This window comes from Serratia sp. PGPR-27, from assembly GCF_022678525.1.
Taxonomy (GTDB): Bacteria; Pseudomonadota; Gammaproteobacteria; order Enterobacterales; family Enterobacteriaceae; genus Serratia; species Serratia nematodiphila.
In genome coordinates this window covers 55,483-111,857 of record NZ_JALBYS010000006.1, presented here as the reverse complement: position 1 = coordinate 111,857, position 56,375 = coordinate 55,483, and the positions used below count along the sequence as shown (strand labels likewise).

General features: G+C 61.5%; 52 protein-coding genes and 1 other RNA gene (2 of these 53 only partly in view). 14 read left to right on the top strand and 39 right to left on the bottom strand.

What is annotated here, in order from left to right:
- On the bottom strand, nucleotides 1-363 hold the 5' end (the start) of the coding sequence (gene glyA / locus MMS95_RS05480; RefSeq protein ID WP_004941389.1) for a serine hydroxymethyltransferase. The gene continues 891 nt to the left of window position 1, outside the view; only the first 363 of its 1,254 coding nucleotides appear in the window; the start codon lies at nucleotides 361-363; its stop codon lies beyond the left edge, outside the window.
- A 357-nt stretch (nucleotides 364-720) separates the two neighbouring features.
- Here glyA and hmpA point away from each other — a divergent pair, with 357 nt between their 5' ends.
- Nucleotides 721-1,911, top strand: a complete 1,191-nt coding sequence (hmpA, locus tag MMS95_RS05475) for an NO-inducible flavohemoprotein (RefSeq protein WP_242141456.1) — start codon at nucleotides 721-723, stop codon at nucleotides 1,909-1,911.
- Between the two features lie 37 nt (nucleotides 1,912-1,948).
- Here the strand turns inward: hmpA and MMS95_RS05470 are convergent, their stop codons facing one another.
- The 15 genes from MMS95_RS05470 to purL form a co-directional block, all read right to left on the bottom strand.
- The gene (locus MMS95_RS05470) at nucleotides 1,949-3,133 is read right to left on the bottom strand and encodes a cytochrome c (protein WP_242141455.1); all 1,185 of its coding nucleotides are present in this window, start codon (nucleotides 3,131-3,133) and stop codon (nucleotides 1,949-1,951) included.
- The gene (locus tag MMS95_RS05465; protein WP_176326491.1) at nucleotides 3,130-5,040 is read right to left on the bottom strand and encodes an FAD/NAD(P)-binding protein; all 1,911 of its coding nucleotides are present in this window, start codon (nucleotides 5,038-5,040) and stop codon (nucleotides 3,130-3,132) included. The genes MMS95_RS05470 and MMS95_RS05465 overlap by 4 nt, the downstream gene beginning before the upstream one ends.
- 85 nt (nucleotides 5,041-5,125) lie before the next feature.
- The gene (patD, locus tag MMS95_RS05460) at nucleotides 5,126-6,550 is read right to left on the bottom strand and encodes an aminobutyraldehyde dehydrogenase (protein ID WP_242141454.1); all 1,425 of its coding nucleotides are present in this window, start codon (nucleotides 6,548-6,550) and stop codon (nucleotides 5,126-5,128) included.
- Nucleotides 6,551-6,585: 35 nt separating this feature from the next.
- Nucleotides 6,586-7,392, bottom strand: a complete 807-nt coding sequence (locus tag MMS95_RS05455) for an ABC transporter permease (protein ID WP_004941378.1) — start codon at nucleotides 7,390-7,392, stop codon at nucleotides 6,586-6,588.
- Nucleotides 7,382-8,326, bottom strand: a complete 945-nt coding sequence (locus MMS95_RS05450) for an ABC transporter permease (RefSeq protein WP_033632317.1) — start codon at nucleotides 8,324-8,326, stop codon at nucleotides 7,382-7,384. Before MMS95_RS05450 ends, MMS95_RS05455 begins: the two co-directional genes overlap by 11 nt.
- Before the next feature lies 1 nt (nucleotide 8,327).
- Nucleotides 8,328-9,356, bottom strand: coding sequence for an ABC transporter ATP-binding protein (locus MMS95_RS05445; protein WP_019452336.1), 1,029 nt, complete (start codon nucleotides 9,354-9,356; stop codon nucleotides 8,328-8,330).
- Between the two features lie 53 nt (nucleotides 9,357-9,409).
- Nucleotides 9,410-10,564, bottom strand: coding sequence for a putative ABC transporter substrate-binding protein YdcS (gene ydcS, locus MMS95_RS05440; protein ID WP_019452335.1), 1,155 nt, complete (start codon nucleotides 10,562-10,564; stop codon nucleotides 9,410-9,412).
- 73 nt (nucleotides 10,565-10,637) lie between these two features.
- Nucleotides 10,638-12,101, bottom strand: coding sequence for a gamma-aminobutyraldehyde dehydrogenase (locus MMS95_RS05435; protein ID WP_242141453.1), 1,464 nt, complete (start codon nucleotides 12,099-12,101; stop codon nucleotides 10,638-10,640).
- A gap of 115 nt (nucleotides 12,102-12,216) precedes the next feature.
- Nucleotides 12,217-13,140, bottom strand: a complete 924-nt coding sequence (locus MMS95_RS05430) for a LysR substrate-binding domain-containing protein (RefSeq protein WP_015378793.1) — start codon at nucleotides 13,138-13,140, stop codon at nucleotides 12,217-12,219.
- Nucleotides 13,141-13,359: 219 nt separating this feature from the next.
- Complete coding sequence (gene glnB / locus MMS95_RS05425) at nucleotides 13,360-13,698, bottom strand: nitrogen regulatory protein P-II (protein WP_004847623.1); 339 nt, start codon at nucleotides 13,696-13,698, stop codon at nucleotides 13,360-13,362.
- Nucleotides 13,699-13,709: 11 nt separating this feature from the next.
- Nucleotides 13,710-15,332, bottom strand: a complete 1,623-nt coding sequence (locus MMS95_RS05420) for an NAD+ synthase (protein WP_242141452.1) — start codon at nucleotides 15,330-15,332, stop codon at nucleotides 13,710-13,712.
- Between the two features lie 130 nt (nucleotides 15,333-15,462).
- Nucleotides 15,463-16,803, bottom strand: coding sequence for a two-component system response regulator GlrR (gene glrR / locus MMS95_RS05415; protein ID WP_004941361.1), 1,341 nt, complete (start codon nucleotides 16,801-16,803; stop codon nucleotides 15,463-15,465).
- The gene (gene qseG, locus MMS95_RS05410; protein WP_004941359.1) at nucleotides 16,800-17,672 is read right to left on the bottom strand and encodes a two-component system QseEF-associated lipoprotein QseG; all 873 of its coding nucleotides are present in this window, start codon (nucleotides 17,670-17,672) and stop codon (nucleotides 16,800-16,802) included. Before qseG ends, glrR begins: the two co-directional genes overlap by 4 nt.
- 3 nt (nucleotides 17,673-17,675) lie before the next feature.
- Complete coding sequence (locus MMS95_RS05405) at nucleotides 17,676-19,112, bottom strand: HAMP domain-containing sensor histidine kinase (protein WP_004941357.1); 1,437 nt, start codon at nucleotides 19,110-19,112, stop codon at nucleotides 17,676-17,678.
- An 886-nt stretch (nucleotides 19,113-19,998) separates the two neighbouring features.
- Nucleotides 19,999-23,889, bottom strand: coding sequence for a phosphoribosylformylglycinamidine synthase (gene purL, locus MMS95_RS05400; RefSeq protein WP_242141451.1), 3,891 nt, complete (start codon nucleotides 23,887-23,889; stop codon nucleotides 19,999-20,001).
- Between the two features lie 278 nt (nucleotides 23,890-24,167).
- On the opposite strand from purL, the gene mltF reads away from it, so the two are divergent.
- The gene (mltF, locus tag MMS95_RS05395; RefSeq protein WP_242141460.1) at nucleotides 24,168-25,628 is read left to right on the top strand and encodes a membrane-bound lytic murein transglycosylase MltF; all 1,461 of its coding nucleotides are present in this window, start codon (nucleotides 24,168-24,170) and stop codon (nucleotides 25,626-25,628) included.
- Here the strand turns inward: mltF and tadA are convergent, their stop codons facing one another.
- Nucleotides 25,629-26,135 (bottom strand): tRNA adenosine(34) deaminase TadA, encoded by a 507-nt coding sequence (gene tadA / locus MMS95_RS05390; RefSeq protein ID WP_015378796.1) that lies wholly within the window; start codon nucleotides 26,133-26,135, stop codon nucleotides 25,629-25,631.
- A 117-nt stretch (nucleotides 26,136-26,252) separates the two neighbouring features.
- Here tadA and MMS95_RS05385 point away from each other — a divergent pair, with 117 nt between their 5' ends.
- Nucleotides 26,253-27,305 (top strand): DUF2157 domain-containing protein, encoded by a 1,053-nt coding sequence (locus MMS95_RS05385; protein ID WP_242141450.1) that lies wholly within the window; start codon nucleotides 26,253-26,255, stop codon nucleotides 27,303-27,305.
- A 45-nt stretch (nucleotides 27,306-27,350) separates the two neighbouring features.
- On the opposite strand, the gene yfhb is transcribed toward MMS95_RS05385, so the two are convergent.
- Genes yfhb through murQ form a run of 3 tightly spaced genes read right to left on the bottom strand, consistent with a single transcriptional unit; the run spans nucleotide 27,351 to nucleotide 30,290 of the window.
- Nucleotides 27,351-28,007, bottom strand: a complete 657-nt coding sequence (yfhb, locus tag MMS95_RS05380; RefSeq protein WP_015378798.1) for a phosphatidylglycerophosphatase C — start codon at nucleotides 28,005-28,007, stop codon at nucleotides 27,351-27,353.
- A 3-nt stretch (nucleotides 28,008-28,010) separates the two neighbouring features.
- Nucleotides 28,011-29,378: a PTS transporter subunit EIIC gene (locus MMS95_RS05375; protein ID WP_242141449.1), complete on the bottom strand. Its 1,368-nt coding sequence runs from the start codon at nucleotides 29,376-29,378 to the stop codon at nucleotides 28,011-28,013.
- An 18-nt stretch (nucleotides 29,379-29,396) separates the two neighbouring features.
- Entirely contained in the window at nucleotides 29,397-30,290 is an 894-nt protein-coding gene (murQ, locus tag MMS95_RS05370) for an N-acetylmuramic acid 6-phosphate etherase (RefSeq protein WP_004929182.1), read from the bottom strand.
- A gap of 167 nt (nucleotides 30,291-30,457) precedes the next feature.
- Here murQ and MMS95_RS05365 point away from each other — a divergent pair, with 167 nt between their 5' ends.
- Nucleotides 30,458-31,306, top strand: coding sequence for a MurR/RpiR family transcriptional regulator (locus MMS95_RS05365; protein WP_049186768.1), 849 nt, complete (start codon nucleotides 30,458-30,460; stop codon nucleotides 31,304-31,306).
- Between the two features lie 53 nt (nucleotides 31,307-31,359).
- Nucleotides 31,360-31,620, top strand: coding sequence for a YfhL family 4Fe-4S dicluster ferredoxin (locus tag MMS95_RS05360; protein ID WP_021504526.1), 261 nt, complete (start codon nucleotides 31,360-31,362; stop codon nucleotides 31,618-31,620).
- 45 nt (nucleotides 31,621-31,665) lie between these two features.
- Here the strand turns inward: MMS95_RS05360 and acpS are convergent, their stop codons facing one another.
- From acpS to lepA, 7 genes are all read right to left on the bottom strand, one after another.
- Nucleotides 31,666-32,046, bottom strand: coding sequence for a holo-ACP synthase (acpS, locus tag MMS95_RS05355; RefSeq protein ID WP_004929169.1), 381 nt, complete (start codon nucleotides 32,044-32,046; stop codon nucleotides 31,666-31,668).
- Complete coding sequence (gene pdxJ / locus MMS95_RS05350) at nucleotides 32,046-32,777, bottom strand: pyridoxine 5'-phosphate synthase (protein ID WP_004929166.1); 732 nt, start codon at nucleotides 32,775-32,777, stop codon at nucleotides 32,046-32,048. Before pdxJ ends, acpS begins: the two co-directional genes overlap by 1 nt.
- A 71-nt stretch (nucleotides 32,778-32,848) precedes the next feature.
- On the bottom strand, nucleotides 32,849-33,580 hold the full coding sequence (recO, locus tag MMS95_RS05345) for a DNA repair protein RecO (RefSeq protein WP_015378804.1): 732 nt from the start codon (nucleotides 33,578-33,580) through the stop codon (nucleotides 32,849-32,851).
- 6 nt (nucleotides 33,581-33,586) lie between these two features.
- Nucleotides 33,587-34,495, bottom strand: coding sequence for a GTPase Era (gene era, locus MMS95_RS05340; protein WP_004929162.1), 909 nt, complete (start codon nucleotides 34,493-34,495; stop codon nucleotides 33,587-33,589).
- Nucleotides 34,492-35,172 carry a ribonuclease III gene (gene rnc, locus MMS95_RS05335; RefSeq protein ID WP_004929158.1) on the bottom strand — a complete coding sequence of 227 codons (681 nt, stop codon included), beginning with the start codon at nucleotides 35,170-35,172 and terminating at the stop codon, nucleotides 34,492-34,494. Before rnc ends, era begins: the two co-directional genes overlap by 4 nt.
- A 234-nt stretch (nucleotides 35,173-35,406) precedes the next feature.
- Nucleotides 35,407-36,384 carry a signal peptidase I gene (gene lepB / locus MMS95_RS05330; RefSeq protein ID WP_103086157.1) on the bottom strand — a complete coding sequence of 326 codons (978 nt, stop codon included), beginning with the start codon at nucleotides 36,382-36,384 and terminating at the stop codon, nucleotides 35,407-35,409.
- A gap of 32 nt (nucleotides 36,385-36,416) precedes the next feature.
- Nucleotides 36,417-38,216 carry a translation elongation factor 4 gene (gene lepA, locus MMS95_RS05325; RefSeq protein WP_015378806.1) on the bottom strand — a complete coding sequence of 600 codons (1,800 nt, stop codon included), beginning with the start codon at nucleotides 38,214-38,216 and terminating at the stop codon, nucleotides 36,417-36,419.
- Between the two features lie 519 nt (nucleotides 38,217-38,735).
- On the opposite strand from lepA, the gene MMS95_RS05320 reads away from it, so the two are divergent.
- The gene (locus tag MMS95_RS05320) at nucleotides 38,736-39,572 is read left to right on the top strand and encodes a hypothetical protein (RefSeq protein ID WP_015378807.1); all 837 of its coding nucleotides are present in this window, start codon (nucleotides 38,736-38,738) and stop codon (nucleotides 39,570-39,572) included.
- On the opposite strand, the gene rseC is transcribed toward MMS95_RS05320, so the two are convergent.
- The 4 genes from rseC to rpoE are packed head-to-tail and all read right to left on the bottom strand — an operon-like array spanning nucleotide 39,569 to nucleotide 42,260.
- Nucleotides 39,569-40,045 carry a SoxR-reducing system protein RseC gene (gene rseC, locus MMS95_RS05315; protein WP_156865765.1) on the bottom strand — a complete coding sequence of 159 codons (477 nt, stop codon included), beginning with the start codon at nucleotides 40,043-40,045 and terminating at the stop codon, nucleotides 39,569-39,571. The genes MMS95_RS05320 and rseC overlap by 4 nt on opposite strands.
- A complete protein-coding gene (rseB, locus tag MMS95_RS05310; RefSeq protein WP_242141448.1) occupies nucleotides 40,045-41,001 on the bottom strand; it encodes a sigma-E factor regulatory protein RseB in 957 nt (318 codons plus the stop codon). Before rseB ends, rseC begins: the two co-directional genes overlap by 1 nt.
- Nucleotides 41,001-41,654, bottom strand: coding sequence for an anti-sigma-E factor RseA (rseA, locus tag MMS95_RS05305; protein WP_015378809.1), 654 nt, complete (start codon nucleotides 41,652-41,654; stop codon nucleotides 41,001-41,003). Before rseA ends, rseB begins: the two co-directional genes overlap by 1 nt.
- 30 nt (nucleotides 41,655-41,684) lie before the next feature.
- Entirely contained in the window at nucleotides 41,685-42,260 is a 576-nt protein-coding gene (gene rpoE, locus MMS95_RS05300) for an RNA polymerase sigma factor RpoE (protein WP_004929136.1), read from the bottom strand.
- A gap of 214 nt (nucleotides 42,261-42,474) precedes the next feature.
- On the opposite strand from rpoE, the gene nadB reads away from it, so the two are divergent.
- Entirely contained in the window at nucleotides 42,475-44,076 is a 1,602-nt protein-coding gene (gene nadB / locus MMS95_RS05295; protein WP_198525005.1) for an L-aspartate oxidase, read from the top strand.
- Between the two features lie 38 nt (nucleotides 44,077-44,114).
- Here the strand turns inward: nadB and MMS95_RS05290 are convergent, their stop codons facing one another.
- Nucleotides 44,115-44,894, bottom strand: a complete 780-nt coding sequence (locus MMS95_RS05290) for a methyltransferase (protein ID WP_242141447.1) — start codon at nucleotides 44,892-44,894, stop codon at nucleotides 44,115-44,117.
- Nucleotides 44,895-44,993: 99 nt separating this feature from the next.
- Between MMS95_RS05290 and srmB the strand changes: the two genes are divergently transcribed.
- A complete protein-coding gene (gene srmB, locus MMS95_RS05285; protein ID WP_015378813.1) occupies nucleotides 44,994-46,319 on the top strand; it encodes an ATP-dependent RNA helicase SrmB in 1,326 nt (441 codons plus the stop codon).
- Nucleotides 46,320-46,371: 52 nt separating this feature from the next.
- Here srmB and MMS95_RS05280 read toward each other — a convergent pair whose 3' ends face one another.
- From MMS95_RS05280 to grcA, 3 genes are all read right to left on the bottom strand, one after another.
- Entirely contained in the window at nucleotides 46,372-47,127 is a 756-nt protein-coding gene (locus MMS95_RS05280; RefSeq protein WP_242141446.1) for an ankyrin repeat domain-containing protein, read from the bottom strand.
- Nucleotides 47,120-48,082: a DUF2974 domain-containing protein gene (locus tag MMS95_RS05275; RefSeq protein ID WP_156865762.1), complete on the bottom strand. Its 963-nt coding sequence runs from the start codon at nucleotides 48,080-48,082 to the stop codon at nucleotides 47,120-47,122. The genes MMS95_RS05280 and MMS95_RS05275 overlap by 8 nt, the downstream gene beginning before the upstream one ends.
- Nucleotides 48,083-48,270: 188 nt before the next feature.
- The gene (gene grcA, locus MMS95_RS05270) at nucleotides 48,271-48,654 is read right to left on the bottom strand and encodes an autonomous glycyl radical cofactor GrcA (RefSeq protein WP_004929114.1); all 384 of its coding nucleotides are present in this window, start codon (nucleotides 48,652-48,654) and stop codon (nucleotides 48,271-48,273) included.
- A gap of 346 nt (nucleotides 48,655-49,000) precedes the next feature.
- Here grcA and ung point away from each other — a divergent pair, with 346 nt between their 5' ends.
- A complete protein-coding gene (gene ung / locus MMS95_RS05265) occupies nucleotides 49,001-49,684 on the top strand; it encodes a uracil-DNA glycosylase (protein WP_099032722.1) in 684 nt (227 codons plus the stop codon).
- A 64-nt stretch (nucleotides 49,685-49,748) separates the two neighbouring features.
- Here ung and grpE read toward each other — a convergent pair whose 3' ends face one another.
- Nucleotides 49,749-50,333, bottom strand: a complete 585-nt coding sequence (grpE, locus tag MMS95_RS05260) for a nucleotide exchange factor GrpE (protein ID WP_016929801.1) — start codon at nucleotides 50,331-50,333, stop codon at nucleotides 49,749-49,751.
- A 125-nt stretch (nucleotides 50,334-50,458) separates the two neighbouring features.
- Here grpE and nadK point away from each other — a divergent pair, with 125 nt between their 5' ends.
- The 3 genes from nadK to bamE all read left to right on the top strand — a co-directional run bounded on the left by nadK (nucleotide 50,459) and on the right by bamE (nucleotide 53,664).
- On the top strand, nucleotides 50,459-51,337 hold the full coding sequence (gene nadK, locus MMS95_RS05255) for an NAD(+) kinase (RefSeq protein ID WP_004929107.1): 879 nt from the start codon (nucleotides 50,459-50,461) through the stop codon (nucleotides 51,335-51,337).
- An 86-nt stretch (nucleotides 51,338-51,423) separates the two neighbouring features.
- Nucleotides 51,424-53,085, top strand: a complete 1,662-nt coding sequence (gene recN / locus MMS95_RS05250) for a DNA repair protein RecN (protein ID WP_049300034.1) — start codon at nucleotides 51,424-51,426, stop codon at nucleotides 53,083-53,085.
- A gap of 240 nt (nucleotides 53,086-53,325) precedes the next feature.
- A complete protein-coding gene (bamE, locus tag MMS95_RS05245; RefSeq protein WP_004929101.1) occupies nucleotides 53,326-53,664 on the top strand; it encodes an outer membrane protein assembly factor BamE in 339 nt (112 codons plus the stop codon).
- A gap of 118 nt (nucleotides 53,665-53,782) precedes the next feature.
- Here the strand turns inward: bamE and MMS95_RS05240 are convergent, their stop codons facing one another.
- Both MMS95_RS05240 and MMS95_RS05235 read right to left on the bottom strand, forming a co-directional pair.
- Nucleotides 53,783-54,067, bottom strand: a complete 285-nt coding sequence (locus tag MMS95_RS05240; protein ID WP_004929098.1) for an RnfH family protein — start codon at nucleotides 54,065-54,067, stop codon at nucleotides 53,783-53,785.
- Nucleotides 54,060-54,494, bottom strand: coding sequence for a type II toxin-antitoxin system RatA family toxin (locus tag MMS95_RS05235; protein WP_004929096.1), 435 nt, complete (start codon nucleotides 54,492-54,494; stop codon nucleotides 54,060-54,062). The genes MMS95_RS05240 and MMS95_RS05235 overlap by 8 nt, the downstream gene beginning before the upstream one ends.
- A 161-nt stretch (nucleotides 54,495-54,655) precedes the next feature.
- Between MMS95_RS05235 and smpB the strand changes: the two genes are divergently transcribed.
- Both smpB and ssrA read left to right on the top strand, forming a co-directional pair.
- Nucleotides 54,656-55,138 (top strand): SsrA-binding protein SmpB, encoded by a 483-nt coding sequence (gene smpB / locus MMS95_RS05230; protein WP_004929094.1) that lies wholly within the window; start codon nucleotides 54,656-54,658, stop codon nucleotides 55,136-55,138.
- A gap of 49 nt (nucleotides 55,139-55,187) precedes the next feature.
- Nucleotides 55,188-55,551: a transfer-messenger RNA gene (ssrA, locus tag MMS95_RS05225) on the top strand.
- A 134-nt stretch (nucleotides 55,552-55,685) separates the two neighbouring features.
- On the opposite strand, the gene MMS95_RS05220 is transcribed toward ssrA, so the two are convergent.
- Nucleotides 55,686-56,375, bottom strand: the 3' portion of a protein-coding gene (locus MMS95_RS05220; protein ID WP_041036389.1) for an HlyD family secretion protein. 447 nt of this gene lie beyond the right edge of the window; the window shows 690 of its 1,137 coding nt (coding positions 448-1,137); its start codon lies off the right edge, out of view; its stop codon occupies nucleotides 55,686-55,688.

Here is a 56,375-nt window from a genome sequence, read left to right as displayed (position 1 = left end):
CAGGTTCATGCCCAGAATGGTGTCGCCCGGCTGCAGCAGCGCGGTGTACACGGCGAAGTTAGCCTGGGAGCCGGAGTGCGGCTGCACGTTGGCGTAATCGGCGCCGAACAATTCTTTGGCGCGGTCGATAGCCAACTGCTCAACGATATCCACGTATTCGCAGCCGCCGTAGTAACGCTTGCCCGGATAGCCTTCAGCGTATTTGTTGGTCAGCTGGGAACCCTGAGCCTGCATTACGCGCGGGCTGGTGTAGTTCTCAGACGCGATCAGCTCGATGTGCTCTTCCTGACGCACCACTTCCTGCTCCATGGCACGCCACAGTTCCGCATCGTAATCGGCAATGTTCATTTCACGCTTTAACATCCGGCATCTCCTGACTTAAATCAGCTAACTAAAAAATCACCAAATAACTACCCGTTTGGGGTCTGGGCCACAGTGTAAACCGTTTCGCCCTACCGAAGATAGGTCTTGACAGAGGTTTTTACGCAAACGATTGGCATAAGGCGGCGCAAGGCTTTGATCCGCGAAACGCTGCCGTTTATCAACGGACATTTCCTCATGCGAACAATGCGCTTTTTTCATGTTCTGTGAGCGCGATCGACGCCCGAAGAACACCGCAACGAAAACAAGGGTATTTACAAGCGGCGCGGAACCCAATAAGATGCATTTAAAATGCATCATTAAAATTCTCGTCAAGATCCCAACCCAAGGAGCGCTCCCATGCTGGATAGCCAAACCATCGCCACCGTGAAATCCACCATCCCCCTGCTGGCAGCAACCGGGCCGAAGCTGACCGCCCACTTTTACGATCGCATGTTCGCCCACAACCCGGAATTGAAAGACATTTTCAATATGAGCAATCAGCGCAACGGCGATCAGCGTCAGGCGCTGTTCGACGCCATCTGCGCCTATGCCGCCAACATCGAGAACCTGGCGGCGCTGCTGCCGGCGGTGGAACGCATCGCGCAGAAGCACACCAGCTTCAATATTCAGCCGGAGCAGTACCAAATCGTCGGCGGGCACCTGCTGGCGACGCTGGACGAAATGTTCAGCCCGGGTCAGGAAGTGTTGGACGCCTGGGGCAAAGCCTACGGCGTGCTGGCCAACGTGTTTATTCAGCGTGAAGAGCAGATTTATCAGCAGAGCGAAACCGACAACGGCGGCTGGCGCGATCTGCGCGCATTCCGCATTCTGAAGAAGCAGCCGCAGAGCGACGTGATCTGCAGCTTCGTGCTGGCGCCGGTGGACGGCGGCCGGGTGGCGGACTTCAAACCGGGGCAATACCTGGCGGTCTACATCAAGCACGACAGCCTGGAACATCAGGAAATTCGCCAGTACTCGCTGACCACCTCGCCGAACGGCGAGTTCTACCGCATCGCGGTGAAGCGTGAAGATCAGGGTAAAGTGTCCAACTACCTGCACCAGCAGGCGCAGGAAGGCGACGTGATTGACATCGCCCCGCCGCACGGCGACTTCTTCCTCGACGTGACGCCGACCACGCCGGTGGCGCTGATCTCCGCCGGCGTCGGCCAAACCCCAATGCTCGGCATGCTCAACAGCCTGCACGACAGCCAACATCAGGCGCAGGTCCACTGGCTGCACGCGGCGGAAAACGGCAGCGTGCACGCCTTTGCCGAGGAAGTGGCGGATATTGCCGGGCGCATGCCGAATCTGAGCCGCCATGTGTGGTACCGCGAGCCGGGCGCCGATGACGTGGAAGGCCTCGACTACCACAGCCGCGGATTGATGGATTTGAGCGCGCTGCAAGGCAGCCTGGCCGATCCGCAAATGCACTATTACTTCTGCGGCCCGGTGGCCTTCATGCAGTTCGTGGGCAAACAGCTGTTGGAGATGGGCGTAGAGGCCGAACGCATCCACTACGAATGCTTCGGCCCGCATAAGGTGCTGTAATGCGTGCGGAGCGCGGCCGTCAGACCGCGCTCCCCCTTCATTTCTCCTGCAGTTGGCGCGCGTCCTGCACCTGCTGCACCGTCACCGGCGCCGCCTGGTTGCCCCAGCTTCCCCGCAGATAGCTCATCAGATCGGCCGCTTGACGATCGTTCAACGCCCAGCCATAAGCCGGCATGTCGAACGCCATCGCCTGCTGCGTGATCGGCGTATGCGCCCCTTCCAGCACCACCCGCAGCGCGGTCAGCGGATTATCCGCCGTTACCGTGGCATTGCCCGCCAGCGCCGGAATGGCGAAGTCGGTGCCTTCACCTTGATTGCCGTGACAGGTCGAGCAGTACATCGCATAGGTCGCCTTGCCGCCCGAATTATCCGCCTGCGCAGCAGATGAGGCAGGTTTGGCGGCGGTGTCCGGCGCCAGGCTGCGCAGGTACACCGCGATGGCGTTCAGATCGCCGTCGCTGAGGTACTGCGTGCTGTGGGTCACCACCTCGCTCATTGGCCCGGCGACCGCCGCATGGCGGCTGCGGCCGGTTTTCAGCAGCGCCGTCACCTCTTCCGGCGGCAGGCCGCGCAGATTGGAGGCGTACCAGCCGTCCAGCTCGGCGCCGCTCAGGAACACCGGCTCCTTACCGTCCAGGCCCTTCTCCTGCATCGCCCAGCCGCGCGGCGTGTGGCAGCTGCCGCAGTGGCCTGCGCCTTGCACCAGATAGGCGCCGCGGTTCCACTCGGCGCTTTGCTGCGGATCCGCCTGATACGGCTGGTCGTCGTGGAACAGCTGATTCCACACCGCCAGCGGCCAGCGCATCGACAGCGGCCAAGTGATGTCGCTGTCGCGGTTGGCGACGTTCTGCGCCGGCACCTCGTTCATCAGATAGTCATACAGCGCGCGCATGTCTTCCGTGCTCATTTTGGCGTACGAGGTGTACGGCATCGCCGGATAAAGCCGGTGACCGTCTTTGGCGATCCCCTGACGCATGGCGCGATCGAACTCTTCGAATGAGTAAGCGCCGATGCCGTGCAGCTTGTCCGGCGTGATGTTGGTGGCGTAGATAGCCCCGAGCGGCGTCGGGAACTTCATGCCGCCCGCCAATTCGGCGCCGCCCGGCGCGGTATGGCAGGCGGTGCAGTCACCGGCTTTGGCGACGTATTCCCCGGCCGACATCGCCAGGGCCGAGCCGCCGGCGGCCAACAGGCTCAACAGGTACAGTGAACGCAGACTCATGCTCCCTCCTTGGCGGCAACCTTGCCGTAGGCCAGTTCGTTAACCGCGCGCCACGCCTGATCGATCGCCGAGTTGGCGTACGGGCTCCAGTCGGCATCGGAGTTGGCGATAGCGATCTTGCCGATCGGCTGCCGCGCCGTTTCGATGATTTTCTTGGCTTCGTCTTCGTCGTCAAACAACCCGTTGAGGAAGTAGGAGTAACCGTGCGACCAGCGGTTGACGGTGATCGCCTGAATGTCGCGCTGATGATCGAAACCGGCCTCGCCCAGCATGCCCTGCAGCTGTTCGCGGATCATCTGTTCGTGCACTTCGAACGGCGTGCCCAGCAGCAGCGCGCGCCCTTTACGCGACTGTTCGCGCGTGCTGAGGCCGCTGCCCGGCAGCGTCGGCACATACACCATATGCAGGCCGATCGGCCGATCCGGATCGCGCGGGTGCTGATAGCCGCCCATGCTCACCGGATAGTCCAGCTTCACGCGGCTGTACGGCGCGGCCGGCGAATAAACCTCGTGCACGCCCAGCTTGATGAACGGCTGCCAGTTGCGGATCACCACCTTGCTGTACACCAGCGGCGCCTTGACGTTCTGCTTCAGCGCCTCCTGCTGCTCGTGCGCCATCTCCGGCACCAGATACGGGATCATCATGTTGTAGCCGGCCATCACCACCTGCCCGGCGCGCACTTTGGTCATCTTCTCGCCGGTCATGTAGGTGACTTCCACCTTGTCGCCGACGTTGGCCGCGTGCAGCCCGGTGCTGTTCAAACGCAGCTTCACCGGCGACTCCGGCCGATCGAGCTGGCTGTAGTCGAATTTAGCCAGCACCACATCGTTCATGTCCTTGCCGGCCGGCGCCACCGCCGGGATCAGCTGGCGCACCATCAGGCGCGCCAGCGTGGCGTTGCCGTCCGGGAAGTGGAACACGTAAGGATCGTCGAGATCCGCCTGCGACTCTTCGTCCAGCGGCGGCAGATTCATGCCGTTCAGGCCCGGCAGATCGCAAATGCGCGCATCGCTGCACGAGGTGCCATCGATGCCCACCGCCTGGAAATCGTTGGTGGTCTGCTGGAAATAACGGATCGCCAGCTCGCTCAGGCCCACCTTCTCCCGCAGGAACTGGGTATAGCTGTGGGTATCGAGCCACTCGACCTTCTGCTCCAGCGTCATCTCCGGCAGATAATCCTTCTCCACCGTGTGCAGCGCGATCAGCGCCTGGCGATCGCTTTCCGGCAGCGGGAAATCGCCGATGAACGCTTCATAAGAGCGGCCGTTGAGGCGATCGCGCGGGATGTCGTCCGCCACCGTGCGGCCCGGATCGCCGCTCACCACCTTGTCGACGCCGAAGTTCTTGCGATCGAAGTAAACGCCGCGGCTCAAATTCAAATCCGGGTAGAAGGTGGTGTCGAAAGCCTGTTCCAGTTGGTCGATATCGACGCCGAGCTTGCGCAGCAGCCCCATCGCCACCGGGCTGAAGTTGGAACGCGGCGACTGCAACGATTCGCTGCCGCCGTAGCCGAGCAGCATGCCGTCGTCGCTGTTGAACTCGTTGCGCTTGGCATGGCCGCCGAAGTCGTCGTGGTTGTCGATCAAAAGAATGCGCTGCCGCTCGCCTTTCAGCTGCTGCCAGAAACAGGCGGCCGCCAGCCCGCTGATGCCGGCGCCGACCACCACCAGATCGAACTCTTCAACGGCGGGCACGCTGCCGAAATCAAAGGTTTTGCCGTCGCGCCCCAGCTGGTGCGCATGCTCGAACGAGCCCGGATGGTTGCCCCGCAACCCGGTCAGCGCCGGCGGATAGTACAGGGTTTGATTAGCGGTTTGCGGCGACGCGCGCAAGATTTGCAGCGGCGTCAACCCGGCGGCGATGGTGATCGCCACCCCGTTGAGAAAATCGCGTCTGGTGATACCCATATAGGCTTCCTTTCAATTTTTATTATCATCAGCCGGCCGGAGCCGGCCCAAAGGCCGCGCTATTGTGCGGATAATTATTGTAAAATCAATGTTTGAACATCACATGACGAATGGCCGTGTAATCCTCCAGCCCATACATCGACATATCCTTGCCGTAGCCGGACAGTTTCTGGCCGCCGTGCGGCATTTCGCTCACCAGCATGAAGTGGGTGTTCACCCAGGTGCAGCCGTATTGCAGGCGGGCGCTTAAGCGATGCGCGCGGCCCACGTCGCGGGTCCACACGGACGACGCCAGCCCGTAATTGGATTCGTTCGCCCAGGCCAGTACCTGCTCTTCGTCGTCGAACGGCGTCACCGTCACCACCGGGCCGAACACTTCGCGCTGCACGATCTCATCGTCCTGGCGCGCGCCGGCCAGCAGCGTCGGCTGGAAATAGTATCCCGGCCCCTTCACCTTCTTGCCGCCGGTCACTACCTGCACATGCGGCAACGCTTTGGCTCGCTCGACAAAACCGGCCACCCGCTCCAGATGCTGGGCGGTAATCAACGGCCCCAGCTCGGTGGTCTCGTCGTCCGGCGCGCCGATCTTCAGGCTGGCCACCGCCTCGCCCAGCCGCTTCACCAGCTCGGGATAAATGCTTTTCTGCGCGTAGATGCGGCAGGCGGCGGTGCAATCCTGCCCGGCGTTGTAGAACCCGAAGCCGCGAATGCCGTCCACCACCTGCTGCAGATCGGCGTCGTCGAACACCAGCACCGGCGCCTTGCCGCCCAGCTCCATATGGGTGCGCTTAATGCCGGCGGCGGTGTGGGCGATGATGTGCTCGCCGGTGGCGATCGACCCGGTCAGCGACACCATGCGCACCTTGTCATGCCCGGTCAGCCGATCGCCCACGCTGGCGCCGCGCCCGAACAGCACGTTGAGCACGCCCGGCGGGAACAGCCCGGCGGCCAGTTCGGCCAGTTTGAAGGTGGTCAGCGGCGTCTGCTCCGAAGGCTTGATCACCACGCAGTTGCCCGCCGCCAAGGCCGGCGCCAGTTTCCAGGCCGCCATCATCAGCGGGTAGTTCCACGGCGCGATCGAGGCCACCACGCCGAGCGGATCGCGGCGGATCATCGAGGTGTGCCCGGCCAGATACTCACCGGCCGCCATGCCGGTCAGGCAGCGGCTGGCGCCGGCGAAGAAGCGAAATACGTCGGCCACCGCCGGCAGCTCGTCGTTCAGCACGCAGTGATAAGGCTTGCCGCAGTTGAGCGACTCCAGCCTGGCGAAGGTCTCGGCATGCTCGTCGATCAGATCCGCCAGCTTGAGCAGATGCTCGGCGCGCTCCTTCGGCGTGGTTTGCCCCCAGGCGGCGAACGCGGCGTCCGCCGCCAGCACCGCGCGATCGACCTGCTCCGGGCTGGCCTCCGCCACCTGCGCGATCACTTCGCCGGTCGCCGGGTTATACACCGGCTGGGTCGCGCCCTGGCCATTCACCAGTTGGCCGTCAATCAACAGTTGGCTTTGCATAGGGTTATCCTTTTGTCAGAGGTCGGGTAAGGAAATTATTTGCCGCTGCCGGCGACGCTTTCCCCACCTTTGGTCAGGTAGTAAGCGCCGAGGATCGGCAGCATGGTCAACAGCATCACCGACAGCGCCACCACGTTGGTGATCGGCACGTCGCGCGGGCGACCGAGCTGGTTCAGCAGCCACAGCGGCAGCGTGCGCTCGTGGCCGGCGGTAAAGGTGGTCACGATGATTTCATCGAACGACAGCGCAAACGCCAGCATGCCGCCGGCCAGCAGCGCCGAGCCGAGGTTCGGCAAGATCACGTAACGGAAGGTTTGCCAGCCGTCGGCGCCGAGATCCATCGAAGCCTCGATCAGGCTGTACGAGGTGCGGCGGAATCGGGCGATGACGTTGTTGAACACGATCACCACGCAGAACGTCGCATGGCCGACGACGATGGTCAGGATGCCCGGCTCGATGTTCAGCGCCTTGAACGCCGCCAGCAGCGCCAGGCCGGTGACGATCCCCGGCAGCGCGATCGGCAGCAGCAGCAGCAGCGAAATGCTGTCTTTGCCGAAAAAATCGCGCCGATACAGCGCCGCCGCCGCCAGGGTGCCGAGCACCAGCGCGATGGCGGTCGCCAGGCAGGCGATCTGCGCCGACAGCAGCACCGCATCGAGGATGTCCTGCCGCCCGGCGGCGACGTTGAACCAGTGCAGCGTAAAGCCCTTCGGCGGGAAGCTGAAGGCCGCGTCTTCGGTGTTGAAGGCATAGATGGCGATGATCGCCAACGGGAAATGCAGGAAGACAAGTCCGCCCCAGGCGGCCAGCTTCAGCCCTAAGGGCGCGCGTTCAGAGTGCATCGAAAGCCCCCAGACGTTTGACGATGGAAAGGTAGATGGCGATCAGAACGATCGGCACCAGCGTAAAGGCCGCGGCCATCGGCATATTGCCGATCGCGCCCTGCTGGGCATAGACCATGCTGCCGATGAAATAGCCCGGCGGCCCCACCAGCTGCGGCACGATGAAATCGCCCAGCGTCAGCGAAAAGGTGAAGATCGATCCGGCGGCGATGCCCGGCACCGCCAGCGGCAAAATGACGTGGCGGAAGGTCTGCGCCGGCCGGGCGCCCAGATCCGCCGAGGCGTGCAGCAGCGAGGGCGGCAGGCGCTCCAGCGCCGCCTGGATCGGCAGGATCATGAACGGCAGCCAGATATAGACGAACACCAGAAAACGCCCCAGCCCCGAGGTCGACAGCGTGTTGCCGCCGACGCCGGGCACCGTCAGCAGCGAAGCCAACAGCGGCTCCAGCCCCAGGTGCTGCAGGAACCACTGCGCCACGCCGTCTTTCGCCAGCAGCAGGGTCCAGGCATAGGCTTTAACGATATAGCTGGCCCACATCGGCATCATCACCGCGATGTAAAAGAACGCCTTGACGCGGCCGCTGGTGTAGCGCGCCATGTAATAGGCGATCGGGAACGCCAGTACCGCGCTGGCCAGCGACACCAGCACCGCCATGGTCAGCGTACGCAGGATGATGTCGTAGTTGGCCGGGTTGAACAGCGCCGCCAGGTTGGCGAAGGTCAGATCCGGCGTCACCGCCATGGTGAAATCGTCGAAGGTGTAGAACCCCTGCCACAGCAGCGTCAGCAGCGAGCCGAGGTACACCGCGCCGAACCACAGCAGCGGCGGCACCAGCAGTAACAGCAGATACAGCGTCGGCCGGCGATAGAGCCAGGTCGACAGCGCGCGCACGCTACCACCGCGCGCCGAGGGGGAATCGATGCTCATGTCCATCTCACCTCTCCTCCAGCAGCGGCACCATCGCCGCGCGCGGCCAGCAGGCGACGATCGGCTGGCCGATCTGACGCTGTTGCCCTGCGGCGATCCACTGTGGATTGGCCTGGCTGACCAGCAGCTTTTCGCCGCCGTTCAGCGCGATCTCATAGCGCGTGGCCGCGCCCTGGTAGTGGATTTCCTGCAGCGTGCCCTGCACCTGGATTTCGTCCTGCGCCGCGCCGCCTTGCTCCAGCAGGCGGATATGTTCCGGCCGGATCGAGAAGGTTCGGCTTTCGCCAAGCAGGCGCTGCGCCAGCTCGCTGCGCACCACGTTGGAGGTGCCGACGAACTCGGCGACGAACGGCGTCTTCGGCCGCATGTAAAGCTCGCGCGGCGTATCCACCTGCTCGATGCGGCCGTTATTGAACACCGCCACCCGATCGGACATCGACAGCGCTTCGCTTTGATCGTGGGTGACGAAGATAAAGGTGATGCCCAACTGACGCTGCAGCTTCTTCAGCTCGCCCTGCATCTGCTCGCGCAGCTTGAGATCCAGCGCGCCGAGCGGCTCGTCCAGCAGCAGCACCCGCGGCCGATTGACCAGCGCGCGCGCCAGCGCCACGCGCTGCCGCTGGCCGCCCGACAGGTGCGCCGGTTTGCGTTCGGCGACGAAACCGAGCGCCACGCTCTCCAGCGCCTCTTGCGCCCGCGCCAGCCGCTCGCGTTTGGCGACGCCCTTCACCATCAGGCCGTAGGCGACGTTTTCCAGCACCGACATGTGCGGGAACAGCGCGTAATCCTGAAACACGGTGTTCACGTCGCGCTGGTACGGCGGCAGGTTGGCGGCTTCCTGGCCGTGAATGCGAATAGAGCCGGAAGTCAGCTGTTCAAAGCCGGCGATCAGGCGCAGGCAGGTGGTTTTGCCCGAGCCGGACGGCCCGAGCATGGAGAAGAATTCCCCGTCCTGAATGTCGATGGATACCCGATCCACGGCGCGAACATCGCCGAAAGTCCGCGAAACATCGATGAATTGCACGGCAATGGTCATTTTCTGTGCTCCATTCTGATGTAATTCGGGCGCAGCGGGCTGCGCCCCGCGGCTTAGCGGCCGCCCATGATGGCGATGTAATCCTGGGTCCAGCGGCTGTACGGCACGAACTTGCCGCCCTGCGCCTGCGGCGTTTTCCAGAAGGCGATTTTGTCGAACTGGTTGAAACCGTTGGTTTCGCAACCCTTCTCACCCAGCAGCGCGCTGGCCTTGCAGCCCGCCGGTGAAGCCGGCACCGACCCGAACCAGGCCGCCACGTCGCCCTGCACCTTCGGCTCCAGCGACCAGTTCATCCACTGGTAGGCGCAGCTCGGGTGTTTGGCATCGGCATGCAGCATGGTGGTGTCCGCCCAGCCGGTCACGCCCTCTTTCGGGAACACGGTGGCGATCGGCTGTCCTTCGCCCTTCAGGGCGTTGGCCTGATACGGCCAGGCGCTGGAGGCCACCACGCCTTCGTTTTTAAAGTCGCTCATCTGCACCGAGGTATCGTGCCAGTAGCGGTGGATCAGCGCGTGCTGGCTACGCAGCAGCTTCAGCGCCGCCTGATACTGCTCTTCGTTGAGCTGGTAAGGATCGCTGATGCCGAGCTGCGGCTGGGTGGCCTTCAGGAACAGCGCCGCGTCGGCGATGTAGATCGGGCCGTCGTAAGCCTGCACCCGCCCCTGGTTGCTCTTACCGTCCGGCAGGTTCTGCTGCTGGAAGATCACCGCCCAGCTGTCCGGCGGCGTCGGGAAGGTTTTGGTGTTGTACATCAGCAGGTTCGGTCCCCACTGGTACGGCGTGCCGTAAGTTTTGCCGTCCACGGTATACCAGGCGCCGTTCAGCAGGCGCGGATCGATGTTCTTCCAGTTCGGGATCAGCGCGGTGTTGATCGGCTGCACCCGCTTGCCGAAGATCAGGCGTAGCGAGGCGTCGCCGGAGGCGGTCACCAGATCGTAGCCGCCCTTGGCCATCAGGCTGACCATTTCATCGGAGGTGGCGGCGGTCTTCACGTTCACCGCACAGCCGGTTTGCTTTTCAAACTGGGTGACCCAGTCGTAGTTTTTGTCGGACTGGCCGCGTTCGATGTAGCCGGGCCAGGCGATGATGTCCAGCCGGCCTTCGCCTTTGCCCAGCGACTGCGGCAGATCGGCCGCCTGGGCCAGGCCGCACAGCACGGTGAGACAGAGCGCGGAGACGGTGGTGGTGACTGCGGTAGTTTTTCCCATCGTAATTACCCCTGTGTTGCTTATCGGTATGCGGCAGGGAACGGCTGCCGCCTGATTTTTCTTGATATAACCGTTAGAAGCTGGCTTTGAACTTCGCCATTACGTGCCTGACAACGCTGTAATCCTGCAGCGAATCGCTGGACAGATCCTTGCCGTAGCCGGAGCGTTTCAGGCCGCCGTGCGGCATTTCGCTCGCCAAGGTGAAATGAGTGTTGATCCAGGTGCTGCCGTACTGCAGATGGGCGGCAATGTGCAGCGCCCGATCGATATTTTGCGTCCACACCGACGAGGCCAGCCCGTATTCCGAGTCGTTGGCCCAGGCGACCGCCTGCTCCAGGTGTTCGAAGCGCGTGACGCTGACCACCGGGCCAAACACCTCACGCTGCACGATCTCGTCGCTTTGCAGGCAACCCGCCAGCAAGGTCGGCTGGTAGTAGAACCCCGGCCCGGAGTGCGCCGCGGCACCGGTGATCAATTCGATATGCGGTTGGCTGAGCGCCCGCTCGACAAAACTGGCGACGCGATCGCGCTGGCGGGCACTTATCAACGGGCCGATCTCGTTGTCCTGATCGCGCTTGCGGGCGAAGCGCAGGCTGGCGACCGCTTCGCCCAGCGCGTCCACCAGTTTGGGATAGATGCCGGCCTGCGCGTAGATGCGGCAGGCGGCGGTGCAGTCCTGGCCGGCGTTGTAATAGCCGTAGGTGCGAATGCCGTTGACCACCTCGTCGAGATCGGCGTCGTCGCAAACAATCACCGGCGCCTTGCCCCCCAGCTCCAGATGGGTGCGCTTGACGCTTTTAGCCGCCGCCTGGAGGATTTTTTGCCCGGTGACGATATCGCCGGTGACCGACACCAGCCGCACCTGCGGGTGCCCCACCAGCTGGCTGCCGACCCCTTCACCGCCGCCATAGACGATGTTCAGCACGCCCGGCGGCAGGATCTCTTGCAGCGCAGGCACCAACGCCAGAATGGTCAGCGGCGTATGTTCGGAGGGTTTAAACACCACGGTATTGCCCGCCGCCAACGCCGGCGCGATCTTCCACGCCGCCATCATCAGCGGATAGTTCCAGGGGGCGATCGAGGCCACCACGCCAATGGGATCGCGGCGGATCATCGAGGTGTGGCCCGGCACATACTCACCGGCCAGTTGCCCTTGCTGCGTGCGCACCGCGCCGGCAAAGAAGCGGAACACGTCGACCGCCGCCGGCAGATCGTCATTGAGCGCCTGATGCAGCGGTTTGCCGCAGTTGAGGGCCTCCAGCTGCGCCAGCTGCGGCGCCTGCCGCTCAATGGCGTCGGCGATACGCAGCAACAGCGTGGCGCGCTGGGCCGGCGTAGTGCGCGACCAATGGCCAAACGCCTGCTGCGCGGCTTTCACCGCGCTGCCGACCTGTGCCGCAGAGGCTTCGGTCAGGGCGATCAGCGTCTCGCCGTTGGCCGGATTGACGATGCACTCCTGCTGGCCTTCGCCGTCGATAAGCTGACCGTTAATGAACTGCTGACAGGACAAACCTGAGAGAACCTGCACATCCGCCATCGCCTGACGCCCCTAAGTGACAAAAACGTTAACCAAATGTGAATAAGTTAGTTTTAATCAGCCTAAGCGAGCCTCTGGCGGGCAACAAATTCTAAATACTGAACGACGCGTTCGATTAAATCGAATGCTTAAGCCCGGCGGCATGTTTGCTGCCGTTCTCGCGCGCGATGGTGAGGAACGGCGTCACCAGCTCCGGCCGCGCGCTGCCGCGCCGCCATGCCAACCCGATATCCAGCGGCTCCAGCAGATCGTCCAGCTTGCGCGCCTCGATCATGTTGCCCTCCAGCGACCAGGCGCGGTACGCCATATCCGGCTGGATGGAGACTCCCATCCCCGCCGCCACCAGGCTGCGCACCGCCTCGGTCGAGGCGGTCTTCATGGCGATCTCCGGCTTCAGCCCGGCGCGCGCCCAGATGCGCCGCGCGTGCACGTCCATTTCATCGGCGTTGAGCTGGATCAGCGGCTGTTTGGCCACGTCCGCCAGGCTGATGCTCTCGTGCTCCAGCAGCGGGTGCAGCGGCGGCAGCCACAGGCGATACGGCGAGTGCATCAGCACCTCGGTCTGCAGCGCGTCGCGGTCCTCGATGTTCGACAAGATCAGCACGCCGATGTCGATCTCGCCGCTGACCAGCAGATGCTCGATGTACGGGCGTTCGTCTTCAACCACCTGCACGGTGACATTGGGATAAGCCGATTTAAAGCGCGTGAGCAGTTCCACCAGGAAGTAACCGGCCACCAGGCTGGTGACGCCGATGGTCAGCTTGCCGGTCAGGCTTTCGGTGCCGATCTGCAGGCTGCGCTTGGCGTTGTCCACCGTCGCCAGGATCAGATACGACTGGCGCAAGAATTGGTGCCCCTGATGGGTCAGCGTCATGCCCTTGGCGTGGCGATCGAACAGCCGCACGCCGATCTCGGTTTCCAGCTGCTGGATCGCCAGCGTCAGCGAAGACTGGGAGACAAACACCGCCTGGGCGCCGGCGGAGATCGACCCGGTTTCCGCCACGGCGATGAAGTGGCGGATTTGGCGTAACGTCATCATGGGGGTGATTCCTCAAGCAAAAACATTGCGTTGAGTGTAGACGCCAGCCGTGAAGCGATCGGGAAAAGTGTCAAAAACGCGATAGCGTTCGCTTTTTTAGAATGCCCGCAGGCAAAAATGGGGGAAACGGCGAGGCGAAGAAGTGTGATGTACGGGGAGCAGAAATGACAAGGGCGCAGCATGCTGCGCCCTCCTGATGGCCGATGAACCTGCGGAGGATCAGATCGCTTCTTCGTCCTGCTCGCCGGTACGGATACGCACCACGCGCGCCACGTCGAAGACGAAGATTTTGCCGTCGCCGATCTTGCCGGTCTGCGCGGTTTGCATAATGGTTTCCACGCAGGTGTCGACGATGTCGTCGGCAACCACGATCTCGATCTTCACCTTAGGCAGAAAATCGACCATGTATTCGGCGCCGCGGTACAGCTCGGTGTGGCCCTTCTGGCGGCCGAAGCCTTTGACTTCGGTGACCGTCATGCCGGTGATGCCCACTTCGGCCAGCGCTTCGCGGACGTCATCCAGTTTGAACGGCTTGATAATCGCGTCGATCTTTTTCATCTTCTTTCCTTTTACCAATTTTTGCGGCCAAAACCGGATGTGATGGGGTAGCGGCGGTCTTTGCCGAAGTTACGGGCGGTGATGCGCGGCCCGACGGCGGCCTGACGCCGCTTGTATTCGTTGATGTCCACTAGGCGGATCACCTTGCGCACGATCGCTTCGTCGAACCCTTCGGCCACCAGATCGGCGACCGACTTGTCGCGCTCGACGTAGCCTTCCAGGATCGCATCCAGGATATCGTACGGCGGCAGGCTGTCCTGATCGACCTGATCCGGCGCCAGCTCGGCGGACGGCGGGCGATCGATCACCCGCTGCGGGATCACGTAGGAGACGGTGTTACGGTATTCAGACAGCTTGAACACCAGCGTTTTCGGCACGTCCTTCAGCACGTCGAAACCGCCGGCCATATCGCCGTACAGCGTGGCGTAACCGACCGCCATTTCGCTCTTGTTGCCGGTGGTCAGCACGATGCTGCGGCGCTTGTTGGACAGCGCCATCAGCACCACCCCGCGGCAACGCGCCTGCAGGTTCTCTTCGGTGGTGTCGCGCTCGGTGCCGGCGAACATCGGCGACAGCTGGCCCATAAAGGCGTCGAACATCGGTTCGATGGAGACGATATCGAACTCCACGCCGAGGATTTCCGCCTCTTCCTTGGCGTCGGCGATGCTGATATCCGCGGTGTAGCGGAATGGCATCATCAGCGCCTGCACCTTGTCTTTGCCCAACGCATCCACGGCGATCGCCAGCGTCAGCGCCGAGTCGATGCCGCCGGACAGCCCCAGCACCGCGCCTTTAAAGCCGTTTTTGGTCACGTAGTCGCGCACCGCCAGCACCAGCGCCTGATACACCTGCGCCAGCTGCGGCAGTTCGGCGGCCGGATCGGCCATCGGCACCACATCCAGCTCGTTGAATGCCACGCGAGTGACCTGCTCGTCGAAGGCCGCCAGACGGTGAGTCATGGTGCCGGCGGCGTCGAAGACCTTGGAGCAGCCGTCGAAGATCAGCTCATCCTGGCCGCCGACCTGGTTGAGGTACACCAGCGGCAGCTGGGTGCGCTGGCAGTGGCCGGCCATCAGCGTTTTGCGGATATACGGTTTTTCGCGATTATACGGCGAGGCGTTGATCGACAGGATAATCTCCGCGCCGGCCGCCTTGGCGGCGTCGATCGGCTCAGGGAACCACAGATCTTCGCAGATCAGCAGCCCCAGACGGTAGCCTTTCAATTGCACCACGCAGGTGTCGTTGCCGGCGTGGAAATAGCGCTTCTCATCGAACACGCCGTAGTTCGGCAGCTGCTGCTTGAAGTAGCGGGTCAGCAGGCGGCCTTCGGCGAACAGCGACAGCGCGTTGTACAGCTTGTCGCCTTCGCGCCACGGGTGGCCGACCAGGATCGCCGTCTCGGCGGAGGCCTGCTGCAGGCGCAGCAGCTGCGCATCGCAGCGCTGATAGAAATCATTGCGGTACAGCAGGTCTTCCGGCGGGTAGCCGGACAGCGCCAGTTCGCTGAACATGACCAGATCGGCTCCCGCCTTCTGCTGCTCCTGCACGATTTGCAACATGCGTTCGGTGTTGCCTTCAATGTCGCCGACCAGCAGGTTCAGCTGGGCCAGGGCGATGGAAAGTGATCTGCTCATTTGTGTACGATCCCGCTTAATACGTTCCATGGTGCTCTACGCCGGGGCGCGCCGCGGCAAAGAGAACGGAGTGTAAATCATTCCGCCGGATTTGTTGAGAACCTGCGTGGCAGGCGCCGGCGGGAAACTGTCATTCTTTAAAATCGTTGGCGTCCAGCTCGTGGCGCGACAGCAATTTGTAAAACTCGGTGCGGTTGCGGCCCGCCATGCGCGCGGCCTGGGTCACGTTGCCCTTGGTGATCTGCAGCAGCTTGCGCAGGTAATGCAACTCGAACTGGTTGCGCGCTTCGGCAAAGGTCGGCAGCGCGGTATTTTCCCCTTCCAGCGCCTGCTCCACCAACGCTTCGCTGATCACCGGCGCAGAGGTCAGCGCCACGCACTGCTCGATGACGTTGACCAACTGACGCACGTTGCCCGGCCAGCTGGCGGTCATCAGCCGCTTCATGGCGTCGGTCGAGAAGCTGCGCACGAACGGCTTGTGCCGCTGAGCCGCTTCGCGCAACAGGTGATTGGCCAGCAGCGGGATATCTTCGGCGCGCTCGTTGAGCGCCGGGATCTTGAGGTTCACCACGTTGAGGCGGTAGTAGAGATCCTCGCGGAACTCGTTCTTCGCCATCGCCTTTTGCAGATCGCGGTGGGTGGCGGAGATGATGCGTACGTCAATGTCCAGATCGCGATTGCTGCCGAGCGGCCGCACCTTGCGCTCCTGCAGCACGCGCAGCAACTTCACCTGCAGCGACAGCGGCATATCGCCGATCTCGTCAAGGAACAGCGTGCCGCCCGCCGCCGCCTGGAACAGCCCTTCGCGGCTGCTGACCGCACCGGTAAAGGCGCCCTTGGCGTGGCCGAACAGTTCGGACTCCAGCAGCTGCTCCGGCAGCGCGCCGCAGTTGATGGCGATGAACGCCTTGCTGGCGCGCGGGCTGGCCGCGTGGATCGCCTGCGCCACCACCTCTTTACCGGTGCCGCTCTGGCCGTTGATCAATACGCTGACGTCCGACTGCGCCACCATTTTCACCTGCTCCAGCAGGCGCAGCATCAACGGGCTGCGGGTGACGATGTCTTCCCGCCAGGCATCGTCGCCGGCCGGGCTGGCCGACAGCGCGAGCGCCTCGTCGATGGCCTTGTACAGCGCATCGCGATCCACCGGCTTGGTGAGAAAGCTGAACACCCCCTGCTGGGTGGCGGCCACCGCATCGGGAATCGAACCGTGCGCGGTGAGAATGATCACCGGCATGCCCGGCTGATGTTTTTGGATCTCGGCGAACAGCGCCATGCCGTCCATCTCATCCATGCGCAGATCGCTGATCACCAGATCGATCTGTTCGCGCGCCAGCAGGCGCAGCGCTTCCTGGCCGCTTTCGGCGGTGGTGACGTGAAAACCTTCGCTGGTCAGGCGCATGCCCAGCAGCTTCAGCAGGCTGGGATCGTCGTCAACCAATAACAGGTTGGCCGGTTTGCGTGCGGTCATTGCGCGTGGGACTCCTTATTGGCAGGGTGCGGCGTATAGGTGTCTTCCGGTTCAACCGGCAGCGCAGTGCCCTTTTCCGGCTCGTCCTGCGGCTCAGCCCCTTTCGCGGCCGCGCCGTTTTTACCGGCGGCTTCGCCCTTTTGCGAGCCTGTGCCGTTGTCCGGTATTTCCCCTTGCAGCTGCTTGCGCGATGAGAGCTGGCGCTCGATGTCGGTCAGGTTTTCCAGCTTGCGCGAGGTGTCCTGCAGCTGCGATTGCAAGCGCGCCTGGCTCTGGCGCAGCGAATCGATCTGGCTGTCGCTGCTTTCCTGCAGATGCTGATAACGCGCTTTCTCATCGAACAGCGTGATCTGCAGCATCTGCTGCTGGCGCCACAGCTGCGTCAGTGGACGCAGCGAACCGGGAAACTCCATCCGGTAGCTGTTGATCCTGTCGATCATCTGGCGGCGTTCGCCGGAGGTCGGCTGTGCGCTCCCCAGCAGGATGCTCTGTTTGAAAACGCCGGACCAGCTGTCGCCAGGCACCGTTTTCGCCAGCGCGCGCGCCTGGGTTGAGCCGATGCGATCGGCGCAGTCCATCGCACGCAGCCAGTAGAGCGCGTTATCCAGCGCGTCCTTGTCGTCCAACTGCCACAGGGTATCGCAGGCCGCGGTGCGGTAATCGATCACCTTGGTATCCGGGATCGCTTCTTGCTGCTGAGCGCTCAGGCCGCCGCTGACCGCGCGATCGACGCAGCCCGCCAGCAACAGCGGCATAAAGAAAACGGCGCCCAACCAGCTGATCGGGCGTTTGCCGAGCGGCGCTCTGTGCGTGGCACGCGGTGAACGTTCGGTCTGCGAAAGACGAAGGCGTTTAGACCATGTGTACATTATTTATTCATTCTCGGCGGTTAACGGCAGTTCAATGCGGAAGCAGACGTCTGCACCGGCGACCGTCGCCAGTTGCAGCTCACCGCGCATGCGACGGATACAGTCCTGAGCGATGCTCAACCCCAGTCCGCTTCCTTTTACCGCCCCTTTTCGCTGGTGACTACCCTGGAAAAAAGGCTCGAAAATCATGGCTCTTTCAGCCTCGGGGATCGGCGTGCCGGTATTGGCGACGTCGATTTGCACCCGTTGTCCAACCTGACGGCTGCGGATCCAAATGTTACCGGATTCCTTGCCGTAGTGCACCGCATTGGAGTAGAGATTATCCAGCACGCGCATTAATAGCGTAGGCTCTGCCCAGCAGATTTCCGCCTCCAGCGCGATTTCGGTGGAAATCATCTTCGCCCGCGCCGGCAAACTGTGCGCGGCGACCACCAAATCGACCATCTCGCGCAGCTCGACGTTCTCGTGTTCCGCCGGGCCGTCGGCCAGTTTGCGGTTGTAATCCAGCAGTTGTTCAATCAGCTGCTGCAGGTGGCGACTGCTGTTGTCGAGGATCGCCACCACCTCTTTTTGATCGGAGGTCAGCGGCCCCGCCACTTCGTCGGCCAGCAGTTCGGTGCCTTCACGCATGCTGGCCAGCGGCGTTTTCAACTCGTGCGAGATATGGCGCAAGAACTCGTGGCGCTGCGATTCCAGCCACGCCAGCCGCTCGCTCAGCCAAATGATGCGCTGCGCCAGCGAACGCAGCTCGCGCGGCCCTTTGAACGACGCGGTGCTGCCCAGCGCGCGCCCTTCCCCCAGGCGATTGATCATCCGTTCCACGGCCTTGACCGGCCCGATGATCATGCGGGTGAACAGCACCACCAGCAGCACGCTGACCAGGAACAACAGCAGCGCCTGCCAGCCGAAGAACTGGCCGCGCTCGGCGATGGCTTGCTGCAGCTGCTGGCCGCGCGAGAACACCACCGCGCGCGTGGCCTGCACCATTTCGGCGTTGGAACGGGAGAACGATTCGAGCAGGGCCGAAGCCTCTTGGTCCGGCCCGCTGTTATGGCATTTGATCGCCGCCAGCTGGGTCAGCAACTGACGCAGCGTTTGGTAGTAGCGCTCGTCCGGCAGGATCGGCGCGTGGGCGTCCAGCATCTGCGAATACTGTTTGCGCTGGTTCTGGTACAGCTTCTGCAGCGTAGGATCGACCAGCACGCAGTACTGACGATAGCTGCGCTCCATCTCCAGCGCCACGCTGGTCATCGCCTCGCTGCGCCGCGCGTCCACCAGCGTGGTGCGGTTGATGTCCGCCGCCTGCGCGCTGAGGTGATCCAGGCTCTGGTAGGCTTGATAGGCCAGCACCAACAGCGGCAGCAGCACCAACAGGAAGGCCAGCAGCACCAATTGCCGCAGCGAACGGGGGAATAAACGCCATTTTTTCAACGAAATCATCTCATTCTCTCAGCTCTGTCACGATGCTAACTGACTCGCCGGAAAGAGAAAAGCCCGGCAGGGGAGAATCCTGAACGCGCAAGGAAAAAGCCGCGGGATCGGCGAAGCGCGCCCATGGGCCTGGCCTGCCGACGGCATGCGGCCCCGGTAACATCAACCGGCGCGAAAACGAGAGTGTGGGGATAGCGTCTGCGTTCGAGGGCATAGGCAACGAAACGGGCATAGCGCAGCGTTGAGAATTGACATCGGGGCAAGAAACTTGCCCCAACGCAAGGAAAGTGTGGATGCCCTTAAACCTCGTCCCCAGGGTGATGTAGCGCAGCGGCTGGCATCGAACAGGACGAATAGCATCCGTAAGTATCCAGGATTGATGAACCCTTCATCACAGTTGGATACAGGCGGTGCCTCACTCCACGTGTCGCCCGATGCTTGATAAAGCCGCTTGCGCGGTCTGTTATCGGTTTGGTTGGACGATAGGCACCATTTCTTTGGCATCATTCGGAGGCTTATGAGGCGATTTGCCGTCTAATTACGGCGCCGTCATAAAAAGGTGAATGAGCAGCCGCCAAGAATAATGCACGTAGCGTGCCAACTTTGCAATAAAAATAATAACACAATGATTTTATTTAAAAATAAAATTACATCAGCAAATTCCCCCACCCATTACGCACTGATGAGCGATGAAAAAAACGCCGTGCTGTCGCCAAATGCAGACAACTAAAGTCAAACCTGCTTACCTACAATAAAATCAATTAGTTAAACGTCTCCATTTGGCGACAGGGGAAATAGCGCTTGTCGCAAAATGCAGACACTGCCGCCAGACGGCGAACGCCGGCCATAAAAAAGGGCGCAATTGCTTGCGCCCTCTGTACGGTGGTGACCGTTTTTAGCCCAGCTGCTTACGGGCGTTGCGGAACATACGCATCCACGGGCTGTCCTCGCCCCACTCTTCCGGGTGCCAGGAGTTGCTGACGGTGCGGAACACGCGCTCCGGGTGCGGCATCATCACCGTGGCGCGCCCGCTGGCGCTGGTCACTGCGGTAATGCCGTTCGGCGAGCCGTTCGGGTTGGCCGGATAAGCTTCCGTCACCTGACCGGCGTTGTTGACGAAACGCAGCGCCACCAGGCCGTGGCTTTCCAACGCCGCCAGATGCGCCGCATCGCGCACTTCGACGTGCCCTTCACCGTGGGAAACGGCGATCGGCATGCGCGAGCCGGTCATGCCCTGCATGAACAGCGACGGGCTGGCCGCCACTTCCACCAGGCTGAAGCGCGCCTCGAAGCGATCCGACAGGTTGCGCACGAAGCGCGGCCAGTGTTCGGCGCCCGGGATCAGCTCACGCAGGTTGGACATCATCTGGCAGCCGTTGCACACGCCCAGCGCCAGCGTCTGCGGACGGTGGAAGAACGCTTCAAACTCGTCGCGCACCCGCTCGTTGAACAGGATAGACTTCGCCCAGCCTTCGCCGGCGCCCAGGACGTCGCCGTAAGAGAAGCCGCCGCAGGCCACCAGCGTGTGGAAGTCCTGCAGATCGCGGCGCCCGGCCAGCAGATCGCTCATGTGCACGTCCACGGCGTCAAAGCCGGCGCGGTGGAACGCCGCCGCCATTTCAACGTGGGAGTTCACCCCCTGCTCGCGCAGCACCGCCACTTTCGGGCGAGCGCCCTTGGCGATGTACGGCGCAGCGATGTCTTCCTCAGGTGCGAAGGTCAGCTTCACGTTCAGGCCGGGATCTTGTTCATCCTGCTTGGCCTGATGTTCCTGATCGGCGCACGCCGGGTTGTCGCGCAGGCGCTGCATCTGCCAGGTGGTTTCCGCCCACCAGGTGCGCAGCGTATTGCGGCTTTCGCTGTACAACACCTTGCCATGTTGGTTGATGACGAAACGATCGCCGGCCTGCGCGCTGCCGATCTGATGCACGTTGTCGGTCAGCCCATGCTGAGCGAACGCCTGCTTCACCTCGTCGAGACGTTCGGCGCTCACCTGGATCACCGCGCCCAGCTCTTCGTTGAACAGCACCGCCAGCGCATCGTCGCCGAGGCCATCGAGGTTAACCTCTACGCCGCAGTGACCGGCAAAGGCCATCTCCGCCAGCGTCACCAGCAGGCCGCCGTCGGCGCGGTCGTGATAAGCCAGCAGCGCGCGATCGGCCACCAGCTGCTGCATGGCGTTGAAGAAGCCCGCCAGCTGCGCGACATCGCGCACATCGGCCGGTTTGTCGCCCAGTTGGCGATAAACCTGCGCCAGCGCGGTAGCGCCCAGCGCGTTATGGCCGTTGCCCAGATCGATCAACAGCAGCGCGCTGTCGCCCTTATCGGTGCGCAATTGCGGCGTCACGGTGTGGCGCACGTCTTCCACGCGGGCAAAGGCGGTGATGACCAGCGACAGCGGCGAGGTCATTTCGCGCTGTTCGTCGCCTTCCTGCCAGCGGGTTTTCATCGACATGGAGTCTTTGCCCACCGGAATGGTGATGCCCAGCGCCGGGCACAGCTCTTCGCCCACCGCTTTCACCGCTTCGTACAGGCCGGCGTCTTCGCCCGGGTGGCCGGCGGCGGCCATCCAGTTGGCGGACAGCTTCACGCGCTTCAGGCTGCCGATTTCCGTGGCAGCCAGGTTGGTCAGCGCTTCCCCGACCGCCAGGCGGCCGGAAGCGGCGAAGTCCAGCAGCGCCACCGGCGCGCGTTCGCCGATCGACATCGCCTCGCCGTAATAGCTGTCCAGGCTGGCGGTGGTGACCGCGCAGTCGGCCACCGGGATCTGCCACGGGCCGACCATTTGGTCACGCGCCACCATGCCGGTGACGGTGCGGTCGCCGATGGTGATCAGGAAGGTTTTCTCCGCGACGGCCGGCAGATGCAGCACGCGCTTCACCGCGTCGGCCAGCGTGATGTCCCCACGCTGCACCGCCTGGCCCTGCGCCTGCAGACGGGTGACATCGCGGGTCATCTTCGGCGTTTTGCCGAGCAGCACGTCCAGCGGCATGTCGATCGGTTGGTTGTCGAAGTGGCGGTCGTTCAGCGTCAGGTGCTGTTCTTCGGTCGCTTCACCGATCACCGCATAAGGCGCGCGCTCGCGGCGGCAGATCTCGTCGAACTGCGCCATCTGCGCCGGGGCGATCGCCATCACGTAACGTTCCTGCGATTCGTTGCACCACACTTCCAGCGGGCTCATGCCCGGCTCGTCGTTGAGGATATCGCGCAGCTCGAAGCGCCCACCGCGGCCGCCGTCGCTCACCAGCTCCGGCATGGCGTTGGACAGGCCGCCGGCGCCGACGTCATGGATAAACAGGATCGGGTTCTGGTCGCCCAGCTGCCAGCAGCGGTCGATCACTTCCTGACAGCGGCGTTCCATTTCCGGGTTGTCGCGCTGCACCGAAGCGAAGTCCAGATCGGCATCGGACTGGCCGGACGCCATCGAGGACGCCGCGCCGCCGCCCAGGCCGATATTCATCGCCGGGCCGCCCAGCACCACCAGCTTGGCGCCGACGGTGATTTCCCCTTTCTGCACGTGATCGGCGCGGATGTTGCCGATGCCGCCCGCCAGCATGATCGGTTTGTGGTAGCCGCGCAGCTCGACGCCGTTATGGCTGTTGACGCGCTCTTCATAGGTGCGGAAGTAGCCCAGCAGCGCCGGGCGACCGAATTCGTTGTTGAACGCCGCGCCGCCCAGCGGGCCTTCGGTCATGATGTCCAGTGCGGTGACGATGCGTTCCGGCTTGCCGAAGTCCTGCTCCCACGGCTGTTCAAAGCCGGGAATGCGCAGGTTGGACACCGAGAAGCCCACCAGGCCGGCCTTCGGCTTGGCGCCGCGGCCGGTGGCGCCCTCGTCGCGGATCTCGCCGCCGGAGCCGGTCGCGGCGCCCGGCCACGGCGAAATCGCCGTCGGGTGGTTGTGAGTTTCCACCTTCATCAGGATGTGCGCGTCTTCCTGATGGTAATCGTACGTGCCGTTCTCCGGCGCGGCGAAGAAGCGGCCGACCTGCGAACCTTCCATCACGGCGGCGTTGTCTTTATACGCCGACAGCACGTAGTCCGGCGTCTGCTCGTAGGTATTCTTGATCATTTTGAACAGCGACTTGGGCTGCTGCTCGCCGTCGATGATCCAGTCGGCGTTGAAAATCTTGTGGCGGCAGTGCTCGGAGTTAGCCTGCGCGAACATATAAAGTTCGATATCCGTCGGGTTGCGCCCCAAACCGGTAAAGGCATTCAGCAGGTAGTCGATCTCATCCTGCGCCAGCGCCAGGCCGAGCCGAACGTTGGCCTGCTCCAGCGCGGCGCGCCCTGCGCCCAGCACGTCGACCGACTGATACGGCGCCGGCTGATGGTGCGCGAACAGCTGTTCGGCCTGTTGCAGCTCGCTGAAGACGGTTTCCATCATGCGGTCGTGCAGCAGCGCAGCGAGCTGCCGCCACTGGGCTTCCGTCAGTTCAGGCGCCTTGACGTAGAACGCCAGACCGCGCTCCAGCCGCAGCACCTGTTGCAGACCGCAGTTGTGGGCGATGTCGGTGGCTTTGGAAGACCAGGGAGAAATGGTGCCCGGACGCGGCGTAACCAGCAGCAGCCGGCCTTCAGGGGCGTGTTCGGCGAGAGAAGGACCGTACTTGAGCAGACGCTGAAGCTTGGCGTGTTCTTCGGCACTTAGCGGTGCGCTGACATCGGCAAAGTGGACGTACTCGGCGTAGATATCACTGACGGGCAGGTGAGCGTCCTGGCAGCGGGACAGCAGTTTGGTAATGCGAAAAGCCGATAAAGCGGGCGAACCACGCAGAATTTCCATAATCAAAGTTCTCTCGTCTTCGAAGCGAAGGATAAGACGCTTCATTGGGCGCAACAGGGGAAAACGCGCGTCATTATAGAGAATCCTCGGCGCCGACGAAACCGTTTGCGTAGGGATTATTGATAAAAGCGTGCCGCACCGTCGAATTGTCATAACGTGTCAATAAAGTTGCACACTGGCGTTTTGTTGCGCAAAATGCCCCCCGCACTGGTGATTTAACCATGAGAAAAGTCGCGGTTGTCGTCGCCGGCGTACCTGTGCCACCACTGGATAACTATTTGAAACGTCTTAAAATAAACTACATCCTCATCGGCGTTGTCACTCTGCTTCTGGCTCTCGCGCTGTGGCCCAACATCACCTGGCGCAGCGGCCAGGGCGGGCAACTCCAGGAGATCATTTCCCGCGGCGAGTTGCGTATCAGCACGCTGAATTCACCGCTGATCTATTTTAACACCAAGCAAGGGCCGGGTGGGCTCGACTACGAACTGGCCAAGCGCTTCGCCAACTACCTCGGGGTGAAGCTGGTGGTGATCCCCCATCAGAACATCAATGACCTGTTCGACGATCTGGACGACGACGACGCCGACCTGCTGGCGGCGGGCCTGATCTACAACCAGGAGCGCCTCAGCCGCGCGCGCACCGGCCCGGCCTACTACTCCGTTTCCCAACAGCTGGTGTACCGGCTGGGCACCCCGCGGCCGAAAAGCTTCGCCGACATCAAAGGCAAGCTGGCGGTCGCCTCCGGTTCCGCGCACGTCAGCACGCTAAAACAGCTCAAGCAGGATAAATACCCGGATCTCGCCTGGGAGTCCTCCAGCGATCTCACCTCCAAAGAACTGCTGGAGCGGGTGGCCGACGGCAAGCTGGACTATACCCTCGGCGATTCGGTGACCATCGCGCTGCTGCAGCGCATCCATCCGCAGCTGGCGGTGGCGTTCGACGTCACCGACGAAGAGCCGGTCACCTGGTACCTCAAACGCGACGGCGACGACAGCCTGTACGCGGCGATGCTGGATTTCTACAGTCAGATGGTGGACGACGGCACCCTGGCGCGGCTGGAAGAGAAATACCTCGGCCACGTCGGCAGCTTCGACTATGTGGACACCAAAACCTTCCTGTCGGCCATCGATTCGGTGCTGCCCAACTTCCGCCCGTTGTTCGAGAAGCACGCCAACGAGATCGACTGGAAGCTGCTGGCGGCCATCGCCTATCAGGAATCGCACTGGAATCCGCAGGCCACTTCCCCCACCGGCGTGCGCGGCCTGATGATGCTGACCCGCGCCACCGCCGACGGCCTGGGGGTCAACGATCGCCTCGATCCGGAAGAGAGCATTCAGGGCGGCGCCCTGTACCTGCAGCGGCTGATGGCCAAGGTGCCGGACAGCGTGCCGGAAGACGAGCGCATCTGGTTCTCGCTGGCGGCCTACAACATGGGGTGGGGCCATATGCTGGACGCGCGCAAGCTGACCAAGACGCAAAAAGGCAACCCGGACAGCTGGGTCGACGTCAAACAGCGCCTGCCGATGCTCAGCCAAAAGCGCTACTACCCGCAGCTGACCTACGGCTATGCTCGCGGGCGTGAAGCCTACAACTATGTAGAAAACATCCGCCGCTATCAGGTCAGCCTGGTGGGCTATCTGCAGGAAAAAGAGAGAAAGGCGGCGCAAGCGGCCGCCGAGCAGGAAGCGTTGGGGAAAGGCTACCCGACGGTGATGCCGGAACTGGCGCTCAACTACTGATTATTCCGGCTTATCCGCCGCCCGCTGCGCCAGCCTGAGCGCTTTTTTCTGTTCGCGGCGCAGGCGGAAGAAATTGCTCAGGGTGGCGGCGCATTCGTCCGCCAGCACGCCCGAGACGATCTCCACCTGATGGTTCATGCCCGGATGGCGCAAAATGTCCACCAGCGAGCCGGCCGCGCCGGTTTTCTCGTCGGCGGCGCCGTACACCAACCGGCGGATGCGGCTGTGCACCATCGCGCCGGCGCACATCACGCAGGGCTCCAGCGTGACGTACAGCGTGGCGTTCAGCAGGCGATAGTTTTGCAGCACCGCGCCGCCCTGGCGCAGCGCCATGATCTCGGCGTGTGCGGTAGGATCGTGGCGGCCGATCGGCCGGTTCCAGCCCTCGCCGATGACCTGATTGTCCAGCACCAGCAGCGCACCCACCGGCACCTCGCCCTCTTCCTGCGCGCGCAGGGCCAGCTGCAATGCCTGACGCATCCAGTACTCATCGTTATATTCAGTCATCGCATAATTCCTCGTGCGCTTTTGCGGCGGGCATTATACACACTAGCCTCCCTTTGTCGTAGCCGCGCGCCAATGGCTATACTGGCCGAATCGGCAGATGATTCAGGGACAAGAAGCATGAAACTCAGTAAAAAGAACGCCGTCGTGGTGCGCAAGGCGCTGGACGGTTGGGTTGGGGAAGGCGCCATGACGCCCGAACAACGGCAGCAACTGCTGCAGCATGTGGACGTGCAACCTTTCGACTGGCGACGGCTGGCGCGCTATGCGTTTCTCGCCGCGCTGGCCTCGCTGCTGATCGCCGTCACCAGCCTGTTCGCCGACAGCGAACTGCTTGCATGGCTGAGCGGGCTGTTCCGCTTCGACGCGCCGGTGCGCATGGCGATCGTCGGCGTACTCGCGGCGCTGGCCTATGTCTGGGCGCTGCGCCGCCGCCAACGGCACCCGGAAAAACGTTACGGCAACGAGGCGGCATTGTTTGTCGCCGTGTTGCTTACCGCCTGCGCCTTATGGCAGTTGGGGGTCTGGCTGGATAACGGCAGCGGGCGGGTTTCCGTGCTGTTGCTGGTCGCCGCGCTGCTGTACGGCACGATCGGCTGGTTCAGCCGCTCCGGACTGGTATGGTGGTTCGCCCTGCTGTCGCTCGGCAATGCCTTCGGCGCCGAGACCGGCTACCTGTCCGGCTGGGGCGCCTACTGGCTCGGCATGAGCTACCCGATTCGCTTTATCGCCTTCGGCGGGGTGCTGATCGCCGCCGCATTGCTGCTGCGGCCGCTGTTGGCGCAGCGCGGCCTGCAGCGGGTGTCGCTGGCAATGGGCCTGCTGTACCTGTTCATCGCGCTGTGGCTGCTGTCCATCTTCGGCAACTACGGCGATCTCGACAGCTGGTACCGCGCGCGCCAGATTGAGCTGTTCCACTGGAGCCTGCTGTTCGGGCTGGCCGCCCTCGCCGCCATCTGGCTGGGGTTGAAGCATGACGACGCCATGCTGCGCGGTTTCGGGCTGACCTTCCTCGGCATCAACCTCTATACCCGCCTGTTCGAGTTTTTCTGGGACAGCATGCCGAAAACGATTTTCTTCGCGCTGCTCGGCCTGAGCCTGTGGGCGTTGGGGCATTATGCGGAAAAGATTTGGCAGCTGGGGCGCAAACCACACGACGTAACCGACGACTGATCGCGGCAGCGATAACAGCAAAGGGCGGAATTCTCCGCCCTTTGTTTATTCCAGCTGCTGCAGCTCGCCCTGCTTGCTCACCCGCCAGCGGTGCTCGCAAAAGAACAGCAGTGGATTATCCTGCTTGCTGTCGCTGTAACCGCTGTACAGCTTCAGCGGCGCGCCGAGCCGTTGCTCCAACTGCACCACTTTTTGCACGCCCAGGCAGCGCAGGGTCAAGACCCAACCGCCGCAGCGGCGCGTGATGCGGCTGCCGATCAACCGCACCCGCGGCAGAAACGCCGAATCCCGATACACCTGCTCCACCAGTTGCTCCGGCGAGCCGGTAATCAGCCACACTTCGGCATCGTGCTCCTCCAGATACTGCCGCAGCCGCATTTGCACCACCGGAAACGCGGTCACCTTCTGACGGAAAGCCTCGATAAACTGCCGCTCCAGCGCCTTCAGCGTCGCTTCGGTACGCCCGAAAGTAATCGCCCACAGCAGCTGGCTCATCGGCCAGCGCGCGGCGCGCCCCAGCAGCAACAGCGCCAGACCAATCAATGGCAACAGCGGTATCACCAGCAGCAGATTCAGCGGTAAACGGCGCAGCAGGAAACGCAAGAAACTGCCGAACATATCCTCCTGATGCAGAGTGCCGTCCAGATCGAAAAAGACCACGCGGCGCCCTGCTGCGGCCGACGGTTGCTGCTTGTCGTTCAAACGCTACTCCTCGGGATCGTCGAACCCCATCATCCAGGTGAAGAGAAAACCGGCGATAATCGTAATCAGCATCCCCGCCAGATACAACATCACCTTACCTGAGACGATGGTCAACGCCAAAGGCAGCCCCGAAATGCCGAAGGTGATGACCGTCGCCACCTTCCAGTAGCTGATCAGCGCGCCGCCTACCGCGCCGCCGAGGCAGGCGCCGATAAACGGCCGGCCCAGCGGCAGCGTCACCCCGAAGATCAGCGGCTCGCCGATGCCGAGAATGCCGACCGGCAACGCCCCTTTGATCACCTTCTTCAGCCGCGCGTTGCGGGTTTTCAGCAGCACCGCCAGCGCCGCCCCCACCTGACCGACGCCGGCCATCGCCAGGATCGGCAGCAGCGGGTTAGAACCGTGCGCCTGCACCAGCTCGACGTGGATCGGCACCAGCCCCTGATGCAGGCCGGAGAGCACCAGCGGCAGGAACAGCCCCGAGAGCAACGCCCCCACCAGCAGCCCGCCCTTGTCGATCGCCAGATTGGCGCCGTGGGCGATGGCATCGGAAATGGCGCCACCGATCGGCTGCAGGATCAGGATCGCCAACGAGGCGGTGACCAGCGTGGTCAGCAGCGGATTGAGGATCAGTTCGACCGACTCCGGCAGCAGCGTGCGCAGGCGCTTCTCCACCCAGCACATCAACGCCACCACCAACAATACGGCAATCACCCCTCCGCGCCCCGGCTGCAGCGCCTCCCCGAACAGGGTGATCTGCGCCAGCGCCGGACTGGAGAGAATGCCGGCCATCACGCCGCCCATCGCCTGCGAACCGCCAAACACCCGCGCGGCGTTGACCCCAACCAGAATGTTCATAATGGCGAACACCGCGCTGCCGAAGATTGCCAGCAGCCCCAGCACGTTCGGGTAGTCCACCGCCAGCTGGCCGGCGATGTCGGGCCGTTTCAGCAGGTTGATGATGCCGGTGATCAGCCCCGAGGCGATAAACGCCGGGATCAGCGGAATAAAAACGTCGGCCAGCTTTTTCAGCGCGCCGCTCATCGGCGCAGCGTATTTTTGCTTGGCCTGCGCCTTGGTGCGGGCGGCGTCACCGACGGCGGCAACGGGCTGCGCATCACCGCTCAACAGCCCGCGCATGGCGTCCACCACCTTGGCGGCGGCGCCCGGGCCGACGATAAACTGATGCTGTTCACCCTGCTTGATATAGCCCTTCACCCCCGGCAGCTGCTTGAGGGCGGCCAGATCCAGGCGCTGCTCATCGCTGACCTCGACGCGCACCCGCGTCATGCAGTTTTCCAGTTTGAGGATATTGCCCTCGCCCCCCACGCCCGCCAGGATCTGTGTCGCCAATGCCGTTATCTTGTCCATCGCCGCCCCCACCGTGAATTAACGCGCCAGCGCCGCGCGCAGGTAGCCATCGTGCCGCTGCAGCCGCTGCTGCGCCTCATCGGCGCTGACGCCGGCTAAAATCATCAGGATCGCCGGTTTAACCTCAAAACCGGTCTGCGCCAGCGCCGCCTCCGCCTGAGCGCGTTCGGCGCCGGTGGCCTCCATCACGATGCGGCAGGCGCGATCCACCAGTTTGACGTTGGTGGCCTTCACGTCCACCATCAGGTTCTGGTAGACCTTGCCCAGTTTGACCATCGCACCGGTCGACAGCATGTTGAGTACCAGTTTCTGCGCGGTGCCGGATTTCAGGCGCGTTGAGCCGGTCAGCGCCTCCGGCCCCACCACCGGCGAAATCGCCACCTGTGCTTCGTGCGCAATCGGCGAATCCGGGTTGCAGGAGATGGCCGCCGTCGGGCAGCCCAGCCCGCGCGCATAGCGCAGTGCGCCGATCACGTAGGGCGTACGCCCCGAGGCCGCCAGCCCCACCACCATATCAACGGCGGTGAGGTTCAGCGCCCGGAGATCGGCTTCACCCAGGGCCTCGTCATCTTCCGCCCCCTCCACCGCTTTGAGCAGCGCGCCCGGCCCGCCGGCGATTAGCCCCACCACCACGCCGTGCGGCACGCCGAAGGTCGGCGGACACTCGGAGGCGTCCAATACGCCCAGGCGGCCGCTGGTGCCGGCGCCCAAATAAATCAACCGCCCACCGGCCTTCAGCGCCGCCGCGGCCAAATCGACCGCCTGCGCGATCGCCGGCAACACCTGTTCAATCGCCTCCGGCACCTTGCGATCTTCCTGGTTAAAGCAGCGGACCATGTCCAGCGTCGACATCTCATCCAGCCCCATGGTGGCCGGGTTGCGGGTTTCCGATACCAGTGCGCCTAAGTTCATCTGTTCACCCTTGAATTTTTAATTCACAAAATTAAATCAATATTTGAATATTTTATTCAACAAAGCGAGCGCTATTTGCTATTTTAACGGTGAGCTCACAAAAATTTTCACCGCGCGTTTTCGCCCTCTGCATGGCAAAATGGCCGCTGGTTTCCAGGGAAAGAACAATGAGTACCCTTCTGCGCATTCGCCAGATGTATCCGACACTGGCGCAAAACGACCGCAAGCTGGCGGACTTTCTGCTGAATAACGCCGAGCAGGCGCGCCATCTCAGCTCGCAAAAGCTGGCTCAGTTGGCCGGCATCAGCCAGTCGAGCGTGGTGAAGTTCGCCCAAAAGCTGGGCTATAAAGGCTTTCCAGCGCTGAAGCTGGCGCTGAGCGAGACGCTGGCCCAACCGCAGGCCGAGCCAGTGGTGACCGTTCACAACCACATTCTCAGCAGCGATACGCTGAAAATCGTCGGTGAAAAGCTGCTGGCGGAAAAGCAGGCGGCGCTGCGCGCGACGCTCGACATCAACAGCGAAGAGCGGCTGCACCAGGCGCTGGACATGCTGCGCCAGGCGCGCCGGGTGATGCTGATCGGCATCGGCGCCTCCGGGCTGGTGGCCAAGGATTTTTCCTTCAAGCTGCTGAAAATTGGCGTGATGGCGGTGGCCGAAGCGGATATGCACGTCCAGCTGGCGGCGGTGCAGGCGCTGGACAAACGCGATCTGCTGCTGGCTATCTCCTTCAGCGGCGAGCGGCGTGAAATCAATCTGGCGGCGGAAGAAGCGCGCCAGGCCGGCGCCAGGGTGCTGGCGCTGACCAGCTTCTCGCCCAACGGCCTGCAGCAACGCGCGGACCACTGCCTCTATACCATCGCCGAAGAACCCCACACCCGCAGCGCGGCCATCTCCTCCAGCACGGCCCAGTTCGCCCTCACCGACCTGCTGTTTATGGCGCTGATCCAGCACGACCTTGATCATGCCCGCGACCGTATCAGGCACAGCGAACAATTGATGAAAAAGTTGGTTTAACCGGTATAATCGCCGCTGCGAAAAATACCCCTGTTAATAATGAGAGATACGTCATGGCCCTGCTAATCACACGCAAATGCATCAACTGCGACATGTGCGAGCCGGAATGCCCGAACCAGGCAATTTCGATGGGCGATGAGATCTACCAGATCGATACCGAGCGCTGCACCGAGTGCGTTGGCCATTACGATACGCCGACCTGTCAGCAGGTCTGCCCCATCGACAACACCATCATCACCGATCCGCAGCATCGCGAGACTAATGAGCAGCTGTGGGACAAGTTCGTGGTGTTGCACCACGCCGATCGCATTTAATCCGCCGCAGGACTGACAAGGGCGCCATAGGCGCCCTTTCTATTTTCAGCTTTCGACGATCACCGTCGCACAGGCATAGCGCCGTTCGTCGGCCAGCGAAACGTGGATCGCGGTGACCCCCATCTCCCCCGCCAGCTCGGCGGCGCGGCCGTGCAAACGAATATTCGGCTTGCCCAATGCATCGTTGAACACCTCAAACTGGTTGAACGCCAGGCCGTTGCGAATGCCGGTGCCGAACGCCTTGGCGGCGGCCTCTTTCACCGCGAAACGTTTGGCCAGAAAGCGAATCGGCTGCTGGTGCTGCTGATACAGCGCCCATTCGGCGTCGCTCAGCACGCGGCGCGCCAGACGATCGCCGCTGCGCTCCACCACCGCTTCGATACGCGCCATCTCGACGATGTCGGTACCCAGCCCGAGCACCGCCATTACCGGCGCGCTTCCCGCATCAGCACTTTCATGTCGGCAACCGCGGCCGGCAGCCCGCTCATCACCGCCTGGCCGATAATCGCATGGCCGATGTTCAGCTCGTGCATTTCCGGCAGCGCGGCGATCGGCTGCACGTTATGGTAGGTCAGGCCGTGGCCGGCGTTGACCTTCAGCCCCTTCTCGGCCGCGTAGGCGGCGGCGACCGCGATGCGGTGCAGCTCGGCCTGTACCGCCAGCTCGCCCTGCGCTTCGGCGTAGGCGCCGGTGTGGATTTCGATATAAGGGGCGCCCACCGCCACCGCCGCGTCGATCTGGCGATGATCGGGATCGATGAACAGCGAAACCAGAATGCCCGCCTGCGCCAGGCGCTCGACCGCCACGCTCATTTTGTCCAGCTGGCCGGCGACGTCCAGGCCGCCTTCGGTGGTCACTTCCTCGCGTTTTTCCGGTACCAGGCAGCAAAAATGCGGCTGCAGCTCAATGGCGATGTCCAGCATCTCGTCGGTCACCGCCATCTCCAGGTTCATGCGCGTCTGGATGGTCTGGCGCAGCAAGCGCACGTCGCGGTCGGTGATGTGGCGGCGATCTTCGCGCAGATGCACGGTAATGCCGTCGGCCCCCGCCTGTTCGGCAATGAATGCCGCCTGAACCGGATCCGGGTATTGGGTTCCGCGCGCGTTACGTAACGTGGCGATGTGATCGATATTGACGCCCAGCAGCAAATCAGCCATGACAACCTCTAAATACGATTTTCAGTGCCAGCAGTTTACACGCGGGCGCAGGGCGGCAAAAGGGGAAAAGGTCAGGCGTCGTCAACCGGCGTATTCGGCTGTTTGCGCACGAACTGGCGGAACAGTTCGCGGCTCTTCAACGGTTTGCCGCCGAGGTAGGGTTTCAGCGCCATGCGGGTGAAACGCTTGGCGGCGCGCAGCGTCTCGGCATCGGGAAACTGCCGCTCCGCCAGCGCGCGCAGTTCACGCCCGGTGAAGCTGTAGTGATCCACCACCAGGCTGGCGATAAAGCCTTTCTCTTCGCGGTAACGGTAGGTCATGGCGTCATCCACCGGCAGGCCGCTGCCGGCGCAGTGCAGGAAATCGAGGCCGTAACCCAGGTGCTGCAACAAGGCCAGCTCGAACTGACGCAGCGCCTGTTCCGGCGAGCTGTCTTCCGCCGCCAGCGCCTGCAGGCATTGCAGGTAGTCGAAGAACAGCACCGAGTAGTTGGTTTCCTGCTCCAGCACGCGCGCCAGCAGTTCGTTCACGTACAGGCCGCTGTAAAGCATCATGCCGCTGAGGGGTAAACCGAGAGAGACCGCTTCGGCGTTGCGCAGCGTTTTCACTTCGCCGCGGCCGCCCCAGCGCACTAACAGGGGGGTAAAGGGCTGCAGGCAACCCTTCAGATTGGAGCGGCGGCTGCGCGCGCCTTTCGCCAGCAAGCGCACCCGCCCATGACCTTCGGTAAACAGATCCAGCATCAGACTGGTTTCACTGTACGGCCGCCCATGCAGGACGAAAGCGCGCTCCCAGCCGTCCACTGATCGTTACTTCAGATCGTCAACATAGCCCAGGCTGCGCAGCGCACGTTCGTCGTCCGCCCAACCGGATTTCACTTTCACCCACAGCTCGAGATGCACTTTGGCGTCGAACATCTGTTCCATGTCCTGGCGCGCTTCAATGCCGATGGTTTTGATCTTGGCGCCCTTGTTGCCGATGACCATTTTCTTCTGGCCTTCGCGCTCGACCAGGATCAGGCCGTGCACATCGTAGCCGCCGCGATCGTTAGCCACGAACTGTTCGATTTCCACCGTCACCGAATACGGCAGCTCTTCGCCCAGGAAACGCATCAACTTCTCGCGAATGATCTCAGACGCCATAAAGCGCTGGGAGCGATCGGTGATGTAATCTTCCGGGAAGTGGTGTTCAGCTTCCGGCAGCAGCTTGCGCACGATGCCGGCGATGGTGTCGACGTTCATCCCTTTCTCGGCGGAGATAGGCACCACGTCGAGGAAGTTCATCTGCTGGCTGAGGAACGCGATGTGCGGCAACAGCTTGGATTTGTCGGTAACGTTATCGACCTTGTTGATCGCCAGCAATACCGGGCAGCGCAGGCTGCGCAGCTTGTTGACCACCATTTCGTCATCGGCGGTCCAGTTGGTGCCTTCGACCACGAAGATCACCAGCTCAACGTCGCCGATCGAGCTGCTGGCCGCGCGGTTCATCAAACGGTTGATGGCGCGTTTTTCTTCGATGTGCAGCCCTGGGGTATCGACGTAGATCGCCTGATAGGCGCCATCGGTGTCGATGCCCATGATGCGGTGACGGGTCGTCTGCGGCTTACGCGACGTAATGGAAACCTTCTGCCCCAGCAGTTGGTTCAGCAACGTCGATTTGCCCACATTCGGGCGGCCGACGATGGCGATAAACCCGCAGTGTTGTTTTACTTCGCTCATTCAAGCTCCAGCTTTTTCAGCGCTTGTTCCGCTGCCGCCTGCTCGGCTTTACGGCGGCTCGAGCCGGTGCCCACCACGGGCTCGCTCAAACCACTCACCTGGCAGTGGATGGTAAACTCCTGGTCGTGCGCTTCACCGCGAACCTGCACCACCAAATAAGAAGGCAACGGCAGATGACGCCCCTGCAAAAATTCCTGCAAACGGGTTTTCGGGTCTTTCTGCTTATCGCCGGGGCTGATTTCGTCCAACCGGCTGCGATACCAGTCCAAAATCAGCCGCTCGACGGTCTGGATGTCGCTGTCCAGGAACACGCCGCCGATCAATGCCTCCACCGTATCCGCCAGGATTGACTCGCGGCGGAACCCACCACTTTTCAATTCGCCCGGCCCGAGCCGCAGACATTCGCCCAGGTCAAACTCGCGCGCCATCTCCGCCAGCGTGTTGCCGCGCACCAGCGTGGCGCGCATGCGGCTCATGTCGCCCTCGTCTACGCGAGGAAAACGGTGATAGAGCGCATTGGCGATGACAAAGCTCAGAATCGAGTCACCCAGAAACTCAAGACGTTCATTGTGTTTACTGCTGGCGCTGCGGTGAGTCAAAGCCTGCAGTAAAAGCTCCTGCTGTTGAAAAGTGTAGCCCAGCTTCCGCTGCAGCCTGTTTATTACGATGGGGTTCATGAGTTACCAATAGATCAAGAATGCGTCAAAAACTTGCAGCACACGGAACAGGCCTGCTTCGCCGAAAGCCGATCCAAAGCTGTTTCGTTTGCAGTGGCTCCCAGCAGGAGCCAACTTTTATCGCTCGAGAAGGTATTCTACAACGAGTGGAAACATAATGCTGTGTTTATATCCTCTTAATCTTTCACGCCGCAGTAGGCTGCGGCGTGAAATTGACAGGGAATAAATCAGCGATTAATGAATGCCGCCGATCCGGCTGAAACGCACGCCGGTAGGCCACTCGCCTTCCTGTTTTTCAAAGCTCATCCAGATGGCCGTGGCTTTGCCCACCAGATTCTTCTCCGGCACAAAGCCCCAGTAACGGCTGTCCGCGCTGTTGTCACGGTTGTCGCCCATCATGAAGTAATGCCCGGCCGGCACCACCCACTCCGCCAACGGTTTGCCCGGCTGTTGGTAGTAAGCGCCCACCCGATCCTGCGCGTCCGGCACGGTCAGGATGCGGTGCGTGACGTTGCCGAGGCTTTCCTGGCGCTCACGCATGCGAATGCCGCCCGACGGCACGTTATCGTTCAGCGGGATCTGGTAGAAGCCGTTGCTGGCCTCGCCCATGCCGCTGCGGCTGAACAGCTGCACGAAGTCGCTCGGCTGCGCATCGTCGTAGGTCACGGCCAGCGCGGTATCACAGGACTGCCCGCTGTTGCAGGACGGCTGCACCGTGACGCGCTTATTCACCGGATCGTAAGTAATACGGTCACCCGGCAGGCCAATCACGCGCTTGATATAATCCAGTTTCGGATCCAGCGGATATTTAAATACCGCAATATCACCACGCTTCGGATGGCCGGTTTCAATGAGCGTCGTCTGGGTAATCGGATCTTTAATGCCGTAGGCATATTTCTCCACCAGAATGAAATCGCCAATCAACAGCGTCGGCATCATTGAGCCGGACGGGATCTGGAACGGTTCGTAAATAAACGAACGCACCACAAACACCAGCAGCAACACCGGGAAGACCGATGCGCCGGTCTCCACCCAGCCTGGCTGCTTCGCCACTTTCGCCAGCGTTTTATCGTCTACGGCGCCCGCGGTCTGTGCGTTGACCGCCGCAATCTTCGCGCGGCGGGCCGGCGCCCATTTAAAGCGCTCGAAGCACCAGATGATCCCGGTGACCAGGGTGGCCAACGCCAGGATCAGGGCAAACATATTCGCCATGCAAACTCCCTCGTTTCGCGAACTCGTCGCGGTTACTTGCCGTCTTTACCGACGTGCAGAATGGCCAGGAACGCTTCCTGTGGCAGCTCGACGTTGCCGACCTGCTTCATGCGCTTCTTACCGTCTTTCTGTTTCTGCAGCAGCTTTTTCTTACGGCTGACGTCACCGCCGTAGCATTTCGCCAGCACGTTTTTACGCAGCTGCTTCACGGTGGAGCGCGCGATGATGTGCGTGCCGATCGCCGCCTGAATCGCGATGTCGAACTGCTGACGCGGGATCAGATCTTTCATCTTCTCCACCAATTCACGGCCGCGGTACTGCGAGTTGTCGCGGTGAGTGATCAGCGCCAGCGCATCCACGCGCTCGTTGTTGATCAGCACGTCCACGCGCACCATGTCGGAGGCCTGGAAGCGCTTGAAGTTGTAATCCAGCGACGCATAACCGCGCGACGTGGACTTCAGGCGGTCGAAGAAGTCGAGCACCACTTCCGCCATCGGGATTTCATAAGTCAGCGCCACCTGGTTGCCGTGGTAGACCATGTTGGTCTGCACGCCGCGCTTCTCAACGCACAGGGTGATGACGTTGCCCAGGTATTCCTGCGGCATCAGCATGTGACATTCGGCGATCGGCTCGCGCAGTTCCTGGATGTTGTTCAACGGCGGCAGCTTGGATGGGCTGTCGACGTAGATCACTTCCTTGCCGGTGGTTTCCACTTCATAGACTACCGTCGGCGCGGTGGTGATCAGATCCAGATCGTATTCACGCTCCAGACGCTCCTGAATGATCTCCATGTGCAGCAGACCGAGGAAGCCGCAGCGGAAGCCGAAGCCCAACGCGGTGGAGCTCTCCGGTTCGTAGAACAGGGAGGCGTCGTTAAGGCTCAGCTTGCCCAGCGCATCGCGGAAAGATTCATAGTCGTCGGAGCTGATCGGGAACAGACCGGCGTACACCTGCGGCTTCACTTTCTTGAAGCCCGGCAACGCTTTATCCGCCGGCTGACGCGCCTGCGTCAGGGTATCGCCCACCGGCGCGCCGAGGATGTCTTTGATCGCACAGACCAGCCAGCCCACTTCGCCGCAGTTCAGCACGTCGCGATCGACCTGCTTCGGCGTGAAGATGCCCAAACGATCGGCGTTATACACCTGGCCGGTGCTCATGACCTTGATCTTGTCGCCCTTGCGCAGCGTGCCGTTCTTGACGCGCACCAGCGACACGACGCCCAGGTAATTATCGAACCAGGAGTCGATGATCAGCGCCTGCAGCGGCGCATCCGGATCGCCCTGCGGCGCAGGAATGTCGCGCACCAGGCGCTCCAGCACGTCGGGCACGCCGACGCCGGTTTTGGCCGAGCAGCGCACGGCATCGGTGGCGTCGATGCCGACGATGTCTTCGATTTCCTGCGCGGCGCGATCCGGATCGGCGGCCGGCAGGTCGATTTTATTCAACACCGGTACCACTTCCAGATCCATTTCGATCGCTGTGTAGCAGTTGGCCAGCGTCTGGGCTTCTACGCCCTGGCCGGCATCCACCACCAGCAGCGCGCCTTCGCAGGCCGCCAGCGAGCGGGAAACTTCATAGGAGAAGTCAACGTGGCCGGGAGTGTCGATAAAGTTAAGCTGATAGGTCTGCCCATCCTGCGCTTTATAATCCAGCGTCACGCTCTGCGCCTTGATGGTGATGCCGCGCTCGCGCTCCAGATCCATGGAATCGAGCACCTGCGCAGCCATTTCACGGTCGGTCAAGCCACCGCAGATTTGGATAATGCGGTCAGACAGCGTCGACTTACCGTGGTCAATATGGGCAATAATGGAGAAATTTCGTATATGCTTCATTATAAAAGTTTTTCTGCCTTGGTATTTCTGAATTACTCGCCTATAGAAACCCGCATGGACCTAAAGCGACAGTGAATGGGTGAGGCCGTCTTGCACCTGAATCGCTGCATTCTACATGCCACACCACTGAAAACCTAGCGATCGGTGCAGTGAAGGCATTCTATTATGCGCCGCTAAATGTTACAGGGCGCCCCGGCGGGTGAAAACAGATGTTAACGCGGACGATGCGGCCTGAACCCAAGGCTTGCCGGTGCTTCGTGGCCGTCAAACTTCGGCGCTAATACATAACCGGCCACAGCGCAATAAACCCTCTCCGAAATTATAAAAAAAGAATATTTGGATCAACCTCTTAGAATTCCATTTTGCCCCACTTCCTTTAGGAAAAACCCCATATACGCCACCACCGTCCCTCGGATAGAAAGGGCATGAGCTCCGCGACAAAACATTATTCAGGGCACTACATCGGCAGCCCACCGGGGTTCACCAGCATATCTGCGTACGTTGATTGGAAGGTGCATTATGATCGATAAAGGGCAAATGCTGAGCCGGCACGATTTTTCAAAGGTCAACTGGGGCATACTGGCGGCGGCGGCGCTGCTGTTTAGCGTGGGGGCGGCGCTGTTGGTGCTGCCGCTGCTGAGCAGCATTGACGAGAGCCAGGTCATCACGCTGTTGCAAGCCGGCGCGGGCACGATTTTACTCGGCTGTACGCTGCTGGCGCTGCGGCATTATCTGCGTCCGACGCTGACCTATCGTCTGTACGAGCACGGCGTGCGGGTCTTTGACAGCCACCATCACAAAGAGCGTTTTATCCCGTTTGAGAAGATCGGCGACATCTATCGCTTTCGCGGCGGCCAGGCTTTTGGCGGGCTGTTTGACGTTACGGCGTTCCGCGCCGGTGCAGATCAGCCTTGGTGCACGGTTTTCAGCAACGTCGCCCACTCGTGGCGATTGGCGGACGTGATCGTCGACCAACAGCTGCAGCAGCGCGGGCCGCTGGCGCTGAATGCGCTCTATCAGGGGGGAACGGTGTCGTTTCACACCATAGAGGGCGACGCGCGCTGGCTGTGGCAGTTGCTGCTCGGCAAGCAGCAAGGCACGCCGACCGAAACGCTGCGGCTGAGCGCCACCCTGCTGACGACGGAACGGGGAAACGTGCCTATCGAACAGATCCGCGCGTTGGAAAATCATCCGCAGCGCGGCATCCGCTTATTCGACGGCCAGGGAAATGTGCTGTTCGCGATTAACTACGATTCGCTGCTCAGCGCCGATCTATTCATCGCGCTGTTGGAGCATATGATCCACAACCGCATCCCCGCCTATCACAACCCGGCGATGACGCGGCCATCGGTTTAAATCAGCGGGGAGTTTTCCGCCTGCATGCGTATCGCGGTAGGCGGCAACCCAATTTGCAGCACCACCGGCTGGTAATCCGCCTGCTCGCCCAGACGTCGGGCCAAGCGGCGAGCCAGCATAAAGGCCACGCCGCCGCCCAACACGGCGCCAACTGCCGCCGAGGCGTCGCTGCCGAAACAATATTGCAGCAACGCGCCGCCCAGCATCATACCCAGCAGCGGCGTCAGGTAAACCAGCATGGCGGAGCGCAGCAGGCTGCCTTCCGCGATGCCGACCTCGACGCGCTGCCCCGGTTCGAGCGGCTGATCGATATGTACCTGCAGCTGATGCTCGGTTTCCGGCACCAGCTCGTTCAGCGCACGCGCGCCACAGCCGGAGCGCGCAGTGCAACTGCCGCAGCCGGCCTTGGGTTCACAGCGCAGCAGCGCTACGCCCTGTTGCCACGAAACCACCGTGGCCCACTCTTTCATCATTACGGCGATACCTTGAAAGAAATGCTGTCGGCGATGCGCTTGGCCGTCGCCGGCGGCAATTCGCCCACAATCGTGATTTCGTTGCCCGCGCGCACTTCGGTCTGAATGGTGCGGCGCCCCTGACGGTAGTACTGCTGCCCGGCGCCGCTGCCCGCCGGGCTGACGTTGACCGAGAAGCTGAACAGGCCGTCGCTGTAGAGCCGGGATTCCACCGGCACGGCGACGTTCGGCAATTTGCGGCGATTGCGCGCCACCTCGTCCACGCCGGCCGGCAGCCAGCCGGTGCTCCAGCTGAGCTGGACATTTTCCACCGCCGGCAGCGACAGCAGCGGCGGCAGGTTGGCCTTGAGCAGCCCCTGCATCGCGCCCTGCACCTCGGTGCCGACCGCAAAGGAGATCACCCGATATTGCTCCAGCGTTTCGCCGTCGCGATCGAGCAGATCCACCCGCAGCGGCAGCTTGGTGTCTTCGTCCATCCAGACGATGTAGCTGTAGCGGGAACCGTCGCGCGCCACCACGCGCAGCACTTCACACGGCCGATCGGCGATGCGGGTGCTGCCCACGGAGATGAAGTCGTAATACTTCGCCAGACGGGTGAAATCGGCATAAACGATCGCCGGCAGCGCATCGACGATGTGATCGCCAGTGAGCGTGAACGGCTCCAGACCGGGTTCGAAGTAGCTGATCCCGCCGCCGCGCTGCAACACTTCGCGGCGCGGGCCATCCATATGCAGCAGCTGGCCGAGCGGCACGTTGCCGATCACCGCATGGCGATAGCGCAACGACTCGATTCCCTGCTTGCTGACGCTGATGTAGGCGAGCTCGTAATTGAGAGAACGGCTGGCGCTGCTCATCTGTTGCAATAACGCCCCGGACGCAGTTGGCTGCGCCGGGGCGATGCTGGAATAGAGCAGGCTGCCCGTCAATAAACAAACGGAGAACCAGATTTGCTTCATTACTGCTGTTGCATTCCTAAAGACTGAGTTCCGGGAACCTGAATGGCAGCCTGTTGCGGGTTGCCTTGCTCAAGCTGCAGCTGATCCGAATGCAGGCGACGTTGCAGTTCATAGTCCTGCAGCATGGCGTTGATGCGCTTGCGCTGTTCCTGCACCTGCTGCTGTTGGCCGCTGCCGGTGGAGAAACTGTCGGCAGGAACGCCCAGGCTGACCGGCGAGGCCTGCCCCATGATCGGCAGCGTGGTGAAGGCCGGCGATTCGGACGCGTTCGATGTTGCAGAAGGCTGGTTGTAGTGCTGCACGCCGACGATCACCGCCAGCGACACGCAGGCCGCCATGCCGATTTGCGTAATCTGGCTCGCCCAAGGACGCACTTTGTCCCAGAACGGCATTTTCTGCCAAGTGTGAGGCTGCGGCTGAGATTCCTGAACGGCGGAAGGCACCAGCCGGGCGGGTTCTTTCTCAAGTGCAGCGGCGACGCGATCGGCGATGTCGAGATGCATCACTTGTCCGACATCACCTCGCAGTGTGTCACGTATCAGGTGATAGCTCTGCCAGCTTTGTTGAAGCGTTCGATCTTGCGACAGAGAACTCAACAGCTCGCTGTCGAACGATTCACCATCCATCAGAGCGGAAAGCTTTTCTTTCTGCATGCCTAAGTACCCTTCCTGTGCCCGCCATTGCTAACGCTGGATCAGCGGTTGAACTTTATTATCGATAGCTTCCCGGGCGCGGAAAATACGCGAACGTACGGTTCCGACCGGGCAATCCATGATGGCGGCTATTTCTTCGTAGCTTAGACCATCCAACTCCCGCAGGGTAATCGCCATGCGAAGATCCTCAGGGAGAGACTCTATGGTACGGAAAACTATCTGTCTCAGCTCTTCTGACAACATTAAGTTCTCAGGGTTCGAAATTTCTTTCAGTGCGCCCGCACTTTCGTAATTTTCCGCATCGTTGGCGTCCACATCACTGGATGGCGGACGGCGCCCCTGAGCAACCAGATAATTCTTTGCCGTGTTCACGGCGATTCGATACAACCAGGTATAAAAAGCGCTGTCGCCACGGAACGATTCCAGTGCGCGATAGGCCTTGATAAACGACTCCTGCACCACATCGGGCACATCGCCCTGCGGCACATAGCGGGAAACGAGACTCGCCACCTTATGCTGATAGCGCACTACCAGTAGGTTAAACGACTTCTGGTCGCCCTTTTGGACCCGCTCGACCAGAACTTGATCCGTTAACTGCTCGCTCATCCGAGGTAAACTCTCCCCAAATCCGTCTCCACGCGTAAAATTGTACTGCCAGCCATACATTATTTTCCTGAGCAAGCACTCGCTTGGAGTTCATATAGAACACGAAGTTCCATATCGCCATTGTTTTTTCTGTTGATGTCACCCTATCCGTGGCTTTTGCCAGGACAGTTAGGCTAACATGAAATTCACTCTTCTTCTGCACACATCATACGTTATGCAACCATCATCTGAACATGTTAGCGATGTACTGATCGTCGGCAGCGGCGCTGCGGGCCTGTCACTGGCGCTGCGCCTGGCGCAGCATTGCAAGGTTACCGTTCTCAGCAAGGGGCCGCTCAGCGAGGGAGCCACCTTTTACGCCCAGGGCGGGATCGCCGCGGTGTTCGATGAGACGGACAGCATTGCCTCACACGTTGATGACACTTTGATTGCCGGCGCCGGTCTGTGCGACAAAGAGGCCGTCGAATTCATCGCCGGCAACGCGCGCCACTGCGTGCAATGGCTGATCGATCAGGGCGTGCTGTTCGACACCGAGGTCAACGCGCAGGGCGAGGCGCATTATCACCTCACGCGCGAAGGCGGCCACAGCCATCGCCGCATCTTGCACGCCGCGGACGCTACCGGTAAGGAAGTAGAGACCACGCTGGTGGGGAAAGCAAGCGCTCACCCCAATATTTGCGTGATGGAACGCCGCAACGCGGTTGACCTTATTACCTCGAACAAAATCGGCCTGCCGGGCACCCGCCGAGTGGTGGGCGCTTACGTCTGGAACCGCGAGCTGGAGCGGGTGGAAACCTACCGCGCCAAAACGGTGGTGCTGGCGACCGGCGGCGCGGCCAAGGTATACCAATACACCACCAACCCGGACATCTCCTCCGGCGACGGCATCGCCATGGCCTGGCGCGCCGGCTGCCGGGTCGCCAACCTGGAGTTCAACCAGTTCCACCCGACCTGCCTGTTCCACCCGCAGGCGCGCAACTTCCTGCTGACCGAAGCGCTGCGCGGCGAAGGGGCTTACCTGAAGCGCCCGGACGGTAGCCGCTTTATGCCGGATTTCGACCCGCGCGGCGAACTGGCTCCGCGCGATATCGTCGCCCGCGCCATCGACCATGAAATGAAGCGCCTGGGCGCCGACTGCATGTACCTGGACATCAGCCACAAGCCGGCGGAATTCATCACCCAGCACTTCCCGATGATCCACGAAAAGCTGCTGACGCTGGGCTTCGATCTGACTCGGCAAGCGATCCCTATCGTCCCGGCGGCGCACTACACCTGCGGCGGCGTGATGGTCGATCAGCACGGCCGCACCGATCTCGACGGGCTGTACGCCATCGGCGAGGTCAGCTACACCGGCCTGCACGGTGCCAATCGCATGGCGTCGAATTCGCTGCTGGAGTGTCTGGTTTACGGTTGGTCGGCGGCGGAAGACATTCTGCAGCGCCTGCCGTTCATCCAGCAGGCCAAACAGGTGCCGCACTGGGATGAAAGCCGGGTGGACGATGCGGACGAACGGGTGGTGATCCAGCACAACTGGCACGAGCTGCGGCTGTTCATGTGGGATTACGTCGGCATCGTGCGCACCACCAAGCGGCTGGAGCGCGCCCTGCGCCGCATCAACACGCTGCAAGCGGAAATCGACGAGTACTACGCCCACTTCCGCATCTCCAATAACCTGCTGGAGCTGCGCAATCTGGTGCAGGTGGCCGAACTTATCGTGCGCAGCGCCATGGCGCGCAAAGAGAGCCGCGGCCTGCACTACACGCTGGACTACCCGGATTTGCTGCCGGAAGCGCAGCCGACCATTTTGCAGCCTTAAACCATGCGACAGGGTGCCTTATCGGCGCCCTTTTCCTTTCAGTAGAACAGATAGAAGTCGGCGATCAACCGGCGGAAATCGTCGGTATAGCCGCCGTCGGCCTGTTTGATCGCCAGCGCCTGCTCCCGCAGCGGCGTTTCCTTACGCGTCAGCGCCAGCAGCACCCGGTGCCGCGGCGTATCGGCCCGATCGCTGACGTTCACTTTCGCCGCCGTGTGCCAGCCGCTTTGCTGCGCCAGGCGTTCAAATTCGGCGCCTATGTCGTGCGGCAGCACCACGCAAAACGTTCCTTGCTCCACCAGCAGCTGCGCCGCGCAGGCCAACAGCGCGTCGTGCGTCAGGGTTTCGGTGTAGCGCGCGTTGTGGCGCGCCTGATCGCGGCAGGCCACCGCCGGCTCAAAATAAGGCGGATTGCTGACGATCAGATCATACTCAGCGGCATGCTGCTGCGCATAATGGTGAATATCCTGCGCATGCACGCGGATGCGCTGCGGCCACGGCGATTCCGCCGCGTTTTCGCGCGCCTGGCCGGCGGCGGCTTCGTCCAGTTCCACCGCGTCGACGGTCACCTCGTCGCCGCTGCGCTGCGCCAGCATCAGCGCGATCAGCCCGCTGCCGCTGCCGATGTCCAGCACCCGGCGCGCCTGCCCCACCGGCGCCCAGGCGCCGAGCAACACCCCGTCGGTGCCCACTTTCATGGCGCAACGATCGTGGGCGACAAAGAATTGTTTAAAGGTAAACCCCCCGCGACGCGGGGTAAAATCGGCTTTCGATCGCTTGCTCACACTCACCACCTGGCTATAAAACTGGCGTAGCATAAGGCAATCTGATCGGCGGGAAAAGAGCGGCTTTCCGCTTAAATAGGTGAAGATCGCGGCCAACCCGTCTATAATCGGCGCCCCAAGTAGAGGTAGACCATGACAGCAACCACTTTTTCCGAACTCGAACTCGATGATCGCCTGATCGACGCGCTGCGCGACAAAGGCTACGATCGCCCCACTGCCATTCAGGCCGCTGCGATCCCGCCGGCGATGGACGGGCGCGACGTCTTAGGTTCGGCTCCGACCGGCACCGGCAAAACCGCCGCCTTCCTGCTGCCCGTGTTGCAGCACCTGCTGGACTTTCCACGCAAGAAATCCGGCCCGCCGCGCGTGCTGATCCTGACGCCAACGCGTGAACTGGCGATGCAGGTCGCCGACCAGGCGCGTGAATTGGCTGCTCATACCTCGCTGGATATCGCCACCATCACCGGCGGCGTCGCTTACATGAACCACGCGGAAGTGTTCAGCGAAAACCAGGACGTGGTGGTCGCCACCACCGGCCGTTTGCTGCAATACATTAAAGAAGAGAACTTCGACTGCCGCGCGGTGGAAACCCTGATCCTCGACGAAGCCGACCGCATGCTTGACATGGGCTTCGCGCAGGACATCGAAACCATCTCCGCCGAAACCCGCTGGCGCAACCAAACGCTGCTGTTCTCCGCCACGCTGGAAGGCGAAGCGATCCGCGAATTCGCCGAGCGCATCCTGAAAGAGCCGGTGGAAGTGGAAGCCGACCCGTCGCGCCGCGAACGCAAAAAGATCCTGCAGTGGTACTACCGCGCAGATGACGTGCAGCACAAAACCGCGCTGCTGATCCACCTGCTGAAACAGCCGGACGTGCAAAAATCGGTGATCTTCGTGCGCAAGCGCGAGCGCGTGCACGAACTGGCCACCTGGCTGCGCGAAGCGGGCATCAACACCTGCTATCTCGAAGGCGAAATGGTGCAGGCCAAACGCAACGAAGCGGTCAAACGCATGATGGATGGCCGGGTTAACGTGCTGGTGGCCACCGACGTTGCCGCGCGCGGCCTGGATATCCTCGATATCACCCACGTATTCAACTTCGACATGCCGCGCACGGCGGACACCTACCTGCACCGTATCGGCCGTACCGGCCGCGCCGGGCGCAAAGGCACCGCCATTTCACTGGTGGAAGCGCACGACCATCTGCTGCTGGGCAAAGTGGGCCGTTACCTGAACGAGCCGCTGAAAGCGCGCGTGATCGACGAACTGCGGCCGAAAACCAAGGTGCCAAACGAGAAGAGCAACGGTAAACCGTCGAAGAAAGTGCTGGCCAAACGCGCGGAAGAAAAAGCGAAAAGCAAAGAAAAAGCCAACAAGGTGAAAGTGCGCCATCGCGACGCCAAAAACGTCGGCAAACGCCGTCAGGCGAAGGCCAAACCGGCCGGCGACGCGCAATAACCGCCACTGTTCAAGAAAAAACCGCCTGTGCAGGCGGTTTTTTTATGGGCGTTTACTGCTGCGCGTAATGCGTGGCCAGGCGGTGCCCCTGCAGCCATTTATCCAGCTCGCGGAACTGCGCCTTCAGCTCGTCATTCTGCAAATGCGCCGGCGTTTGCGAGAAATAAAACTGGAACGCAAAACCCTGCTGATTGCGCGCCCGGGCATCGGCCCCGGCCTGCAACAGCAACAGCGCCAGATGCGGTGCATTAATCTTCGCCGCCAGATGCAGCGGGGTATCCCCCAGCCGATCGCTCAGGGTGGTGTCCGCCCCGGCCGCCAGCAGCAGCCGCAGCTGTTCCTCACGCCCGGCCAGCACCGCCGCCGCAAGCGGTGTGGCGCCGGTAACGGCATTGCGAACGTTCACCTGCTTAACCTTGGCCAGCAGCAACCGCAGGTACTGCGCATCGTGCAATATCGCTGCGGTGTGCAGCGCACTGTTGCCGTCCAGCCCCGCCGCCGCCGCATCGGTGCCGAGATCCAGCAACGCCTGCACGCTGGCCGGCTGCTGCGAAAGCACCGCCCACTGCAACAGCGTGACCTGCCGATCGCCCCGTTCGCGCAAACGATCCTGCGTGGCCTGTGCACGGATACCCTGCGTATCGCCACGCGCCACCGCCTGAGCCAGCGCCAGATTGCTGCGGCCGTCAAACGGCGAAATCTCCTGCCCCATCTGTTGCTCCTTAGCCATCATCAGTAAACCGGTCACCGCGACCAGCGCCAGTAAGGCTATCGCCAGCGCCCGCCGCAAGCGACGCCCTTCAGGCATTGGCCTTCGCCTCCCACGGCTTTTGTTCCGCCATCGAGCTTATCACCTTGTCGATGCCGTGCGCCGTCAGGCTGCGATCGAGATGTTTGCTCGGCCGCCAGTCATCGATACCGGTCAGGGTATCGCTGTTGGCCAAGGTGATGTTGTGGCCAATGGCGTCCGGGATCAGCGAAGTCGACTCCTGGGTGCTGGTCAGCATGTCATATTGCTCGCTGTAACGACGGATGCCGCCGGCTTCGGCATCTTTCTTCGCCGCCGCCGGATCGATACCCAGGCGATTCAGGGTGTAATCCGACACCCCGGCCGCATTGAAGGTGACCGCGACGGTGCCGGTCGCCAGCGCCGCCGTGGCCGCCAGACCGCCGCCGAGCGAATGGCCGGCGATCACCAGCGCATCGCCGAAGGCCGCCTTGGCGCTTTTGGCGGCGGCAACCGCCTGATTGTACTGCACATCATCATAACCCGTCGCCTGCCGCACGTTGCTCAGCCAGTCGCGCCAGTCGTTGGTGCCGGCGAACGCCAACACATACTGCTTGTCGTTGCTGTAAACCCCGGCCTGGAAACCGCTGCCCGCGTCGTGCAGGCTGGCGGGATCGATGCCGAAACCGAGCAGCGCGCTGTCGCTCAGGCGGTTGAACCCGGCGGCGCCCTGGCCGTTCAGCGAGTAAACGTCCTTGGCCAACAGCGCCAACGCATAATCGCCCTCTTGCGATTGCTGCCCCCGGGTCACGCCTGGCACTGCCGCCGCCGTCGGCGCCGCTGCGGAGAGATCGCCGACCAACGTATTCAACAGGTTCTGCGCATTGAGCGTGTTCTGAGAGGAGGTGGCCACCGGCGCCGGATTTGCCGGCGCGGCTGCGGGCTGCGCCGCCGGTGCCGTCTCGGCGATGGCGCGAGGTGTAGGGATCGCGGCCACCGGAGATACTGCAGAGGTAAAACTTAAAGGCATACTCATGCCGACTCCTTGTCGATAGACTTTTTATTGAGCACCTGAATAGGTACTGACTTAGCTATCGGCAGGTCGGATGAGTTCTGTATCAGGAATGTTTATCTTTGTGCAGAATGTGATCCGCATTCCGTTTTCGGCCGCCAAACACAAAAAAGGGAGCCGAAGCTCCCTCATTACTACGATTGCGCCGCCGATTACAGGCTTTCGGTAAAGGTGCGGGCGATAACGTCGCGCTGTTGTTCCGGCGTCAGGGAATTGAAACGCACCGCATAACCGGACACGCGGATGGTCAGCTGCGGGTATTTTTCCGGATGCTTGACCGCGTCTTCCAGCGTTTCACGGCGCAGCACGTTGACGTTCAAGTGCTGACCGCCTTCCACACGCACGGTCGGCTGCATTTCCAGCGGCACTTCACGGTATTCGATCTGGCCCAGGTCGCTGACTGCGACAACCTGATCTTCCGCGTAGTTGGCCTTGGCGCACACGCAGCGAGCTTCCGCTTTTTCATCGTCCAGCAGCCAGAAAGAGTTCACCAGCGCCTGGTCGTTCGCTTTGGTAATTTGAATACCGGTAATCATTATGTTGCCTCCGTACAAGGGCGTAAAAATTCACATCGTGAGAAAACCCAATCCTGGTTTCGGCCATTTGGTAAAACCATTGTTGTCTTGTTGTTCTGTATACCAGCCTGACCGGGCCAGTTCTTTGATTAAAGTCAATTTTTACCGGGTAGGCACAGGGCGTGAAGGGGCAAATTTATGTTTTATATCAATTTTCCCGTCGCGCTAAAAAACAATTATTTTTGTAAATTTTCAAAAATAATTGCATTGCAAACGGCGGCGAGAAATGAAAAGCGGGTTTCGCTGCGCGGGCCGACACGGTAAGCTATAGCCCATGAATTGCTAAAGAAAACAAAGGAGAGCGTTTATGGCCACCTCCCTCACCTGGCATGACGTGATCGGCAAAGAGAAAGAGCAGCCCTATTTTGTTGAAACGCTCGCCTTTGTTGCCGCTGAGCGCCAGGCCGGTAAGACCATTTATCCACCGCAGAAAGACGTGTTCAACGCGTTCCGCTTTACCGAGCTGGCGGACGTCAAAGTCGTCATCCTCGGCCAGGATCCCTACCACGGCCCCAATCAGGCGCACGGTCTCTCTTTCTCGGTGCGCCCCGGCGTGCCGGCGCCGCCGTCGCTGGTGAACATGTATAAAGAGCTGGCGACCGACATTCCCGGTTTCGAACGCCCGGATCATGGTTACCTGCAAAGCTGGGCCGAACAGGGGGTGCTGCTGCTCAACACCGTGCTGACGGTGGAAGGCGGCCGCGCGCACTCGCACGCCAATTTGGGCTGGGAAACCTTTACCGATAAAGTGATCGCCGCCCTGAACGAGAACCGCGAAGGCGTGGTGTTCCTGCTGTGGGGCTCGCACGCGCAGAAGAAAGGCAACTTTATCGACCGCAACCGCCACCATGTGCTGAAAGCGCCACACCCATCGCCGCTTTCCGCCCACCGCGGTTTCCTCGGCTGCCGCCACTTCTCGCAGGCCAATCAGCTGCTGAAGCAGCAAGGGCTCACGCCGATCGACTGGATGCCGCGCCTGCCGCAGGCGTAGCCCAGAGACAAAAAAGGCACCCTTGGGTGCCTTTCTTTATATCGTTATATCGTTGCCGGGGCGATTACGCCTTGGCCTTGGAGACCGCGACCATCGCCGGGCGCAGCAGGCGGCCGTTCAGCGTATAGCCTTTCTGCATCACCATCATCACGTGGTTCGGCTGGTGATCGGCGGATTCCATCATGCTCATCGCCTGATGCACTTCCGGGTTGAACGGCACGTTGACGTCGCCGACGATTTCGATGCCATACTTGCGCACCACGTCCAGCAGCGATTTCAGCGTCAGCTCGATACCTTCAATCATCGCGGCCAGTTCCGGATTGTTTTTATCCGCCAGATCCAGCGCGCGCTCCAGGTTGTCGATCACCGGCAGCAGATCGCCAGAGAATTTCTCCAGGGCGAACTTGTGCGCTTTCTCGACGTCCAGTTCGGCGCGGCGACGGATGTTTTCCGCTTCCGCTTTGGCGCGCAGCAGGCTGTCGCGCTCTTGCTGCTGAGCTTCCGCCAGTTGGGCTTCCAGTTCGGCGATACGCGCATCGCGCAGATCGACGCCTTCCGCCGCTTCCGGCAGCGTATCCTCGTGATGAGCGTGTTGTTCCATTTCTTCCGAGACTTGCTCGTTTGGCGTCTTCTGTTCTTTACTACTCATGAATATCTCCGCGTTTTAGCATTAATCTCGCAACTTGGCTTATTATGGGGATCAAAACCGGGGTTTCAAGTCAACCGGTCACAATGTGGGGCATAAACGGGTCCCGGTGAGGAAAATCACAGCAAATGAATAAAAAATTCGCCTGTATTGGCATTGTTGGCCACCCGCGTCACCCTTCAGCGCTGGCAACCCACGAGATGCTGTTCCACTGGCTGGTCGCCCGCGGCTATTCGGTGATGGTAGAACGCCAAATCGCCCATGATTTGGGGCTGAAAGACGCCGTGACCGGCAGCCTGGCGGATATCGGCCAGCGGGCCGACCTGGCGGTGGTGGTCGGCGGCGACGGCAACATGCTCGGCGCCGCGCGCGTGCTGGCACGCTACGACATCAAGGTGATCGGAGTCAACCGCGGCAACCTCGGCTTCCTTACCGATCTCGATCCCGACAACGCTCTGCAGCAGCTGGCGGACGTACTGGAAGGCGAGTACATCGACGAACAGCGTTTCCTGTTGGAAACCATCGTGCATAAAGAGCACCAGCAGTGCCGCATCAGCACCGCCATCAACGAGGTGGTGCTGCACCCCGGCAAAGTGGCGCACATGATCGAATTCGAGGTGTACATCGACGATCGCTTCGCCTTCTCACAGCGCTCCGACGGCCTGATCATCGCCACCCCGACCGGTTCCACCGCCTACTCGCTCTCCGCCGGCGGGCCGATCCTCACCCCGTCGCTGGAGGCGATCGCGCTGGTGCCGATGTTCCCGCATACCCTCTCCGCCCGGCCGCTGGTGATCAACGGCGACAGCACCATCCGCCTGAAGTTTTCGCAGATCGGCAGCGATCTGGAGATCAGCTGCGACAGCCAGATCGCGCTGCCGATCCAGGAAGGCGAAGAAGTGCTGATCCGCCGCAGCAACTTCCATCTGAACCTGATTCACCCGAAGGACTACAGCTATTTCAACACGTTAAGCACCAAGTTGGGCTGGTCGAAAAAATTGTTCTAAAATCTGCGTCGGCCACTTTACTGTATATAAAACCAGTTTATACTGTATGAAACTACAGTTATGTGTTTATACACAGGAAGGTTCCCATGCTGGCGCAATTAACCATCAGCAACTTTGCTATCGTTCGTGAGTTGGAAATCGATTTTCAACCGGGCATGACGGCGATCACCGGTGAAACCGGCGCCGGCAAATCCATCGCTATCGATGCGCTGGGGCTGTGCCTCGGCAACCGCGCCGACGGCAACGTGGTGCGCCTGGGAGCCGCCCGCGCCGATATCTGCGCCCGCTTCTCGCTGGCGGACACCCCGTCCGCGCGCGAATGGCTGGAGCAGAACCAGCTGGACGACAGCAACGAATGCCTGCTGCGGCGGGTGATCAACGCCGACGGCCGTTCGCGCGGCTTTATCAACGGCACCGCCGTGCCGCTGTCGCAGCTGCGCGAGCTGGGGCAACGCCTGATTCAAATCCACGGTCAACACGCCCATCAGCTGCTGCTCAAGCCGGAGCACCAAAAAGCGCTGCTCGACGCCTACGCCGACGAGCCCGCCCTGCTGGCGGCGATGAGCCAGGCCTACCAGCGCTGGCACCAGAGCTGCCGCGAACTGGCGCACCATCAGCAGCAGTCCATCGAACGCGAAGCGCGCAAGCAACTGCTGCAATACCAATTGAAAGAGCTGAACGAATTCGCGCCGCAGGCCGGCGAGTTCGAGCAGACCGACGCCGAGTACAAGCGCCTGGCCAACAGCGGCCAGCTGCTGACCCTCAGCCAGCAAGCGTTGCAGCTGCTGGCCGACAGCGACGAGAACAACATGCTCAGCCAGCTTTACAGCGCCAAACACCTGCTGCTTGAACTGGCCGGGCTGGACGATAAGCTCAGCGGCCTGCTGGACATGCTGGAAGAGGCCTCTATCCAGATCAGCGAAGCCAGCGACGAGCTGCGCCATTACGCCGATCGCATGGATCTCGATCCCAACCGCCTGCACGAGCTGGAACAACGCCTGTCGCGCCAAATCAGCCTGGCGCGCAAACATCAGGTCGCGCCGGAGGAGCTGCCGCAGCTGCATCAGCAGTTGCTGGATGAACAGCAGTTGCTGTCTCAACAGGAAAGCGACCATGAACACCTGAACGAAGCGGTCACCCTGCATCACCAGCAGGCGCTGGCGCTGGCGGAAGAGCTGCACCAGAAACGCCTGCACTACGCCGCCGAGCTGACCACGCTCATCACCGACAGCATGCAGGCGCTCTCCATGCCGCACGGCAAATTCAACATCGACGTGCGCTTCGAACCGCAGCATCTGAGCGCCGAAGGGGCCAGCCGTACCGAGTTCTGCGTCTCCACCAACCCGGGGCAACCGCTGCAGCCGCTGGCGAAGGTCGCCTCCGGCGGCGAGCTGTCGCGCATCGCGCTGGCCATTCAGGTGATCACCGCCCGTAAGATGGAAACCCCGGCGCTGATCTTCGATGAGGTGGACGTGGGCATCAGCGGCCCAACCGCCGCCATCGTCGGCCGCCTGCTGCGCCAGCTCGGCGAATCCACCCAGGTGATGTGCGTCACCCACCTGCCGCAGGTGGCCGGATGCGGGCATCAGCACCTGTTCGTCAGCAAGCAGACCGACGGCACGGTTACCGAAACCCAGATGGCGCCGCTGGATAAACGCGCCCGGCTGCAGGAGCTGGCGCGCCTGCTCGGCGGCAGCGAAGTCACCCGCAATACGCTGGCGAACGCCAAAGAACTGCTGGCCGCATAAAAAAGCTCAACTTTTTCACTTTCCTGCGGTCTGACAGTGACGCTGTTGGCCCGAGAAATATCTAAAGTGCGGCGCGGCGGTGATCCAAAGCCATCTCAACGGCCTGAAAAAGGCCAAGCGCTTGAGGTGCTAAAGGAAAGCCAATGCGTCGCAACGTGAAAGATGAAGGGTATAAAGGTTTCCAACTGCCGCAAGGTCTATTATCATCGGCATCCTATGCCCTAAAGGAATGTGATTACTATGCGCTGTAAAACGCTGACTGCCGCCGCTGTAGTTCTTGTGATGCTGACTGCAGGCTGTTCTACTTTTGAAAAGGTGGTTTATCGTCCTGACATCAACCAGGGGAACTACCTGACGTCGACCGACGTGGCGAAAATTCAAAAAGGGATGACCCAACAACAGGTCGCTTACACATTGGGCACCCCAATGCTGCAAGACCCGTTCGGGACTCAGACGTGGTTCTATGTGTTCCGTCAGCAGCCTGGCCATGAAGACATCACCCAGCAGACGCTGACGCTGACCTTCGACAGCGCAGGCGTGTTGACCGATATCCAGAACAAACCGGCGCTGACCAAGTAATTGGTGCCGCCCGCTCTTCCGGCCCATGAGGGGGCATGATGTTCCTCATGACAGTCGCAGGCTGCAACGCGGAAGAAAAAGTCAGCTTCAGATAAAAAAATAAGGCGCTATAAGCGCCTTATTTTTTTGCCTTTTCTGCCCGTTGCCGGCGCAGCTCTTTCGGATCGGCTATCAAGGGCCGGTAGATCTCCACCCGGTCACCGTCGTTCAGCGTGTCGCCCAGCTTGGCCGGGCGGCTGTAGATACCGATTTTGTTGCTCTTGAGATCGATATCCTGGCGCAGCTCTAGCAGGCCCGAAGCCTGGATCGCCTGCTCAACGCTGCTGCCCTCGGCCAGTTTCACCTTGCGCAGGTACTGACGCTCCGGCAAGGCGTACACCACCTCGACCTGAATGTCAGACACTGTAGACCTCTTTCGCCCGCTGGGTGAATGCCTGCACCATGCTGCCCGCCAGCTCTTTGAACACCTTGCCGAACGCCAGCTCAATCAGTTTGTTGGTGAACTCGAAGTCCAGGTGCAGCTCCACCTTGCAGGCCTCTTCGCTCAGCGGTGTGAACTGCCAGCCGCCCATCAGCTTGCGGAACGGGCCATCAACCAGCTGCATATTGATGCTCTGGTTATCCAGCAGCGTATTGCGCGTGGTGAAGGTCTTGCTGATACCGGCCTTGGCGACGTCCACCGCGGCGGTCATCTCGTTGGAGGTAGCGTTAAGCACCCGGCTGCCGGTGCAGCCTGGCAGAAAATCGGGGTAAGAATGAACATCGTTAACCAACTGATACATCTGCTCGGCGCTGAACGGCACTAATGCAGACCGACTGATCTGGGGCATATCATTTCCTGTAAGACATAAAACGTACAGATAATACCATTTATCTGGCGGCAAACAAAAAATCTGCTACGGGATGAGGGCACCAAAAATGCGAAAAATTGCGCAGGTGCTGAACGGGAAAGGATTTCTTTCGCTGAAGCATCCAGTATAATGAACGCACTATGACAAAGAAAAAAGCACACAAACCCGGTTCCGCCACCATTGCCCAAAACAAGCGCGCGCGTTTCGAATACTTCATTGAAGAAGAGTTCGAGGCGGGCCTGTCGCTGCAAGGGTGGGAAGTTAAATCGCTGCGTGCAGGCAAAGCCAACCTCAGCGACAGCTACGTGACGTTCCGTGACGGTGAAGCCTACCTGTTTGGCGCCACCATCACCCCGCTCAACGTGGCTTCGTCGCATGTGGTGTGCGATCCGACGCGTACCCGTAAACTGCTGCTGAACCGGCGCGAGCTGGACACCCTGCTCGGCCGCGTCAACCGCGAAGGTTACACCGTGGTGGCCTTGTCCCTGTATTGGAAAAATGCTTGGAGCAAGATCAAGATCGGCGTAGCCAAAGGCAAGAAAGAGCACGACAAACGCGATGACATCAAAGATCGCGAATGGCAGACGGCGAAAGCCCGTATCATGAAGCACGCCAATCGTTAAGCCGCTGGCTTATCGAGGTAAACTTCTGGTATACTGCACAAAGTTACTTGGGGCTGATTCTGGATTCGACGGGATTTGCGAAGCCCTAGGAGCATGCCGAGGGGCGGTTGGCCTCGTAAAAAGCCGCAAAAAAATAGTCGCAAACGACGAAAACTACGCTTTAGCAGCTTAATACCCTGCTTAGAGCCCTCTCTCCCTAGCCTCCGCTCTTAGGACGGGGATCAAGAGAGGTCAAACCCAAAAGAGATCGCGTGGACGTCCTGCCTGGGGCTGAAGCGTTAAACTCAATCAGGCTAGTCTGTCAGTAGCGTGTCCATCCGCAGCTGGCCGGCGAATGTAAAGATTGGACTAAGCATGTAGTGCCGACGGTGTAGTAATTTCGGACGGGGGTTCAAATCCCCCCAGCTCCACCAAATACGTCGCCAGTGAACCAGATAGACCCGGCGATAATAGCGAAAAAGCCCACAACTTCGGTTGCGGGCTTTTTTGTTTTTGTCGTATTCCGAAGGCTCGCCCCTTGGCCCGGGCTGTTCCGGGCCAATGCGGGCTAGTGATCCAGATAGAGGTAATGCAGCCAGCTGGTCATGCGCAGCAGCACTTTGCGCATCACGGAGACGTGCTCGAAGTGCCCGGTATAGACCGCCGCTTGGGCGCTCACGCCGTCGGGCAAGTGAGCCAGATCCGGGTTGGCTGCCAGATCGATCATTACGTACACCCCTTCCCGGCCCGGCGTGGCGCTCAGGCCCTGCAGTGCGCCACTGGCCTGGTAGCTGCCGTCCGGTATCGCCGGCAACACCCGGCTCACGGTGCCGCCATAAACCTGTCCCGGCAAGCCGTTAAACACCACCTCAGCCTGATCCCCCTGCGCCAAGCGCAAGATGGCGTTCTGGCGGAATACCGCCACCACCTGGCGCTTTTGCTGCGGGATAAAGATCATCACCGGTTTGAACGGCAAGCGAACCGCCGCCGTGCCCGGCCGTGCCAGCACCTGCGTGACATAGCCATCGCTCGGCGCACGCACCACCGTTTGTTCCAGGTTGTAACGCGCTTCGGCTATTTGCGATTTCAGGCTGGCTATCGTGGCGTCTTCGCCGTCATAGCGCCCGGACAACCGAGCCTGTTCCTGTTGGAACTGGGCTTTCGCCGCCTGCAGTGCGGCGGATTGCGCCTGGTACTGTTGCTGCGCATGGCTGACGTCCTGCTCCGAAAACGGATTGACCGGCATGGCCGCCCCTTT

What these genes read in the sequence shown, in the direction of transcription:
- hmpA (WP_242141456.1), top strand. Translation starts at nt 721, where the DNA reads ATGCTGGATAGCCAAACCATCGCCACCGTGAAATCCACCATCCCCCTG.
- MMS95_RS05470 (WP_242141455.1), bottom strand. Translation starts at nt 3,133, where the DNA reads ATGAGTCTGCGTTCACTGTACCTGTTGAGCCTGTTGGCCGCCGGCGGC.
- MMS95_RS05465 (WP_176326491.1), bottom strand. Translation starts at nt 5,040, where the DNA reads ATGGGTATCACCAGACGCGATTTTCTCAACGGGGTGGCGATCACCATC.
- patD (WP_242141454.1), bottom strand. Translation starts at nt 6,550, where the DNA reads ATGCAAAGCCAACTGTTGATTGACGGCCAACTGGTGAATGGCCAGGGC.
- MMS95_RS05455 (WP_004941378.1), bottom strand. Translation starts at nt 7,392, where the DNA reads ATGCACTCTGAACGCGCGCCCTTAGGGCTGAAGCTGGCCGCCTGGGGC.
- MMS95_RS05450 (WP_033632317.1), bottom strand. Translation starts at nt 8,326, where the DNA reads ATGGACATGAGCATCGATTCCCCCTCGGCGCGCGGTGGTAGCGTGCGC.
- MMS95_RS05445 (WP_019452336.1), bottom strand. Translation starts at nt 9,356, where the DNA reads ATGACCATTGCCGTGCAATTCATCGATGTTTCGCGGACTTTCGGCGAT.
- ydcS (WP_019452335.1), bottom strand. Translation starts at nt 10,564, where the DNA reads ATGGGAAAAACTACCGCAGTCACCACCACCGTCTCCGCGCTCTGTCTC.
- MMS95_RS05435 (WP_242141453.1), bottom strand. Translation starts at nt 12,101, where the DNA reads ATGGCGGATGTGCAGGTTCTCTCAGGTTTGTCCTGTCAGCAGTTCATT.
- MMS95_RS05430 (WP_015378793.1), bottom strand. Translation starts at nt 13,140, where the DNA reads ATGATGACGTTACGCCAAATCCGCCACTTCATCGCCGTGGCGGAAACC.
- glnB (WP_004847623.1), bottom strand. Translation starts at nt 13,698, where the DNA reads ATGAAAAAGATCGACGCGATTATCAAGCCGTTCAAACTGGATGACGTC.
- MMS95_RS05420 (WP_242141452.1), bottom strand. Translation starts at nt 15,332, where the DNA reads ATGAGCAGATCACTTTCCATCGCCCTGGCCCAGCTGAACCTGCTGGTC.
- glrR (WP_004941361.1), bottom strand. Translation starts at nt 16,803, where the DNA reads ATGACCGCACGCAAACCGGCCAACCTGTTATTGGTTGACGACGATCCC.
- qseG (WP_004941359.1), bottom strand. Translation starts at nt 17,672, where the DNA reads ATGTACACATGGTCTAAACGCCTTCGTCTTTCGCAGACCGAACGTTCA.
- MMS95_RS05405 (WP_004941357.1), bottom strand. Translation starts at nt 19,112, where the DNA reads ATGATTTCGTTGAAAAAATGGCGTTTATTCCCCCGTTCGCTGCGGCAA.
- purL (WP_242141451.1), bottom strand. Translation starts at nt 23,889, where the DNA reads ATGGAAATTCTGCGTGGTTCGCCCGCTTTATCGGCTTTTCGCATTACC.
- tadA (WP_015378796.1), bottom strand. Translation starts at nt 26,135, where the DNA reads ATGACTGAATATAACGATGAGTACTGGATGCGTCAGGCATTGCAGCTG.
- MMS95_RS05385 (WP_242141450.1), top strand. Translation starts at nt 26,253, where the DNA reads ATGAAACTCAGTAAAAAGAACGCCGTCGTGGTGCGCAAGGCGCTGGAC.
- MMS95_RS05375 (WP_242141449.1), bottom strand. Translation starts at nt 29,378, where the DNA reads ATGGACAAGATAACGGCATTGGCGACACAGATCCTGGCGGGCGTGGGG.
- murQ (WP_004929182.1), bottom strand. Translation starts at nt 30,290, where the DNA reads ATGAACTTAGGCGCACTGGTATCGGAAACCCGCAACCCGGCCACCATG.
- MMS95_RS05365 (WP_049186768.1), top strand. Translation starts at nt 30,458, where the DNA reads ATGAGTACCCTTCTGCGCATTCGCCAGATGTATCCGACACTGGCGCAA.
- MMS95_RS05360 (WP_021504526.1), top strand. Translation starts at nt 31,360, where the DNA reads ATGGCCCTGCTAATCACACGCAAATGCATCAACTGCGACATGTGCGAG.
- acpS (WP_004929169.1), bottom strand. Translation starts at nt 32,046, where the DNA reads ATGGCGGTGCTCGGGCTGGGTACCGACATCGTCGAGATGGCGCGTATC.
- pdxJ (WP_004929166.1), bottom strand. Translation starts at nt 32,777, where the DNA reads ATGGCTGATTTGCTGCTGGGCGTCAATATCGATCACATCGCCACGTTA.
- era (WP_004929162.1), bottom strand. Translation starts at nt 34,495, where the DNA reads ATGAGCGAAGTAAAACAACACTGCGGGTTTATCGCCATCGTCGGCCGC.
- rnc (WP_004929158.1), bottom strand. Translation starts at nt 35,172, where the DNA reads ATGAACCCCATCGTAATAAACAGGCTGCAGCGGAAGCTGGGCTACACT.
- lepB (WP_103086157.1), bottom strand. Translation starts at nt 36,384, where the DNA reads ATGGCGAATATGTTTGCCCTGATCCTGGCGTTGGCCACCCTGGTCACC.
- lepA (WP_015378806.1), bottom strand. Translation starts at nt 38,216, where the DNA reads ATGAAGCATATACGAAATTTCTCCATTATTGCCCATATTGACCACGGT.
- MMS95_RS05320 (WP_015378807.1), top strand. Translation starts at nt 38,736, where the DNA reads ATGATCGATAAAGGGCAAATGCTGAGCCGGCACGATTTTTCAAAGGTC.
- rseC (WP_156865765.1), bottom strand. Translation starts at nt 40,045, where the DNA reads ATGATGAAAGAGTGGGCCACGGTGGTTTCGTGGCAACAGGGCGTAGCG.
- rseB (WP_242141448.1), bottom strand. Translation starts at nt 41,001, where the DNA reads ATGAAGCAAATCTGGTTCTCCGTTTGTTTATTGACGGGCAGCCTGCTC.
- rseA (WP_015378809.1), bottom strand. Translation starts at nt 41,654, where the DNA reads ATGCAGAAAGAAAAGCTTTCCGCTCTGATGGATGGTGAATCGTTCGAC.
- rpoE (WP_004929136.1), bottom strand. Translation starts at nt 42,260, where the DNA reads ATGAGCGAGCAGTTAACGGATCAAGTTCTGGTCGAGCGGGTCCAAAAG.
- nadB (WP_198525005.1), top strand. Translation starts at nt 42,475, where the DNA reads ATGCAACCATCATCTGAACATGTTAGCGATGTACTGATCGTCGGCAGC.
- MMS95_RS05290 (WP_242141447.1), bottom strand. Translation starts at nt 44,894, where the DNA reads ATGCTACGCCAGTTTTATAGCCAGGTGGTGAGTGTGAGCAAGCGATCG.
- srmB (WP_015378813.1), top strand. Translation starts at nt 44,994, where the DNA reads ATGACAGCAACCACTTTTTCCGAACTCGAACTCGATGATCGCCTGATC.
- MMS95_RS05280 (WP_242141446.1), bottom strand. Translation starts at nt 47,127, where the DNA reads ATGCCTGAAGGGCGTCGCTTGCGGCGGGCGCTGGCGATAGCCTTACTG.
- MMS95_RS05275 (WP_156865762.1), bottom strand. Translation starts at nt 48,082, where the DNA reads ATGAGTATGCCTTTAAGTTTTACCTCTGCAGTATCTCCGGTGGCCGCG.
- grcA (WP_004929114.1), bottom strand. Translation starts at nt 48,654, where the DNA reads ATGATTACCGGTATTCAAATTACCAAAGCGAACGACCAGGCGCTGGTG.
- ung (WP_099032722.1), top strand. Translation starts at nt 49,001, where the DNA reads ATGGCCACCTCCCTCACCTGGCATGACGTGATCGGCAAAGAGAAAGAG.
- grpE (WP_016929801.1), bottom strand. Translation starts at nt 50,333, where the DNA reads ATGAGTAGTAAAGAACAGAAGACGCCAAACGAGCAAGTCTCGGAAGAA.
- nadK (WP_004929107.1), top strand. Translation starts at nt 50,459, where the DNA reads ATGAATAAAAAATTCGCCTGTATTGGCATTGTTGGCCACCCGCGTCAC.
- recN (WP_049300034.1), top strand. Translation starts at nt 51,424, where the DNA reads ATGCTGGCGCAATTAACCATCAGCAACTTTGCTATCGTTCGTGAGTTG.
- bamE (WP_004929101.1), top strand. Translation starts at nt 53,326, where the DNA reads ATGCGCTGTAAAACGCTGACTGCCGCCGCTGTAGTTCTTGTGATGCTG.
- MMS95_RS05235 (WP_004929096.1), bottom strand. Translation starts at nt 54,494, where the DNA reads ATGCCCCAGATCAGTCGGTCTGCATTAGTGCCGTTCAGCGCCGAGCAG.
- smpB (WP_004929094.1), top strand. Translation starts at nt 54,656, where the DNA reads ATGACAAAGAAAAAAGCACACAAACCCGGTTCCGCCACCATTGCCCAA.